General features: G+C 49.7%; 43 protein-coding genes (2 of these 43 cut by a window edge). 26 read left to right on the forward strand and 17 right to left on the reverse strand.

Translation table 11 applies throughout. The annotated features are described in order from the left end of the window. The 3 genes from ACS5NO_RS15110 to ACS5NO_RS15120 form a co-directional block, all read right to left on the reverse strand. Positions 1 to 10 carry the 5' end (the start) of a DUF4440 domain-containing protein gene (locus tag ACS5NO_RS15110; protein ID WP_439415930.1) on the reverse strand. 1,097 nt of this gene lie to the left of the window's left edge, so the window shows 10 of its 1,107 coding nt (coding positions 1–10); it begins with the start codon at positions 8 to 10; its stop codon lies off the left edge, out of view. 50 nt (positions 11 to 60) lie between these two features. Continuing rightward, the gene (locus tag ACS5NO_RS15115; protein ID WP_439415931.1) at positions 61 to 996 is read right to left on the reverse strand and encodes an NAD-dependent epimerase/dehydratase family protein; all 936 of its coding nucleotides are present in this window, start codon (positions 994 to 996) and stop codon (positions 61 to 63) included. A gap of 211 nt (positions 997 to 1,207) precedes the next feature. After that, entirely contained in the window at positions 1,208 to 1,945 is a 738-nt protein-coding gene (locus tag ACS5NO_RS15120; RefSeq protein ID WP_439415932.1) for a LytR/AlgR family response regulator transcription factor, read from the reverse strand. Between the two features lie 578 nt (positions 1,946 to 2,523). Between ACS5NO_RS15120 and ACS5NO_RS15125 the strand changes: the two genes are divergently transcribed. The 15 genes from ACS5NO_RS15125 (at position 2,524) to ACS5NO_RS15195 (ending at position 23,007) form a co-directional block, all read left to right on the forward strand. After that, positions 2,524 to 3,639: a Fic family protein gene (locus ACS5NO_RS15125; protein WP_439415933.1), complete on the forward strand. Its 1,116-nt coding sequence runs from the start codon at positions 2,524 to 2,526 to the stop codon at positions 3,637 to 3,639. Positions 3,640 to 4,145: 506 nt separating this feature from the next. Beyond that, positions 4,146 to 4,724, forward strand: a complete 579-nt coding sequence (locus ACS5NO_RS15130) for an RNA polymerase sigma factor (protein WP_439415934.1) — start codon at positions 4,146 to 4,148, stop codon at positions 4,722 to 4,724. Beyond that, entirely contained in the window at positions 4,682 to 5,935 is a 1,254-nt protein-coding gene (locus ACS5NO_RS15135; RefSeq protein WP_439415935.1) for a FecR domain-containing protein, read from the forward strand. The genes ACS5NO_RS15130 and ACS5NO_RS15135 overlap by 43 nt, the downstream gene beginning before the upstream one ends. A 187-nt stretch (positions 5,936 to 6,122) precedes the next feature. Next, the gene (locus ACS5NO_RS15140; RefSeq protein ID WP_439415936.1) at positions 6,123 to 9,608 is read left to right on the forward strand and encodes a SusC/RagA family TonB-linked outer membrane protein; all 3,486 of its coding nucleotides are present in this window, start codon (positions 6,123 to 6,125) and stop codon (positions 9,606 to 9,608) included. Between the two features lie 81 nt (positions 9,609 to 9,689). Further along, positions 9,690 to 11,093 carry a RagB/SusD family nutrient uptake outer membrane protein gene (locus tag ACS5NO_RS15145; RefSeq protein ID WP_439415937.1) on the forward strand — a complete coding sequence of 468 codons (1,404 nt, stop codon included), beginning with the start codon at positions 9,690 to 9,692 and terminating at the stop codon, positions 11,091 to 11,093. 108 nt (positions 11,094 to 11,201) lie between these two features. After that, a complete protein-coding gene (locus tag ACS5NO_RS15150; protein WP_439415938.1) occupies positions 11,202 to 13,265 on the forward strand; it encodes an alpha-galactosidase in 2,064 nt (687 codons plus the stop codon). 10 nt (positions 13,266 to 13,275) lie between these two features. After that, positions 13,276 to 14,319 carry a zinc-dependent alcohol dehydrogenase gene (locus tag ACS5NO_RS15155; RefSeq protein WP_439415939.1) on the forward strand — a complete coding sequence of 348 codons (1,044 nt, stop codon included), beginning with the start codon at positions 13,276 to 13,278 and terminating at the stop codon, positions 14,317 to 14,319. A 4-nt stretch (positions 14,320 to 14,323) separates the two neighbouring features. Further along, positions 14,324 to 15,253 (forward strand): dihydrodipicolinate synthase family protein, encoded by a 930-nt coding sequence (locus tag ACS5NO_RS15160; RefSeq protein WP_439415940.1) that lies wholly within the window; start codon positions 14,324 to 14,326, stop codon positions 15,251 to 15,253. Beyond that, complete coding sequence (locus ACS5NO_RS15165; protein ID WP_439415941.1) at positions 15,253 to 16,890, forward strand: SLC5 family protein; 1,638 nt, start codon at positions 15,253 to 15,255, stop codon at positions 16,888 to 16,890. Before ACS5NO_RS15160 ends, ACS5NO_RS15165 begins: the two co-directional genes overlap by 1 nt. Positions 16,891 to 16,904: 14 nt before the next feature. Further along, positions 16,905 to 18,071, forward strand: coding sequence for a mandelate racemase/muconate lactonizing enzyme family protein (locus ACS5NO_RS15170; protein WP_439415942.1), 1,167 nt, complete (start codon positions 16,905 to 16,907; stop codon positions 18,069 to 18,071). A 5-nt stretch (positions 18,072 to 18,076) separates the two neighbouring features. Then, complete coding sequence (locus ACS5NO_RS15175; protein WP_439415943.1) at positions 18,077 to 19,048, forward strand: aldose epimerase family protein; 972 nt, start codon at positions 18,077 to 18,079, stop codon at positions 19,046 to 19,048. Then, a complete protein-coding gene (locus ACS5NO_RS15180; RefSeq protein WP_439415944.1) occupies positions 19,041 to 19,289 on the forward strand; it encodes a carbohydrate kinase family protein in 249 nt (82 codons plus the stop codon). The genes ACS5NO_RS15175 and ACS5NO_RS15180 overlap by 8 nt, the downstream gene beginning before the upstream one ends. A 290-nt stretch (positions 19,290 to 19,579) precedes the next feature. Beyond that, complete coding sequence (locus tag ACS5NO_RS15185) at positions 19,580 to 21,631, forward strand: alginate lyase family protein (protein ID WP_439416155.1); 2,052 nt, start codon at positions 19,580 to 19,582, stop codon at positions 21,629 to 21,631. A 153-nt stretch (positions 21,632 to 21,784) separates the two neighbouring features. Further along, positions 21,785 to 22,081 (forward strand): transposase, encoded by a 297-nt coding sequence (locus ACS5NO_RS15190; RefSeq protein ID WP_439415945.1) that lies wholly within the window; start codon positions 21,785 to 21,787, stop codon positions 22,079 to 22,081. Positions 22,082 to 22,101: 20 nt separating this feature from the next. Continuing rightward, positions 22,102 to 23,007 (forward strand): integrase core domain-containing protein, encoded by a 906-nt coding sequence (locus tag ACS5NO_RS15195; protein ID WP_439415946.1) that lies wholly within the window; start codon positions 22,102 to 22,104, stop codon positions 23,005 to 23,007. Between the two features lie 1,004 nt (positions 23,008 to 24,011). Here ACS5NO_RS15195 and ACS5NO_RS15200 read toward each other — a convergent pair. After that, positions 24,012 to 24,350, reverse strand: coding sequence for a winged helix-turn-helix transcriptional regulator (locus ACS5NO_RS15200; RefSeq protein WP_439415947.1), 339 nt, complete (start codon positions 24,348 to 24,350; stop codon positions 24,012 to 24,014). 126 nt (positions 24,351 to 24,476) lie between these two features. Between ACS5NO_RS15200 and ACS5NO_RS15205 the strand changes: the two genes are divergently transcribed. Both ACS5NO_RS15205 and ACS5NO_RS15210 read left to right on the forward strand, forming a co-directional pair. Beyond that, complete coding sequence (locus ACS5NO_RS15205) at positions 24,477 to 24,848, forward strand: DoxX family protein (RefSeq protein WP_439415948.1); 372 nt, start codon at positions 24,477 to 24,479, stop codon at positions 24,846 to 24,848. A gap of 116 nt (positions 24,849 to 24,964) precedes the next feature. Then, positions 24,965 to 25,483, forward strand: a complete 519-nt coding sequence (locus tag ACS5NO_RS15210) for a DinB family protein (RefSeq protein ID WP_439415949.1) — start codon at positions 24,965 to 24,967, stop codon at positions 25,481 to 25,483. A gap of 108 nt (positions 25,484 to 25,591) precedes the next feature. Here ACS5NO_RS15210 and ACS5NO_RS15215 read toward each other — a convergent pair whose 3' ends face one another. The 3 genes from ACS5NO_RS15215 to ACS5NO_RS15225 form a co-directional block, all read right to left on the reverse strand. Next, positions 25,592 to 25,792 (reverse strand): helix-turn-helix domain-containing protein, encoded by a 201-nt coding sequence (locus ACS5NO_RS15215; RefSeq protein WP_439415950.1) that lies wholly within the window; start codon positions 25,790 to 25,792, stop codon positions 25,592 to 25,594. Positions 25,793 to 25,947: 155 nt separating this feature from the next. After that, complete coding sequence (locus ACS5NO_RS15220) at positions 25,948 to 27,567, reverse strand: RagB/SusD family nutrient uptake outer membrane protein (protein WP_439415951.1); 1,620 nt, start codon at positions 27,565 to 27,567, stop codon at positions 25,948 to 25,950. 11 nt (positions 27,568 to 27,578) lie between these two features. Then, on the reverse strand, positions 27,579 to 31,106 hold the full coding sequence (locus ACS5NO_RS15225) for a SusC/RagA family TonB-linked outer membrane protein (protein ID WP_439415952.1): 3,528 nt from the start codon (positions 31,104 to 31,106) through the stop codon (positions 27,579 to 27,581). 406 nt (positions 31,107 to 31,512) lie between these two features. Here ACS5NO_RS15225 and ACS5NO_RS15230 point away from each other — a divergent pair, with 406 nt between their 5' ends. Beyond that, complete coding sequence (locus ACS5NO_RS15230; RefSeq protein ID WP_439415953.1) at positions 31,513 to 32,424, forward strand: AraC family transcriptional regulator; 912 nt, start codon at positions 31,513 to 31,515, stop codon at positions 32,422 to 32,424. 3 nt (positions 32,425 to 32,427) lie between these two features. Here the strand turns inward: ACS5NO_RS15230 and ACS5NO_RS15235 are convergent, their stop codons facing one another. From ACS5NO_RS15235 to ACS5NO_RS15255, 5 genes are read right to left on the reverse strand one after another with little or no spacing between them, the layout of a single operon-like run. Next, on the reverse strand, positions 32,428 to 33,390 hold the full coding sequence (locus ACS5NO_RS15235) for a C-terminal binding protein (protein ID WP_439415954.1): 963 nt from the start codon (positions 33,388 to 33,390) through the stop codon (positions 32,428 to 32,430). A 54-nt stretch (positions 33,391 to 33,444) separates the two neighbouring features. Then, positions 33,445 to 34,461, reverse strand: a complete 1,017-nt coding sequence (locus tag ACS5NO_RS15240) for a zinc-dependent alcohol dehydrogenase (RefSeq protein ID WP_439415955.1) — start codon at positions 34,459 to 34,461, stop codon at positions 33,445 to 33,447. 13 nt (positions 34,462 to 34,474) lie between these two features. Beyond that, positions 34,475 to 35,098, reverse strand: a complete 624-nt coding sequence (locus ACS5NO_RS15245) for a cyclase family protein (protein ID WP_439415956.1) — start codon at positions 35,096 to 35,098, stop codon at positions 34,475 to 34,477. 4 nt (positions 35,099 to 35,102) lie between these two features. Then, a complete protein-coding gene (locus ACS5NO_RS15250; RefSeq protein ID WP_439415957.1) occupies positions 35,103 to 35,849 on the reverse strand; it encodes an SDR family NAD(P)-dependent oxidoreductase in 747 nt (248 codons plus the stop codon). Positions 35,850 to 35,903: 54 nt separating this feature from the next. Further along, on the reverse strand, positions 35,904 to 39,188 hold the full coding sequence (locus tag ACS5NO_RS15255; RefSeq protein ID WP_500684146.1) for a family 78 glycoside hydrolase catalytic domain: 3,285 nt from the start codon (positions 39,186 to 39,188) through the stop codon (positions 35,904 to 35,906). 401 nt (positions 39,189 to 39,589) lie between these two features. Between ACS5NO_RS15255 and ACS5NO_RS15260 the strand changes: the two genes are divergently transcribed. After that, positions 39,590 to 41,056 carry a glycoside hydrolase family 28 protein gene (locus ACS5NO_RS15260; RefSeq protein WP_439415959.1) on the forward strand — a complete coding sequence of 489 codons (1,467 nt, stop codon included), beginning with the start codon at positions 39,590 to 39,592 and terminating at the stop codon, positions 41,054 to 41,056. 114 nt (positions 41,057 to 41,170) lie between these two features. Further along, on the forward strand, positions 41,171 to 43,873 hold the full coding sequence (locus tag ACS5NO_RS15265) for a glucosidase family protein (RefSeq protein ID WP_439415960.1): 2,703 nt from the start codon (positions 41,171 to 41,173) through the stop codon (positions 43,871 to 43,873). Between the two features lie 595 nt (positions 43,874 to 44,468). Here ACS5NO_RS15265 and ACS5NO_RS15270 read toward each other — a convergent pair. The 4 genes from ACS5NO_RS15270 to ACS5NO_RS15285 all read right to left on the reverse strand — a co-directional run bounded on the left by ACS5NO_RS15270 (position 44,469) and on the right by ACS5NO_RS15285 (position 49,947). Next, positions 44,469 to 44,651 carry a hypothetical protein gene (locus tag ACS5NO_RS15270; protein ID WP_439415961.1) on the reverse strand — a complete coding sequence of 61 codons (183 nt, stop codon included), beginning with the start codon at positions 44,649 to 44,651 and terminating at the stop codon, positions 44,469 to 44,471. Between the two features lie 172 nt (positions 44,652 to 44,823). Beyond that, on the reverse strand, positions 44,824 to 47,955 hold the full coding sequence (locus ACS5NO_RS15275) for a ligand-binding sensor domain-containing protein (RefSeq protein WP_439415962.1): 3,132 nt from the start codon (positions 47,953 to 47,955) through the stop codon (positions 44,824 to 44,826). 116 nt (positions 47,956 to 48,071) lie between these two features. After that, entirely contained in the window at positions 48,072 to 49,463 is a 1,392-nt protein-coding gene (locus ACS5NO_RS15280) for an FAD-binding oxidoreductase (RefSeq protein WP_439415963.1), read from the reverse strand. Between the two features lie 19 nt (positions 49,464 to 49,482). After that, positions 49,483 to 49,947, reverse strand: a complete 465-nt coding sequence (locus ACS5NO_RS15285) for a Cif family virulence factor (protein ID WP_439415964.1) — start codon at positions 49,945 to 49,947, stop codon at positions 49,483 to 49,485. Positions 49,948 to 49,961: 14 nt separating this feature from the next. Here ACS5NO_RS15285 and ACS5NO_RS15290 point away from each other — a divergent pair, with 14 nt between their 5' ends. Next, positions 49,962 to 50,099: a hypothetical protein gene (locus ACS5NO_RS15290; RefSeq protein WP_439415965.1), complete on the forward strand. Its 138-nt coding sequence runs from the start codon at positions 49,962 to 49,964 to the stop codon at positions 50,097 to 50,099. Here ACS5NO_RS15290 and ACS5NO_RS15295 read toward each other — a convergent pair. Beyond that, a complete protein-coding gene (locus ACS5NO_RS15295; protein WP_439415966.1) occupies positions 50,096 to 50,731 on the reverse strand; it encodes a response regulator in 636 nt (211 codons plus the stop codon). The two genes, ACS5NO_RS15290 and ACS5NO_RS15295, sit on opposite strands and share 4 nt — an antisense overlap. 1,539 nt (positions 50,732 to 52,270) lie before the next feature. On the opposite strand from ACS5NO_RS15295, the gene ACS5NO_RS15300 reads away from it, so the two are divergent. The 5 genes from ACS5NO_RS15300 to ACS5NO_RS15320 all read left to right on the forward strand — a co-directional run. Then, positions 52,271 to 55,342: a SusC/RagA family TonB-linked outer membrane protein gene (locus ACS5NO_RS15300; RefSeq protein WP_439415967.1), complete on the forward strand. Its 3,072-nt coding sequence runs from the start codon at positions 52,271 to 52,273 to the stop codon at positions 55,340 to 55,342. Between the two features lie 87 nt (positions 55,343 to 55,429). Continuing rightward, the gene (locus ACS5NO_RS15305; protein ID WP_150881638.1) at positions 55,430 to 56,995 is read left to right on the forward strand and encodes a RagB/SusD family nutrient uptake outer membrane protein; all 1,566 of its coding nucleotides are present in this window, start codon (positions 55,430 to 55,432) and stop codon (positions 56,993 to 56,995) included. 23 nt (positions 56,996 to 57,018) lie between these two features. After that, the gene (locus ACS5NO_RS15310; protein WP_191908972.1) at positions 57,019 to 57,180 is read left to right on the forward strand and encodes a hypothetical protein; all 162 of its coding nucleotides are present in this window, start codon (positions 57,019 to 57,021) and stop codon (positions 57,178 to 57,180) included. A 130-nt stretch (positions 57,181 to 57,310) separates the two neighbouring features. Then, entirely contained in the window at positions 57,311 to 57,478 is a 168-nt protein-coding gene (locus ACS5NO_RS15315; RefSeq protein WP_191908971.1) for a hypothetical protein, read from the forward strand. 25 nt (positions 57,479 to 57,503) lie between these two features. Continuing rightward, positions 57,504 to 57,671 carry the 5' end (the start) of a sterol desaturase family protein gene (locus ACS5NO_RS15320; protein ID WP_439415968.1) on the forward strand. 858 nt of this gene lie beyond the right edge of the window, so the window shows 168 of its 1,026 coding nt (coding positions 1–168); its start codon is at positions 57,504 to 57,506; its stop codon lies beyond the right edge, outside the window.

Raw genomic sequence — 57,671 nt, forward strand, 5'->3', positions numbered from 1 at the left:
TAATTTTCATGGGTGTATATGGTTACGTGAGTTGATCGGGTGAATTTCTAAGCCAGCCTTCTACACGGCCTGCCGTAATGTTTCCTGTGCCGACCTGAACGCTACGCCGAGGTCATTAATCGCCAGGGTGTTGGTGTATACACGTGCAGCTTCGCCTGCGGGCGGTTGCTGGTTCAGCATGAGCGACAGATCGGAGATGCGGTAACTTTCGCTCGAAAGAAGGTAGTTTTGGCCGCGCAAGCCCGACCGGGTAGCTGCCTGAAAAACGGCCTCGGCCACATCCCGCACATCCACCACCGAAAAGGCTAAATCGTTGGCAAACAGCATCTCGACGAATGGGTTGGGGGCGATCTTGTTTTTAAACAGGTAGAGCATACCCATCGACGTTGAATCGGCGCGGGGCGACAAGCTGGTGCCAATGACAAAAACGGGCGAAACGGTAGTGATCTCGAAGGGTAAATCCGGGTTTGCCTCGATGAATTTCCGTACGACCTGGTTGGCCAGAAACTTGGCTTGTCCGTAGGGATGGTCTTCCGCACTGAACCAGGGCGTATCAGCTTCGGAAAATACCTGACCGGCGGGGTGGTTAGGGTGAGGCATTGGAAACGAAGTAGTATAGGACGCCACCGAAGCGATGAACACCACACTTTTGAGTCCCTCGGTTCGATTGGCAATGGTCAGAAAATTTTCTGTACCCCGGATGGTGGGGTCTAGCAGGTCGCGCTGTGGGTCTTCTACTGCCAGCTGAAAAGGTGTGCCGCCGTGTACCACAATCGCGCAGCCCTGCATAAAGGACTCAAGTGCAGCTACATCGCGCACATTGCAGGGCACCAGCATCATGTTTTCGGCCCTGTTGAGGGTGCTCAGGTGAGCGTACTTTTCGGCGTTGGCTGGGTCAGAAGCCGATACTTTTACGGCATATCCTTCAGACAGAAATTTTTGGGTGGCGTAGCTGCCAATGAAGCCTGCTCCGCCAAGGATGCCAACTGTTTGCATACGGTTCTGCGATTAAGCCAATCTATAGGCCGGTGGAAATGGACGCGAAGTGGTTAGATTTGGCCGACAACGGATCTAAACTATCGCCAGCGTACTTCCCAGCCAAGTTCGCCTGGACGAATGCATCCTTTTACTGTCCGAAGGAGGGTATTTTCTTACCGGATGTGTGAACGGTCAGATCTCTGACTGACCAAGTGGCTGATATTGAGTCTCAAATGGTTTGAATTCGTTTCAGCAATGTCTCACGCAAGAGGTGGCTGAGCGGAATCGTTTTCCCCTTGATCCCGATATGGTTGTCGCCTACCTCATCGACCTGCGTCAGGTTCACCAGATAAGACCGGTGCACCCGCACAAAAAAGTTGGCCGGGAGTTTGTCTTCCATTACCTTCAGGGTCGTTGTCAGCAGGTGTTCTTTGTCGGCCGTGTAGAGGTGGCAATAGTTGCGGTCGGCTTCCACGTAGAGAATATCGGCGATGAAAATCTTAACGATCTTTTCGCGGTGCCGCACAAAAATCCGGTCACTGAGCACAAAGGGCGCATCGGGGGCAGGGCTGGTAGAGGTGGGAGGCTCGTCGGCCAGGCGGCTGATGGCCAGTTCGATAGCCCGTTGTAGCTCAATGGCCCGAATTGGCTTGGAAATGTAAGCGTAGGGACGGGTTTTTTTGGCGCGGGCAAAGGTGGCTTCGTCGGTATTAGCCGTGACGTAAATAATCGGGATGTTCCATTGCTGGCGGATCGCATGGGCCGTGTCGATACCGTCGAGTGATCCTTTGAGACTGATATCCAGTAGAATCAGGTCAGGTCGGTTCGTTTCGACATTTCGGATAGCTTCTTCGCCACGAGGAATGATCCCGCTCACTTCATAGCCGAGTTTGCCGAGTTGCAGGGCGATATCGGCAGCAATAATCATTTCGTCCTCCACAATGAGCACCTTTACGGCGATGTCCATGTTATTTACTAGTCATTCGGCAAAAAAATAGTATGTGTCTACGGAATGGTGCAGCCGGTTTGATAGAGTTGGGTGCAGCGAATCTTCGGCAACGTGGACTGGACATTATCACAGTTAGACCGGACTGCCGGTGCGGCAAATCCGTTACGAAGATAGGCTCAATTTTTATTATTTGGAAAGACGCTTGGCCTCCTCATGTGACTGTTGTAGTTCTTGTTCTTTCACACCGGGGCCTTGAATGGCTGCAATGGCTGTCCTTCGCATTCAATAACGGATAGCACAAAAAGGGGATCAGAAGTGATTATTGGTACTCGTTTTCTGAACCAATATCCTGACCCAATATGAGCCTCTTATTTTGTTGTGTACTGATAGGGTTGTAAAGCTATGGATTGGTGATTCATCCCATTTTCTTGTCTCGTCCTGAATTCCGTTGACCGTTTTGGTGATTGTTACTGCTTTTAATGACCAATGTAGTATGCTGAAAGATGAAGGACACAAATAACACATGAGTTATAGAAAACGAAGCTATAACTCATTTTTTTTGTAATATTGAGTTATAGAAAATGAAGCTATAACTCATGAAATGGATTTGGCAGCTACCGAACTGGCCACAGTTCACATTTGATACAGCAAGGTTTACCCATTGGGAGCGCGAATTTCATCGAAATGCAGGGGTGATCATTGGTTCGTTGGCAGCCATTTCTGCCGATGAGGTCAATGAATTACGGGTTACTCTACTAAGTAGTGAGGCTGTAGACACCGCAAAAATTGAAGGAGAGATCTTAGACCGTGATTCTGTTCAGTCATCGATCCGTAAACAATTAGGACTACAAAGCGATGGTAGAAGGGCCGGGCCACAAGAAACAGGCGTTGCTCAGATGATGGTAGACTTATTCAGAAGCTATCAGGAGCCATTAGCTGAAGAACGTCTGTTTTCGTGGCATAAAATGATCATGAATGGCCGAATCGATCTAGAAGTGATTGGTGGTTACCGGACTCATGCCGACCCAATGCAAATCGTATCGGGCCGGTTAGATAGGCCCAAAGTATTCTATGAAGCTCCTCCATCCGACCGTGTAGAGGAGGAAATGAAACAATACATTGCCTGGTTCAATCAAGCAGTCGAAGCGCAGATGCCGACGGTTATTCATGCTGGTATAGCCCATTTATACTTCGAATTGATCCATCCCTTTGAAGATGGAAATGGGCGCATCGGGCGTACCATTGCCGAAAAAGCACTGGCCATGGGGGCTAGGCAATCACTAATCACCTCATTGTCAAGTAGAATCGAGCAAGACAAAAAAGCTTACTATCAGGCTTTGGAGCGTACCAATGCCTCTTTGGACATCACGGAATGGCTCATCTATTTTTCTGAAAAGATTCTGGAAGCCCAAGTCTATGTTCAGAAAATGATCGCCTTTATTATCGACAAAGCTCGGTATTTTGAGACGTACCATAGTCAGTTGAATGAACGACAGACCAAAGTAGTGTTACGTTTGTTCCAAGAAGGGCTAACTGGGTTCAAAGGGGGCTTGAGTGCTGAAAACTATATTCGCATTGCAAAAACCTCAAGAGCAACGACAACCCGAGATCTAGCCGAGATGGTTGACCTAGGCGCTCTGAGAAAGGAAGGAAGGCTACGACACACCCGATATTATCTTCCTGCTTGGGGAGTAGCTGAAGACGAAGGGTAGATTGAGCTGGTAAGCAGCACCATTTAGTTTGAGTTTAGCGATGTGAAGAGGCACTTTTTCGGTAACAGCCGTATGCTACGGACTAATTCAATCGGTTCCTACAGCGATTATAAGATGGGATTACTCACAAAAACGCTTCTTTGTGAGACTACGTCTGGTTGATATGACGCTACTGTATTGGGCACCATGAAAACCTACGCGTGGTCGTTTGTGAACGAGCTTATTGACCCATAATATGACCGATGTCTGTCCTAGGAATAAAAAGGTTCAGAAAGCTATCAAATTTTGGTCGGACAAGAATTTTAGAAATGTTCGGTAGTCATGGATTTACCCTAAATGTGTCAGATATCCCTATAATGACGATCCATTTAGTGAAAGAACCCTTATAAGCGGTCTAGTAATTGAGAGTACCTCACGAAAATTATAACTTTTCTTAAAATAGCAGAATAATGGGGCAGTTTTGATAGATTTGGAAGGGGATTTACTTTTTAACATAAAGATAATCCATGATACCATTTCCCGATGAACAGCAATTATGGCATCGTTTCCGGACAGGAGACGAAGAGGCTTTTGCCATGCTATTCAAGCGGTACTATCGGAAATTTGTCCATTATGGGTTAAAGTTTACAGCGAATGAACAACTGGTTGAAGATGCCATACAGGATTTAATTATACACCTATGGCTGCACCGCACCACGCTCAACGATACACCTTCTCCCACCTATTATCTATTCAAAGCGTTTCGTAATCAGTTATTTAAGACCTTAAAGCCCTACAGCGGACAGGAAGAGCTAACGGAATATATGACCGATAGCCTGTTTGACGTTTCGGCGGAAGACAACCTCATTGACGAAGAATTTGCACGGCTGACTCAGACACGTGTCGGTTCGATGCTCGATAAGCTTCCGCCCCGCCAGAAAGAAGTGATTTATCTCCGGTATTTTCAGGGATTACGCCCCGAAGAAATCGCATCACTGCTAAATATCCGGCCCCAATCTGTCAGCAACATTCTGCAGCGAGCCCTCGCCAGCCTTCGTGAGGTATGGCTTCTCTTTCTGTTCCTCAGCTTGTTAGCAGGCATCTGAGTTATTTTCTTGTACTTTTTTTGATTTTTTTTTCATTTAGTGAGTATCCGTCATCCATCAGACAGATATTAGCTATACAGCGTTTAATCTTTTCTATGAATAATCGTACGGACCTACACCAGGAATTGCTGGAAAATTCTGATTTCGTGTCGTGGGCGTCAGGCGAAGCACCTGGGGATGAACCGCTCTGGCTTGCCTGGGCAGGTAGCGACTCAGACCGACATCAGGCTATGGATAAGGCCCGGCAAGTGGTACAATTGCTCGTGGGAAAGCCCGTGGTGCTCACCGACGAACACGTGAACGCGAAAATTTCAGAAGCCATTCGGGTGGCTCGACAACAGGAAATGTTTGAACATGGCACGCGCCGGGTGTGGTGGAGGTCTGCCCACCGATTGGCATCGGTAGCTGCCGTGCTGGCCCTTGTCGCATTCGGTACGTACTGGTGGTATCAGAATCGCACGGTCGGCTTAATCGATCCGGCGGCTACTGTATTGACCCAAAACAGACAACAGAAAAGCGATATGCATCAGGTAGTCAATGAAACGGCCGAATCCCGGTACATTGGCTTGCCTGACGGTAGCTCAGTTGTGCTGAAACGGGGCAGCCGCCTGACCTTTCCCCGACAGTTTGCCGACCATCGGCGCGAGGTTCATCTATCGGGCGAAGCCTTTTTTGAGGTAGCTAAAAATCCAGCGCAACCCTTCCTGGTTTACGCTGGCGACCTGGTGACCAAAGTACTCGGCACCAGCTTTAGTATCAAAGCATTCACCGGACAGCCGAATGTGGAGGTCGTGGTAAAAACCGGTAAAGTGAGTGTTTTCTCCAAAACCGATAAAAACGCCGAAAAACTGACTACGGGTAACCAACTGGCTGGGCTGGTGCTGTTACCCAATCAACGGGTGACATTCGGGCGCGAAGACGTAACGCTTAACCGCTCTGACGTAAAAGCCCCGACGCTGCTGAACATTCCAATAGAAAGCCAGACGTTTGAGTATGAGTCATCGCCAGTGTCGGAAGTGTTCGCCAATCTAGAAAAAGCTTACGGGGTAGATGTCGTCTATAATCAGGCAGTAATGACTAAGTGCAGTATTACTGCCACGCTTGGCGATGAGCCGCTGGCCAACAAACTTAAATGGATTTGCAATATTCTGGAAGCGACCTACGAAGTTAACCAGAACCAAATAATCATTACCGGTAAACCTTGCCAATAACCAAAACTTCCATCCTAAAATTATACCCGCATGATTTAGCCGTATCGACCATAAAAAAAGGTGAATGATGTTCCAGCACCATTCACCTCAAAAAAACTCACCCGACAAGTTGGTCTCAAACAACTGTCCCGAAACGGGACCCGGGTATTCTTTTGCCAATCTGTAAACCAGCAAATCACTCAAAAGTATGCATAAACTTGTATTGTCGCACGACTTGTTGCAAAAAATTATGCGGATAAGCCTGCTCCAACTGGTCTTTTATGGCCTGTTCTTCGGAATAGCGAACGCCCACGACGGACTCGCTCAGGAAATCCTGAACCAGCGTGTAACCATCGACGCTCGTAACCAGCAGATTTCGCTGGTTTTAAACCGCATCAGCCGACAAACCGGGGTGCGGTTCATGTACAGCCCCGAACTTATTCAGGCGGGCCGGAAAGTTTCGCTCAAAGCCGCCGAAGAAAAGCTCAGTACAGTGCTGACCACTTTGCTTAGTCCGCTGAAAATCACCTTTGAACTATCCGGCCAACAGATTTTGCTCCGCCGGGTAGCCGAGACCATTACCCCCACGATGGAAGCGCCAGGTGGCAACGGGCAGGTGCTGTTGAAAGACATAACCGGCACCGTAACCGATGAAGCCGGCCAGGCCTTACCGGGTGTAAGCGTCGTGATCAAAGGCACCCAGCGCGGAACCACAACCGACAGTCAGGGCGCCTTTCGTATTAATGTCCCCGATGCATCTTCTACGTTGATATTCAGCTTTGTTGGGTACGTATCGAAGGAAGTCAACGTGGGCAACCAAACCACGTTTACCATTGCATTATTGGTTGACGACAAAACACTGAACGAAGTTGTCGTGGTGGGGTATGGCGAGCAGGCCAAAAAGGAACTGACTACCTCTATTGCCAAAGTATCGGGGAAAGACATCAACCAACTGCCTGTTTCAACGCCCGGCGATGCGCTGGCGGGTTTGGCACCAGGGGTGCAGGTTCAGTCGGGGCGGGGTGGCTCGCCCGGCGACGCCCCAACGATCCGTATTCGGGGGGCGGGTTCGTTGGGAGCGGGCAATGATCCGCTTTACGTGGTGGATGGCTATCCGCTGCAAAACTCGGCGCAATTCACCCGGCTCAGTCCGACCGATATTGAAAGTATCGAAATCCTGAAAGATGCTGCATCGGCGGCCATCTACGGTTCGCGGGCGGCTAACGGGGTCGTGATTGTGACCACCAAACGCGGAAAAGCGGGTAAAACGCGTTTCGATCTGAATACCTACACAGGCATCCAGGATGTGCCGAAGCGAATAGATGTTATGAACAAAGAGCAGTACCTGACGTATTCGAAAGAAGCAGCTAGAGTACGGAACGAACGATACCCTGACATTTTTGACCGCCCCGACGAACTGGCTGATACTGATTGGCAGGATGTTATTTTTCGAACCGCTCCCATGTCGCAGGTGCAGCTAACGGCATCGGGCGGCTCAGAAAAAACTCGGTTTTCGATCTCAGGCAGTTACCTGACCCAGAAAGGAACGCTGATTGGTACCGATTATAAACTGGCTACGTTCCGGGCTAATTTCGATGCAGATTTAAGTTCCAAACTAAAAGTCGGTGTCAATTTTGCGCCTTCCTATGTCCAGCAAAATGTCCGCCCGGCGGCCGGTACCTACCAGGCAACGGGTGATAATGCAGTCACTGGGGCAGCACTGCCAAGCCCCATTTATTCGGCATTGGTAATGCCTCCTATCATTCCTGCCCGCTTAGCCAACGGCAATTACGGACAGGCGAATGCTGATCCGTCCTATCTACAGTATGGTTATCTGAACGCTATTGCCAACCTGTATAATCCGCTGGCAGTGCTGGAACTGGTAAAAAATCAGGCCAATAGCTACCGACTATTGAGCAACACGTTTCTGGAATGGGAACCCATCCAGGGACTGAAGCTACGTACCCAGGGTGGTATCTCGCTCGAAAGCACAGCCCGGGAAACGTATGTACCGCCCACACTGGCCTATGACGGTGCACCAACCGCCAGTTTATCATCCCCTAACTTTAACGGAATTGCCAGCGAAGCTACCAATAACCGAACCATCGACTACGTCTGGGAGAACACGCTGACCTACACAAAGAGGCTAAATTCCGGGCATAATTTCTCAGGGTTGCTGCTCTATTCCAATCAGAAATTCAGTTCATTCAATACCTCCATCAGCGGCAGGGCTGGAACATACACGACGGATTTGGTTCAGAATCCGACGGCCTCGCCCGACCGAATCGGGAATCTGGGTTACGGCCTTAATGCCTTTATGTCCCTGGCCGTTCGAATCAACTACGACTATAAAAGTAAATACCTGTTTTCGGCCGCAATCCGGCGCGATGGTTCGTCCCGTTTTGGTCCGGATGAACGATTTGGCACATTCCCATCCGTATCAGTCGGGTGGCGTATCGGGGAAGAAGGCTTCATGAAGCAGCAGAATCTGGTGAGCGAGTTGAAGGTACGGGCCAGTTACGGCCAAACTGGCAATGCCAATATTGGTGATTTTAGCTGGCTCAGCGGTATCGGCTCTACCAATTACAGCTTCGGCAACCAGCGCGTTTTTGGCACCCAACAAAGTGGCTACGCCAACTCCGGTCTGACCTGGGAAAAAAATCAGCAGGTTGATCTGGGTCTCGAAGCCGGATTCTGGCAGGACCGGCTGTATCTGACTATCGATGCCTACGACAAGATTACGGAAGGAATGCTGTTCTCGAAAGAACTCCCGGCCGTAGTGGGTTACGCCAATAGTTTTCTGACGAACGTTGGTAAACTCCAGAATCGCGGACTTGAAATATCCCTGTCGACGCGAAATACGGGCCGGGGTAGCGCATTGACCTGGACAACCGATTTTAACATTGCTTTTAACCGAACTAAAGTACTGGATTTAGGGGGACGGCAGTCACTCAATACCAGCGAAGGCGCAGCCGGTTGGCCAAACGGATACCGGATTGAAGTTGGTCAGCCGCTGGGGAACATGTACGGTTTTATCATCGACGGGGTGTTTAAAACTACGGACGAACTGGCGGCCAGCGCCAAATGGGCGGGCGGCTCGCAGGTGGGCGACCTGAAACCCCGCGATGTCAATGCCGATGGCGTTGTGAACGAGTTGGACCGGACCGTGCTGGGAAATGGATTGCCCAAATTTACCTATGGTTTCACCAATCGGCTGAACTACAAAAATATTGATCTGAGCGTTATCATTCAGGGTACGCAGGGTAATAACATCATCAATGGCAATGCCCGGCACAGCGAAGCAGTCAGTGGCAGGTTTAACGCCATAACCGCCGTCTACAACAATTACTTTCTGGCCAGCGATCCAAGCCGTGATGTTAAATATCCACGCAACAACCCCGCCGGTATCACGCTTCAAAATCAGTTAACCTCTTATGTGGTGTATGACGGTTCATTCCTGCGGGTACGGAACGTAACCTTGGGGTATACGCTACCGGGCGAATTGCTCAAACGCGTTGGCCTGCAATCGGCCCGGATTTATGTCAGCGGCCAGAACCTGCTGACTTTCACCAGCTATCCGGGTTTCAACCCCGAACCCAGTCAGTATGGCGATTCGGTGTATCAGCCCGGTTCCGACCAGGGCACCTACCCGGCTAACCGGACCCTGACGGCGGGCCTGAACATTGGTTTTTAAAGAATAAAATCCGCTTTTCACCAGAAAACACAGACCATCATGAACCCTAAATATCTGTTTAAACCCGGCTTAGTGGCGGTTATGCTACTGATTTTCGCCAGTAGCTGTAGCGAAGATTACCTGAACCTCAGTCCGCCGACAACCATACCAGTCGGGCAATACTTCAAAAGTCAGTCCGACATCACAGCCGCCCTCAACGGGGCTTATGGAGGACTTCGTGGCTACTACGGCTCTTTCTTTGCCATGGCCGAAGTGCCAACCGACAACACCGAATCCAATCCACGGGCCGACTCCTTCATTGGTGATTTTGATCGGTACAGCTGGGTTGTAACCAATGGCACCATTACGGGTAGCTGGTCGTCGTCGTACGCAATCATCTCGCGCTGTAATATTCTAATCGAAAAAAGCGAAGCCATACAGATGGACGCAGCCCTGAAAGCCCGCTACCAGGCCGAAGCGAAGTTTTTGCGGGCACTGATGTATTTTAATCTGGTACGTTTTTTTGGAGACGTACCGATTGTTCTGACCGAAATCAATACGGAACCCGAAGCCTACACCTACAATCGCGAACCGGTAACTAAGGTCTACGAGCAAATCGAAAAAGACCTGCTGGAAGCGGCCAATGTGCTACCAGCCAGCTACACGGGTGCTAACATCGGTCGGGCTACCAGCGGTGCCGCCCACGCTCTACTTGGAAAAGCGTATCTGACCAACAAACAGTTTGACAAGGCAGCAGCTACGCTAAACAAAGTCATTACATCCCAAACCTACCGCCTTCTACCAGTGTACGATGATGTGTTTCGAGCTAATAATGGGAATAATGCCGAGATTGTTTTCTCTGTACAGTACACTCGCACGGGTAACAAAGAAGGCAGTAATTTCTCCATCGACTTTGCTCCCACTGGAGCGGGCAGCGACATTGTCACGGGTGGAAACCCCGGTGCTGTCAATCAGGGTACGCTTGATCTATTCAATGCTTTTGAAGCGGGAGATACACGAAAAAACGTATCTATTCAACGCTTCACCGGGGGCGATAACCCGTATTACACCCGCAAATTTCTTGATCAGCCGCCAACCACCAACGAAAGCGACAACGACTGGCCCGTGATCCGGTACGCGGATGTGCTGCTGATGTATGCGGAAGCACTCAACGAGACCGGCAATACAACCGATGCGTTGGTGTCGCTCAACCAGGTGCGAAGCCGGGCGGGATTGGCAGCCAAAGCCGGACTAAGTCAGGAAGCCTTTCGGCTTGCCGTTGAGCAGGAACGCCGGGTTGAACTCAGCTTTGAAGCCCATCGCTGGTTTGACCTTGTCCGCACGGGTCGCTTAGTGCCAGTTATGACGGCATACGTTGCCAAGTACAGAACGGCGGGTGGATATTTAGTGGGTAATTACCAGTTTGCGGCCAACAAAGCGCTGTATCCGATCCCGTTCCGGGAGAGAAGTTTAAATCCCAACCTCACACAAAACCCGGGCTATTGACCAGACACGCCTACTGTAGACTGCGGAAAAGGCTGCGGTAGGCGTGTTAAACATCAATTTTTCATGAAGAGGATTTTTATAGCTTGGCTTCTGACAGCCATTCCTGGAATGCTTTTGGCTCAATCACAGGAAGTTGGAAGGGCGAACACGTTTGTTTTTCAGGATTGTAAGGCCCGCTGGAACCCTCAGCAACTCACCATTGGCAATACGTTCATTCAACGGCAGTGGCGAATTGATAATGGACTGTTGGTTAATGTTTCGCTTAAAAATGTCGTGACGGGCAACGAGCAACTGATGGGGGCCAGTCCACAACCGTCACCCGCGCCCGAATTTGAGGTCCGGGAAACGTGTCGAAAAACAACCATTACCGCCGATACGGGCAAAGCAGTCGTCGTTGAAACGGCGGCTCTTCTGGTAACGATCCGGTCGGAATATGACTCCTACACGCTGACGACTTTTTGTAAAATTTTCCCGCAAACCCCGGCCGTTTCAACCTGGCTTCGGATTGAGCAGAAAACCGCCCAGGAAACAGGCATTGCCAGCACAGACCGGGTAACTGGTATTGAAACCGGCAGGCAATGGCAGTCCATCAAGACCGATCTGACCGATGTGCTGCTACTCAACCATGTGCATCGTCAGCTTCTGGCGGTGACGCTGATGGACCATACCGATGACAAAGATAATTTGGTACAGGTTGATGAGTTTTTGTTGACCAATCCAACGACCAATTGGTGGAGCGGTAATCTGTTTTTTCTGGAAGACCAATTTAGCAAAGGCGGGTTGATTTTCCTGAAAGAAGCCCCGTTGCCCTACGCCCGCCCGGTTAAATCGGTAGCTGATCTGCGCCAGAATGCCACGCAGTTTGCCTTCACCGGGCTGGGTGCCGGGGCCGACTCCGTCCGCGAAAGTTACCCGTTTACGATTCTGCTGTATCAGAACGGAAAAACGGGCCGAACGGCTGTTTTGCAGCAATACCAGCGTCGATTCCGAACGTATAATGCCGACCGTGACGAACTGATCTGGCACTCGATCTGGGGCGACCGCAACCGGGATGGCCGCATGACCGAAGGTTTTCTGTCGAAAGAGATTGAGCTAAATCGACAAATCGGCATTGACCATCTGTATTTCATCGACGGGTGGCAAAAAGGTCCATCGTCCAATTCAGTCAATCGGGAAAAGGGCGGTCTTTGGGATAATCAGTGGTCGGTGGCCGATTATTGGGAACCAAACAAAGAGCGATTTCCGAACGGATTCGATGCCTTAGTGGGTCAGGCGAAGGACAACGGTTTTAAAATCGGGATGTGGTACAACCCGGATAAGACCAACGATTACGCCAACTGGAAGCGCGACACCGATGTCTTGCTCAATTTTCACAAGCGGTTTGGGGCCAATTACTTCAAATACGACGGAGTGGAGTTTTTTACCAAAAAAGGGGAAACAAATCTGCTGCGAGCCATGCACCGGATTGTGCAGGAAACGAACGGACAGGCCGGTATCGAGATTGACATTACGGCCGGTTTACGAACGGGTTATTTTGCGGCAATGCCCTATGGAACGTTGTTTCTGGAAAACCGCTACACCGACTTCCGAAAATATTATCCGCACACGACGCTTCGTAACCTCTGGCAGTTAGCGCAGTTTGTCGATCCGCGCCGGATGCGAATTGAATTTCTCAATCCCAAACGCAACCAGCACCTGTACCCGAACGACCTACTGGCTCCGGCCCGCTACCCCAAAGATTATGGCCTGGCTGTTACGCTGTTTGCCAAACCGATGGCCTGGTTTGAAACATCGGGGCTATCCGATTCGACCCGGCAGGCCTTTACTAAATTACTGGCCGTTTACAAACCGCATCAATCGGCCATTCATCAGGGGACAATTTTCCCCATTGGCGACGAACCAACGGGGTTTTCGTGGACGGGTTTCCAGTCCCAAACCGGCAAGTCAGAAGGGTACGTAGTCGTTTACCGGGAAATGAATCCTCAATCGAGCCGACCGATTTCGTTGTATAACCTGCCCGCCGGAACCTACCGGTTCGAGCACCTCAGTGGGAACGGAAAAAACTTCCAGGCAAGTACGAATGGCAACGGAAGCGTGACGTTTTCGCTACCCGCCACCCTGAACTATGGTTTTTTTCGCTACCAGCTACTGACCAGCAAAACGAAGCCTTAACCCAACCAACATGAAAGCACTGCGCCGAGAATCCCGTAGGGTTGGCGACATCAACTTAGTCGATATTCCAATTCCCGAACCCGTCGGCAACCTGGTACTGGCAAAGGTGGCCTACGCGGGCATCTGTGGCAGTGATCTTGATATTCTCTACAGCCGCAACACCATTTACCAGCCACCCGTGGTGCAGGGACACGAGTTTTCGGCGGTCATTACCGACGTAGGCGGGGCGGTTGCCGACTATAAAACCGGCGATAAAATTGTCTCTGAAACCACCTTTGGTAGTTGCGGCAGATGCCAGATGTGCCGGGACGGTAATTATCACCTGTGTTTGACTAAAGACATCGTTGGCTGGACCGAAAACGGTGGATTCGCCGAGTACGTGTTGCTCAACAGTCAATACCTCCACCGGTTATCGGCCCAAACGAATTTACTGTCGGCTGCGCTGGTGGAGCCAACCGCCATTGCTGCCGAGGGGGTCCACGTAAAGGGAAAACTACAACCCGGCGAAACTGTGGCCGTAATTGGCCCCGGCACCATTGGGATATTGAGTGCGCTGGTGGCATTAGAGTTAGGGGCCAAAACCGTGTATCTCATTGGGTTGAGCGACGCGCGGGATGTGCGCTTCCGAATTGCTACCGAACTGGGCATTACCCATTGCATCGACTCCGGCACGACTGACCCGCTCGCGTACATCCTGGATACGAACGGGGGTGATAAACCTGATTTAGTCCTGGACGCTACCGGCACTATAAACGGCTTTCGGCAGGCCCTGGACCTGGTTAAACGAAATGGCCGGATTATCGAAGCGGGGTCCATCACGACCGAAACGTCTTTTCCCTGGAAGAAAGCGGCATACGCAGCGATTGACCTCCACTTCGTTTTTTCTTCCTCGCACGCAGCCTGGGCCAAAGCCGTCCAGATTTTCAACACGTCCCGGATTGATTACACCAAACTGATCACGGCCATCTGCCCGCTCGACGACTATCAGCGTGCATTTGAGTTGGCGGCTAACCCGTCTCAGAGTTTAAAAGTCTTATTTGATCCCAGTCGATAACCTTATGGAATTACACGGAATTTGCCCGGCCATTGCCACCCCCTTCACCGAAACCGGTGCGGTTGATTTTGACAGCTACCGCAACCTGGCCCGGCATCTGCTTCAGGGTGGCTGTCACGGCATTACCCTCTTTGGCATCGCCGGTGAATACTACAAATTGACCGAGACGGAAGAAAAACAGCTCATCAACATCACCGTGGATGAATGTCGGAAAGCGGGCGCAGCTTCGATTATATCCATCACCCGCCACGCCACCGAAATTGCCGTCGAATGGGCCAAATACGTCGAAAGCGCAGGCGCCGATTGCCTGATGCTGTTACCCCCGTTTTTTTTGAAGCCCTCGGCAGCGAGCATCTTCGACCATATCCGGCAGGTGGGACAGGCGGTCAGCGTACCCATCATGGTGCAATACGCACCCGAACAAACCGGTGTTGTCATCGACCCCGCCATGCTGATTCAGTTAGGCCAGGAGGTAGAAAACATCAGCGTGTTCAAAATCGAGAATAAACCATCAGGCAAATACATCTCCAACCTCCTGAAAGCCTCCGGCAATAAAGCCCGCATCTTTATCGGCAATGCCGGGTTCCAGATGATTGAGGGGCTAGACCGGGGAGCGGTGGGCGTGGTACCGGGCTGTTCGATGTATGATATCTACCTGAGCATCTACAATGAGTACAAGGCGGGCAACCGGGCGAAAGTTTTTGAACTGCACAGTGTACTCAATGCGATGCTGAACCACATCCGTCAGGACGTCGAAATGATTATTGCTTACGAAAAGAAAATCCTCAAACGACGGGGCATCATTGCCAGCCATTACTGCCGCAAACCCACGCACCAGCCCGATGACATCGACCTGAGGTTGTTCGATGAATACTACGAAATGATCCGCCCCTACTTTGCGGAATCCGTCCCTCAACCCACGACCATCAGCTAATGGATTTTTTAACCATCGGTGTCTTTGTCGTCTATTTTGCAAGCATCCTCGCCATTGGTTTGCGGGCGGGACGACGGGAGAAAAAAACGGCGGATGAGTACTTTCTGGCGGGCCGACGGCTGCCCTGGTATGCCGTTGGGTTGTCGATGGCGGGTGCCAATTTTTCAACAGAGCATTTTATTGGCATGGTCGGTACGGCGTATTTCATGGGCGTGGCTCCTGCCAACTGGGAGTTGATTGCCTTTGTGCCGCTCAGTTTGCTGATTTTTATTTTCCTGCCGTATTATTTTCGCAAGAAGATCTACACCGTCCCGCAGTTTCTGGAAAACCGGTTTAACGGCACCACCCGGCTGATCTTTGCCGCCATTATCATTATTCACAGTATCGTGGCGATTCTGGCCGGGGTGCTGTATGGTGGGGGACTGATTTTTCAGGAATTGTTCGCCCATGATGAAGTCCGGCTGACCGAAGCGGGTCAGATTAGTCCGTCGCTGTTGCTGGGCATTAGCGTGCTGGCCGTTACGACGGGTATTTATAGCGTGAAAGGCGGGTTAGCAGCCGTAGTCTGGACCGATGTCGTGCAGGTTATCATTCTCATCATTGGCGGCAGTGTGGTAACTGTTATTGCCATCGACCGGGTGGGCGGCTGGGACGAACTCTGGCGATTAAATCAGCAACTTGCCGACGGACGCATTCACCTGTTTCAACCGGCTACCGATCCTATTGTCCCGTGGACAGGGTTAGTTACGATCTGGCTGACGATCAGCATCTGGTACAACTGCGCCAATCAATTTTACATTCAGCAGTGCTTTGCCGCCCGCAGCGAGTGGGATGCCCGGATGGGTATTGTGCTGGTGGCAACCATCAAACTCCTTAAACCCCTGATTATCGTCGTGCCGGGCATGGCGGCTCTGCTCATTTTTGGGAAGGGTATACCGCAGGATAAAGTGTTCGTAAAAATGGTGCAGGAATTAGTGCCGGAAGGTATCCGGTCTATCGTGCTGACCGGCATGGCGGCTGGCATTATGTCTACCATTTCGAGCGTTCTCAACAGCATTTCCACCATTTTTACGATTGATATTTTCCAACGGTATCTGCGGCCCGAAGCCTCACAGCAGCACTTGGTGCGTGTGGGGCGCTGGGCCGTGGCGGTGGCCCTGCTTATCGCTACGGGTATTGCGCCGTTCATTTTACTGCTGGGCAAAGGGCTGTTTATTTATATTCAGGACCTTGCCTCGTATTTCGCCCCACCGATTTCAGTCATATTTCTGGTGGGCATTCTGTGGCGGAAAGCCTCGGCTCGGGCGGCTAATTCGACCCTCATTGCCGGTATTGTGTTTGGGATATTTCTCAAGATCATTACGCCACAATTACCCACTAACCTGTCGGTTTTGATAACCCCGTTCCTGAATCGGGCGTTTTTCTGCTGGCTGTTTTCGCTCTCCGTAATGGTTTCCATATCGTTACTGGGCGACCGGTTAAACCGGAAGCTTCTTGCCGAGGACATCATCTGGAAACCGTCCTACGTGCGACTATCCGCCGAGGAGAACAGTCGGCACCGGGGTTGGCAGAATTTTATGGTCTGGTGGAGCATTGCCCTCGCCCTGCGAGTCATCGTTTACATCGTTTACGCCTAATTAGTTTTTCAAACATGAATGATAAAATCAAGCAGGTTGAGGTATTCCCCATTTCTATACCCCGCGACGTGCCATACTTGGGGCCACTGGAGAGCGGCAATGTCCAGAACGGAAAGGGGTATTTCATCCGTCCCGGTAACAACAGCGTTTACCACGTTAGTGACCAGAGTGTGCTGGTTAAAATCACGACCGACAGCGGGCAGTATGGATGGGGCGAATGCGTAGGATTCGTGGTGCCGGAGGTGGCCGTGGCCATCATCGGTGAACTCATCGGCCCCTTGCTCATTGGTCAGGATCCCCACGATGGCGTAAAGATCTACGAAGACCTGTACAACGCCATGCGGGTACGGGGTTTCTTTGGCGGCTACTACCACGATTCCCTTGCTGCCATCGACATTGCTCTCTGGGACTTACGTGGCAAATTAGTGGGTCTGCCCATCTGTAAGTTGCTCGGTTCGCAACGTCACGACCGGCTACCGGCCTACGTATCGGGACTGCCCAAACCCACCATTGCCGAACGCGCTCACCTGGCCAAAAGCTGGATGGATAAGGGCTTTGACGCTTTTAAGTTTGCCTCCGCCGTTTCACACGACGGTATCGTAGCCGAGATGGAAGCGTTGCGAAAAGCCGCCGGTGACGAAGCTAACATCCTGATTGATATGCATTGGAAATTCACCGCTGCCGAAGCGATCAAGCTGATAACCCGGCTTGAAGCGTATAACCTCTACGTAGCCGAGGCACCTGTAAAACCCGAAGACATCAATGGGCAAGCCCTGGTGGTTCGGTCGGTGAAAACGCCCGTAGCCATTGGCGAGGAACTACGCACGGTATACGAGTACCGGCCCAGGTTTGAAGAAAGCTGTATGCACGTTATTCAGCCCGAAATGGGTCGCACCGGGATTACTTCATTCTGGAATATCTGTCAGATGGCAGTGGCGTTCAACCAAACGGTGATGCCCCACGCCAGCATCGGGGTGGGTATTTTTCAGGCCGCTAGTCTCCACGTTTCTGCCGCTTTGCCCAACCTGGTTTGCCACGAGTATCAGCATTCGATTTTCGACAAAAATCTCCGGTATCTGCGGGGAAATATGCGCTGCGAGGAAGGCTTTTTTTACCTGCCCGATGGGCCGGGCCTGGGCGTGGAACCGACCGATGAACTGTTCGATTTCCTAAAGAAATAAGAAGCATGAGTCTGTCAACCGTTGATCGGATTCAGGTACAACCCCAAACCGGCGGTGCGTCGATGGTTGTTGCCCCGGCCCGTGGCGGGCGGGTGTGTGCATTGGTGTTGCCATTGAATGGGACCGGCTATTCAATTCTGGACGGTTTCCCGGATGATGAAGCGATTGAAGAGGATCGACGGTACAAAAGTGCTCCGCTTATTCCGTTTCCGAACCGGGTCAATCGCGGTCAATACACGCTCGACAGCACGCATTACCAATTGCCGATTAATGAACCCCGGCAGGGTCATGCGATTCATGGCTTACTCTACAATTGCCCAATGACGGTTGAAGATAAACAGATTACCGGCCAAACAGCTCAAATTCAGTTGAGCTACTCGTATATCGGTCAGATAAACGGGTATCCGTTTCCGTTCGAACTTGCTGTGACGTATAGCATCAGTGAGCCGGACGGTTTTAGCTGCATGACGACAGTGAGCAACACGGGTGCCACGGCCATGCCGCTGGGGGTTGGCTGGCATCCCTACCTGCGATTATCGGGCGGCATGGCCAATTGGACGATGCAACTGCCCGACTGTCAGCTTTATACACTAAATGATGCCTCTATCCCGACCGGTCATAAACAGGAATATAGCACTTACCGCCAACCGGCCCTGCTTGCCGATACGTACCTCAATAACTGCTTTGCGCTCACACAGGAAACACCTCGCTGCGAGATTCTATTCGGCTCTCCGACCCGCGACCGGCAACTCGTCTTTTGGATGGAATCAGGCGTTAATCAGTACCGCTATTTTCAGTTGTTTACCCCACCGGACCGACTGTCCATTGCCGTAGAACCGATGTCGTGTTGCCCTAATGCATTCAATAACCACGATGGGCTGATTCAGCTCGAACCCGGCAATACAGTCAACGCTTCGTATGGACTGCAACTTCGACCCATCCCGCAACGTCCCCAACCTACTGACAATCATGCCTAACTTTATTGTTTGCTTTAGTGAAATCATGCTGCGACTATGTCCGCTAACCCAGTTTGATCGGATAAAAAAGATGCATGTGCTGAAAATGGACTTTGCTGGAGCCGAATCCAACGTAACAGTTTCGCTGGCTAAACTTGGCTACACGGTTCGTTTCGTCACCTGTCTGCCCGGTAATGTAATTGTTAGTGCAGCCATAAACAACTTGCGGCAGTCTGACCGAATGGCCAGTTCAGTTTTGTGAACTGGCCAAACAGACCTGAGTCAATCGGGTAATATTATACCTTGATATACGGTTAAAACCTATTTGCAACCACAGATATGATCTATAAGAACAGATGCCGTCTGGCCAGACTATTTTACCGATTCGCGCTACGAATCGGATTACTGCTTACGATATTCGCAGCGACAGCGACGACCTTGTTTGCCCAGCTAACGGCTCCATTGCAGATTAAAAACCCGCATTCTGTTTCTCTCGAGAACTTTTGTCAACAGAATCCGTTGACTGTGGCTGCGTTTTTTGATTAAATCAATCTGGATTATCCGGGTTTGGGCAACGTGAGGCTGGCGGTCAGCCAAAAAAACTGGGTAAAAGCAGCAATGAATTTGCTGGCTTATTACCAGACCAATGGTTCCAGCGCCCAGCTACGGGTATGTAGCCTGGCAACAAATCCGGCTGCGTTGACCGAAGCCAATGCCAGTCTACAGTCGGTTTTTACTTTTCAGGGCATAACCGACACCTTACCGGTAAACACAGCCAATCGTCTTAACTGGTTTCATAAAGGCCCCAATAATGATATTGAATGGGCGTATTTTCTGAACCGGATGGGTTACGTCGAATCGTTGCAAACCGCCTATTGTCTAACCAGCGATGCCACGTATGCCAGAGCGTTTAATCGACTGATAATTGATTGGGTCGTTAGTAATCCTGCCCCTGATACCAATTGGAACACAGCACCCTGGCGGGTTCTGGAAGTAGGATTGCGCTTGTTTGGCTCCTGGCCAACCGGTTTCTTTGGCTTTCAGCAAGCCACTGAATTTACACCCGTTGCCCGCTTGCTGATGTTAATGTCGTTGCATGAGCATGGGGCCTATGTCAGTAAGTACCACTGGGTTCATCATAATCACGGGGTGATGGAGTTGAACGGACTGACCCGGTTAGCGTTGTGTTTTCCTGAATTCAAACAGGCGGATGAGTGGTATCACCACGCCCTGACGGGCATGGCCGAAGAGTTTAGGTTTCAGAGTTATCCGGACGGAGCGATGAAAGAGCTAACCAATAGTTATCACTGGGTGGTGGTCAGGAATTTCCTGGCTTACCTCGATTTAAATAAAGCATACCACAAATCCATTCCAAAGGAGCTTGAAGAGATTGTGAAGCGAATGTGTGATTACATGGCATACACTGCCCGTCCCGACGGCTACGGGCTGCTTAACAATGATGCCGACTTGCTAAACAATCATGCCTTGCTCAAGCCACTGCTCCAGACATTTCCCCGCCCTGACTGGCAGTATTTGTTATCACATGGTAAGGAAGGGCAGCGGCCCGCGCAAACGTCCATGATGTTTCCCTGGGCGGGTCACTTTATCATGCGCAATGGCTGGGGCGAAGCGGAAGGCAAAGACCATTTTGCATTCTTTGACAATGGCCCGTGGGGAACCTCGCATCAGCACAATGACAAACTACATCTGTCGGTATACGCCAATGGCCGCGAACTACTCTGCGATGCGGGGCGAATGTATTACAAGCCCGACAAATGGCGGCAGTTTGTCAACCTCTCAGCTTCGCACAATGTAATTGCACTGGATGGAAGAGGGCAAAACAACTACGTGCCCGAAGCCTCGAAACCGCTAGCCGATTCGAGCTACAGCATTCAGCCCGAACTGGACTTCAGCATCGGCACGTATGAAGGCGGGTTCGAAGACCTAACGCCCCATGTGCCCCCGATAACCTCTAACGAAACCGCCAAAAAGATAACCGGACGCCATACCCGCGCCGTTATTTACCTGAAGAATCGGTACTGGATCGTCGTGGATCAAGTACAGTCCGACAAACCACGCACCCTGACAGCCTACTGGCATTTCAACCCGGCCTGTTCGGTTATAGCCGAAGGTCAGTCGGTGCTGACCAATGATTCCCAAAAAGGCAATCTGCGCTTTATGCCGGTAATGGCGGAAACCTGGTCTGTTAATTTGGTTAAGGGCCGGGAAAACCCCTCCGTGCAAGGATGGTACAGTGAGCGGTACAATCAGCGGGTAGCGGCCTGTTGCGCGGAATACAGTACTAAAATGGCTGGGACTTCCGCCACCTTTGCCTGGATCTTATACCCTTCGGCTGATGAAAAGCTACCTGAGATCACCGCTCAGCTATTACCTGCCCCCGCTGGAGCGATCCGGCTAAAGGTGCAGATTCCGGGTGAGAAATCAGTAGAACTGGCGTTGAACATGGGAGTTATGCAGGCCGTTTCTTTGTCAAATGGATTTACGCTCAACGGGCGTTGTGCCTTGCTGCGCGACGGGAAATTACCACTGGTTGTTCAGGGTAAACTTTCAGATAAAACTGGAAGAGTAGTAGTCAAAAACTAACGCTGTCAATCGTGGGCTTCTTTTAACAACTGGGACGCCGGACGATCCCGTTAATAAAATACTTCTATTCGAATGAGGCTGGCTAATAATCCTCTCAACCCCCTAATTAACTGGACATAATTTCCGTAGACGAAGTTTTACTTTTACGGGATTATGAACAAGCAAAGACGAGCCTGGAATCTAGCCGAAAAATTCGAAGCACTCCAGCTTTTGAAGAAAGAAGGCATCAGTAAAGCCTGTCGCCAACTCGGCCTCTCAAGCACGACCCTCTACAATTGGCAACGAGCTTTCGAGCAAAATGGGGAACTAGGCCTGAGTTCCAAACAGGATCAGGATAAAAACCCCGAGTTTGAAAGATTAAAGCGGGAGAACCGCGAGCTGAAAATGCTGGTGGCCGAAAAAGAACTGATCATCCGGGTCCAAAATGAACTGCTAAAAAAAAGTCCTTAGCCAAGTCAATCCGGCTTCTGGTGGCGCAGGATTGTATTGATGCCGGTATCGCTAAGAGCTTGGTGCTGAGCCTGTGTCAGATCAGCCGGAGCTTATTCTACTACAAGCCGCAGTGCGGAAATAGGCCAGCGGGCCGAGTTTGTAAGACCATTACCAGCAAAAGAACCGGAGGTTATAAGTTTGATAATCAAGTGGTTGGTGATATTCGAGCCCTGCTGGCCCAGGAATTTGTGGATTACGGCTACTACAAGACCACAATCTATTTGCGTCAAACCTACCTGATTAACCCAAAAAAAGTGTATCGCCTGATGAAAGAGCATGGCCTTTTAAACCTCGGTAACCGGGCTTATAACTCCACTAAACGCCAGTGGGTGAAGGATTTAGTGCCCGATCCTAAAGTTGAATTTACTTATTTTGAGTTCGACATTAAGTACATTTATATTCACGCCCGGCGTAGCCATGCCCAAGTGATAACCGTGCTGGATGTGTTCAGTCGATGGAACATGGGGCACTTGATCAAGTGGAAGATGCGCCAACAGGATGTGGTAACCCTATTTGACACAATCTTTGAAATTTATCTCTTACCAGCCCAGTTCTATGTCCGCAACGACAATGGAAGTCAGTTTGTGGCTGATATGGTGCAAACTTATTTTCGCGACCGAAATATCGTTCAAGAATTCAACAAACCTGCTACGCCCGAGCAAAATGCGCATATTGAGAGCTATCACAGCATTCTGGAAAGAGCCGTTTGTAAGCGATACGAGTTCGAGAGCCTGCCCCAAGCCATTGACATGCTAAATCGTTTCCGGGATCTTTATAACTTGGAGCGGATTCATTCGGGGCTCCACTATCGAAGTCCGTATCAATTCCTGCTGGAAAGAGGAGTTGATATGAAAGACCTGAAAAGCACAAAATGTTCCAACTAACAAACAGGAAATTTTGTCCAAAAATTAGGGGGTCAGTGCATAATCTTAAAGTCGTTATGCTGAAGATATCCGCACTTCACTGCATACATGGGGCTCAAAGGTCTTAGTATAGTCAAACTGAAGTCAAATTAATGGAATGTGTACCCAATGGACATAGTTAACTCTCCGGCTAAACCGGACCAACCCAACGCCCCTTCTACACTAAATGAGCGGAGTACCTTATCTCAGAAAACCCTCGTGGCTGTTGTATATCTTTCTTTTAATAAAATTTGAGCCTCCAGCTGAGAGATAACAATTCCAAAATTCAGCCCGTTACCCGAAAATGGGTCTCGGATTTAATTGGATTCAGCTTGTCAATCGGCTGGTTCGAGTTGTGCAACAGCCACCCTCAATTGTGAGACAACGTAATGTTGAAAAGACCCTACTGTGTTTGGAACCATGATGACCTACGAGCAGTAGTTTGTGAACGAGCTTATTGACGCCAGATGAGCCCCTTATTTATGTTGAGAATGATAGGTTCAAAAAGCTATTCCTTTTAATAAGCTTCGTCTTTTTCCCTTTTCAATAATCACCCTGTACTTTGCCATTACACTAAATAACTCGGAGCGACCGCAAGGGTCATTTGTTAGCTAAAGCCGTGCTTTCCAGCCTTGTATTTAACTTTGAGAAAAAACAATTCCTTTATGTAGACATTAATCGTCGCGAAAGAAAGACAAGGAATCTGACAACTCTACCCTATCGAAAACCAGATGGACCCATTAACTGCCAAAGGCTTTTGGTCAAAAGTAGGTTTGGAGAGCATACCCTGCTCTACCAACTGACTTCACGGGGGTGGCTAAGAATCGCCCGGGGCGTATTTGACAGTTTGCCTCGTCATTCACCCGGAGGAATGATTCCTGAATGAATGCACCCAATGAGTTTAATCTTGAATACGTTCATCAACCGGTGAACCTAACTTTCTATCCAGATATCCTGCCTTCGTTGCTCAGTCGCATCAGGGCAGATCAGGCCGTCAGAGTAACCTCTTTTTCCGGAGTTACAATAATTTTCCGGCGGTGTTTCATGCCCCACTCGCGCAATGACCCCAATACGTCGTCCAGCGTTCGGCCATAAGTTGTAATGGCGTATTCGACGCTCACCGGCTTGGTTGGCAGCACCGTTCGTGTTATTAACTGGTGGCTTTCCAGCTCCTGCAACTCCTTCGATAGCATTCGGGGAGTAATAGCGATCTCCCGTGCCAGTTCCTTGAACCGATGGGGCCGGTTCAGGAGTGTTATCAAGATCAGGAGCTTCCATTTTCCGCTGATGACTTCCAGCGTATCCAGAATCGCTAGGCGGCTCATCCGGCAGGATTCTGTTGTGTGTACTTCCATAGATATACAAAAAGATACTAGTATACTTTATGTAACTGATAACAAAGGTATATCAGATAACCTATACTTTAGATGCGTCATCTAATTAATTTTATTATGAATATCTTATTGTGGGTTTTACAGATTGCGCTGGCCCTGTTTTTCCTGGTACCAGCCACCATGAAAATTAGAACGCCAAAATGCCAACTGATTGAAAAAGGCCAGCTTGCCCCCGGCGATTCAACGGTTCCTGTCCGGACGATCGGCTTGCTCGAATTACTGGGTAGCCTGGGGATTATTCTCCCCATGTGGCTGGGTATACTCCCTATCCTGACCCCATTGGCGGCCACTTGTTTTTGTCTGGTGATGGTGGGTGCTATGGCCCTACACGCAAAAAAAAGCGAATACAAGGTGCTGTCCCTGTTGGTTATGGTCTTTATAGCGGCTGCATTTGTGGCCTGGAATCGCTTCGAACAGTTAGCCTCATAAATAGGGTTGCTGAGGGCTATTATTTATAGTCGACTGGGTTCACTACTGACATACGGCTGTCACTTCTCTGGCTTTTCTTTGTAGTATCAATCAATAATTTCAACCATTAGAAAGCCATGGAAAACACAGCGCAGCTTCGCCAAGCGACGGATTCGATCGTCATCTCACCCGAGCAACTTCTTGCGCATTGGCAGGGACACCGGGGACTCAGCCGCCGATTGATCGAAGTCTATCCCGACGAACACTTCTTTTCGTATACCCTGGGCGGCATGCGACCTTGCTCGGCGCTGATTGATGAAGTCCTGCAAATGGCCGACCAAAGCATGCAGGGCGTTATTTCGGGCGAGTGGCCTTCCTTTGGCGAGCGTGCAGAGGCAACACCCAATGCAACGACGAAGGATCAGGTTCTGGCGCAGTGGGATCGGGTGACCGAGAAGATTAATGCCTGTTGGCCGCAAATTCCACCTGCTCGTTTTCAGGAAGTTGACAAGGCTTTTGGTCTGTATGAAGGACCTATCTACTGGTTTCTTTTCTACCTGATCGATAATGAAATTCATCACCGGGCTCAGGCTTATGTCTATTTACGCACCCTGGGTATAGAACCGCCTGCTTTCTGGGATCGCCCCCAGGTATAGTCCGCCAGTCCGCCACCCAGGAGATATGCCGTTTTACAAAAGCCTTTGCCGATCTATACATCGGCAAAGGCTTTTTCGTAATGTGCTGGCGGCTTCCATTCAGTGTATTCAGGGAAAGATAGCCTCAGGTTGATAAGGTTTTTTGGCCTCCTGCACGACCTTTTCCAACCAGTGTTTAACCGTTTTTCGGCTGACCTCAAACTTAGCAGCCGCTTGTCCGATATTGAGTTTGCCGCGGTGAATCTCATTTACCATCTGGCGCATGAAAAGATCGTGCTGCTGCATGCGGATTTCGATAAGTTGATCCATAAGTTAGGAAGTTTATGGTCAACATTTATCAGGACAAGACAATCGCCAGTGTCCTGTTACAAGTTCACTGCCAATATGGTTCAATATTTTGCAAAGCTCAAAAAAGGAGAGGTGTCCCGTAAGAGCCACCTCTCTTTCATAACTTCAAAAATTGATTAATTCTGAACAGCCAACGGGTTGTACAAAATTTCATCTTCGGGAATCTGAAGGGTCATTTTGGCTACCGGTAAACTGGACTTAGTAACATGGTTAGCAGAGCTGGCTCTGTCGACAGGGATATTCCAGCGCTTGTTGTTGTAGAACTCGCGGCCGCCTTCACCCCATAGTTCAATGCGGGTTTGCAGTTGCACCATTTGTAACGTGGTGAGCCCCTGCATCGCAGGATAAGTAGCCGTAGTGAGCGGTGTCATTCCTGTTGTGGTACGCGCAGCCAACAGCCTATCGAGCGTTGCTTTGGCAGCAGCTTCTGTGGCTGGCGACATCGCTTCCGCTTCCGCTTTCATCAGCAGTACTTCCGCAGAACGCATGTAAAACGCCGTTGAAGCGCCCACATCTATTTTGTTGTTGCTGTTCAATCCGTGGGTAGCTGCAAATTTTAGGTTCGTGTAAGAAGGGATAAAGGCAACTGTATTGTTTGGCGGATAGGTGTAGTTGCCAAGTGGTGCGAGCGAAAAGGCATCTTTACGGAAATCATTGGGTGCTATTTTTTCATACAGTCGGTTATCAATCCGCTTGTAAGCTCTTTCCAGCCCTCCGTTCCCTCTACCGAAGGGATTCATGTAAGCGGTAAAGTACGTGTTAGCAGCACCAAGCGGAAATCCTAAAATGACCTCCGGATTTTGCGCATTATTGAGAAAGCCATTGGTTTCCGGCCTTATTTCGGGAGCTGCTGCGGTGCCGATGTTCTTACCTCCGTACTGTGCCTGGCTTAGAAGCGTTGGATACTTTGCCAGAATCTCATTGCACGCACTGATCGCAGTAGCCCAGTCCCCAGTCCATATCGATACCCGTGCCAGCAGGAAATTGGCCACAGCCAGATCGATATCAGTGATATCAGCCGTATAGCCAATCCCAGCCTCTTTGAACAAGGCAATGGCACGGTTCAGGTCGTTTTTGATAAAAGCATACGTTTCGACAGCAGACGAACGGGGCTTGTTTTCCTGAGTGGGTTGAAACCGGTCATACAACGGAAGGCCAAGTTTGTCCTTTCCGCCCTGCAGGAAGGCGTCCTGATAATTTTCCATTAGATAGTTGTACCCATAGGCTCTGGCAAACAACCCTCTGGCTTTACATTCCTTCAGAAAGTTGTTGCTGGCCACGGTTTCATCCGGAAGATAATTTAGCATCTGGTTAGCAGTCGTAATACAAAACCAGCCGTACCTCCAGTAATTACCATTCTTTGCGTTGGCTGATCCAATGAAGTCACCGAGCTGGTATTCGATTGAACCGGAGAGTACATTCAGCCCTTCCTGATCTCCCAGAATGATATCATTTCCTTCAATAGATCGATTGACATCCAGTCCCTGACTGGAATAATACATGTCCGCAACGCCCGCACCTGTGGCACCTACGTTGTTGAACAGCAGGGGCATGGCGTTGGCCATTCCACCCATGACGATCCGGATCTTGGCCTCGTCACCCGACGCCAGAAGTTCGGCTATTTGCTTATCGGTAATGCTGTGTGGGGGCTCCACTTCCAGCTTATCGGCACATCCAGAAAATAGCAGCATACCCGAAACTGCCAAACCCGTTATATATTTATTGAGAATACGCATCTTTCGACTAATTAAAAGTTAAAATTAATACCCACCGAAAAGGTGCTCATAGGCAAATACACGGCTGCCCCAACTTCCATTCCACCGACCAGCGACATGCGCGGATCAATACCTGAGTGAGCCGTCAACATGGTCAGGTTGTCGCCGGATGCATACACCCGTATACTTTTTGTTTTCAACTTGTCCAGGATAGCGCCACTAAGCGTATAACCCAGGGTGAGGTTTTTGATATTCAGATAAGAAGCGCTGAATAAAGCCTGATCGGTATACTGCCAGGGCCCAAAGGTAGACCCGCCCGTATAGAACGTATCCCCATAAAATGCCATCGGGAATTTGGCGTCTCTGTTCTCAGGTGTCCAGGTATTTCCCAATACTTCTTTCGATAATGCGTTCCCGATGTTCCCAGATCTGTACAGGTGGTTGGCATATTCCACACTCAGGAATTTACCCCCCAGTTGGTAGGCCAGGATAGCGGTGAAGTCGAACCCTTTATATTGAAAGCTTGTAGAAAAGCCACCAATAATTTTGGGAATTGCACTACCCATTTCATACCGGTTGGCCAGCGTGTAGTTAGTGGTGCTAACAATGTCTCCCACGCTGCTATCCGTAAAGCGTCCTGCATCCTGGTCTTGCTGCGTAACGGTGTGATGAAACAAGGGCAAACCTGTGCTCTGATCCACTCCCGCGTACTTGTAGAGATAAAGGTTGTAGTAGTCCTTATTTTCACCACGCAGGTACATGATCTGGCCGGCAGTGTTAGCACCCCCATTGGCAATTCCCCATCCATCGATGAAGCCTGTAAAGTTTCCGCCCAGTGATGGCGAACCTACACTTTTGGGAAATTTAGTCAGAATGGTGCGGTAGTGGGTACCGTTCAATCCGATGCTCCAGTTGATATTTTTGCGTTGGATGAGTTTGATGTCCAGGGCAATTTCCACACCGCGGTTGACAATTTCAGCGTTGTTCAGGGTGAGTGAAGCTTGTCCCATTGAAGCGGCAAGAGGCTGTGCAAACACAGAGTTTACCGTCTTCTTGTTGTAGACATCGATGGTTCCACTCAATCTCCTGTTTAAAAGGGTGAAATCGATACCGGCATCAAAGGTATGCGTGTTTTCCCAGGTTAATTTATCATTTACGGCAGCGCCTTGCTGAAGTGTGTACGTTGCAGGAACACCTGTTCCTGCCGTTGAGTTTGTGTAAACTGCACCGTAGCTCCAGGTCTGATAACCCGAATAGTTACTGATACCGCTCTGGTTACCGATAATTCCATAACTAGCCCGTAGTTTCAATTCGTTGATGACGGTACTGAATCTCTGCATGAATTTTTCCTGAGAAATACGCCATCCACCACCAATAGACCAGAAGGTTCCCCAGCGATTCTCGTTGAATCGGAATTTAGACGAACCGTCTCTGCGCAGCGAGCCTTCCACAAAATACTTGTCGTCATAGTTGTACACCGCCCGGCCAAAATAGCTATCCATGGTCGTTATGTCTCCACCATAACCCGGAACACCGAACGGTGCGCCCGCTGTATTGTACCGGCTGGTAAAGTTACCGGCGCCGGTAAACCCATTGATTAGAGAATACGCGGAGGCAAAGTTCACCAGATCACTTTTAAATTGGTAGAATTCATGGGCAGCCAGTGCCGTAACGGAGTGGCGACCAAATTCTTCACCCCAGTTAAGCAGCTGTTGCGTGTTGAAAACGCCGGTGTTCGTATAATACTTTCCAATCGCACCTATCCCTACTACCGCTCCCGTCTCAGGCGTACCGTAACGCGTCCGTACTTCCGTAAAGCGGTCATAAGAAATGTTGTTTGTAAAGCTGAAATTCTTGAGGAAGTTCACCGTGAAATACCCTTTAAGGTTTAAGTCATGCGATTCCCTACGATCGATGTCTTTATCCAACAGGTCAATCAGGTTGGTTGCATAAAGCGGTTGGCTGGTGGTTCCGTTCGGAAAATTGGGCTGAACGCCAAGGGGCGAGTAGGTATCATTCGCATTATCAGATACCATGTCGGTGCCGTTCGGATTTTTACGGATATTTCCCTGAAGGTCTCTGGCGAACAACGGTACGAGTTGATTCTGCCCATTTACCCACCTGAACGCGTTTTGCTGCACAGTTCCGGGGTTACGTCCGAAACGGGTAGCCGGCGATTGGGTATTCCGCATACTGTAACCCAGATTTGTTCCTACTTTCAGCCAACTGGTGAGTTGGGCATTCACATTTGTACGGGCGTTGTAACGCTTGAATGTCGACCCTCTGATATAAGAAGGATCTTCCAGCATGCCCACAGAAACAAAGTAATCCATTTTATCGGAGCCACCGCTTGCCGATACCGTATGCTCCTGACGGAACATTTTTTCGAAGAAGTAATCCTTGTACGATCCGGCTTCCCAAAGTGGTCTTGCATTCGGATTCAACTTGCCCGTTGTCGGGTCAATCAGGTACGCACCCGACATGGTCGCGCTGGCATTGGCTCCACTACCGGTGGTGGTATACACCGCGCCCGGCACGTCATACGCCATGTAGTTGCCCAACAGGTTCATGGCAAAGTTTGTCTTTGAGCCCGTGTAATCGAATAAATGGGAACTGGCAAACAAACCGGCCGCTTCATGAGACATGTTTGGATTGGCCACATTCGTCGTGAATTTACCGTCTGTAGATGATCCGCCGTTCACCCCGTAGCGTGCGGAGTTGTAGATGGCCAGCCAGGCATGTTCATAAATGTCTTTGGCATTATCAATGAGATCAAACCGCAATCCACCCAGATAATTGAACCCAGCCCGAGTTTGTACCGATATATTCGGCTTCCCTTTTGTTCCTTTTTTAGTCGTCACAAGCACAACCCCATTGGCTCCACGCGAACCATAAACGGCAGTGGAAGCGGCATCTTTCAGCACGCTGATGCTTTCAATGTCCTTCGGATTGATGGAAGACAGGGCATTAGGGTATTCAGTGGGCACCCCATCGATCACGATCAGGGCATTGGAGCTGTTCTGGCTGGTAGAGCCCGCTCCGCGTAACCGAATACCCATGTCCAGACCGGGCTGGCCATCAATGGAAGAGACCTGAATCCCGGGGACTACCCCTTCAAGGGCTCTGGTAACCGTGGAGTTTGCCTGCACAGAAATGACTTTAGAATCAACCTGTGATACCGCACCCGTCAGCGTGCTTTTCTTTGCGGTACCGTACCCGATCACGACTACTTCGCTAAGCTGGTTGTCTGCCGGAGCCAGACTAATTTCAATATTTTTCCGGTTGCCCACAACGGTTTCCTGGGTGGTGTATCCGATAAAGGAGAATACCAGGGTGGAATTTGTAGTAGGAACATTCGGGATGGTAAAAATTCCATCGGAATTGGTGACAGTGCCAATCGTTGTCTCTTTAACGATTACACTCACCCCGGGCAACGTGGCCCCTGAGGCATCGGTAACCTTCCCGGAAACCTGCACCTGTGCATAAAGACCCAGGCTAAAAAGCAGGTTGCACAGAAGAAATAAGGATCCTTTTCTTTTGATCGTAATGATTTTGAGCATGCGTGAACAGGAATAAAGGTGAATAGTCGAACGGAAAATAATGGTTTAAGAAAAATGCAAACAAGAATTCAAAATAAAGAACTTGTGTTAAAAATAATATTATTTCAATATAAATTCATGTTCATCCAAGTAAAATTATTGAAACAAATTCATTTGAAATCGACAACACATCATGAAAAACATTTCCTACTTCCATCCAGGTTTGTTGTTAATAACCAGGAATATTGCTATGGTAACACATTCCAGCGTAAACATTGATGGTACATGGTATACCAATGGGCAAACGGCATATATTGAATGTGGCTAGGAAGGACCTCAACAATATTCCTGTCTTAATCGTTGAACGATCCAGTAATTGGAGCGTGGTTACTTTTCTCAAATTGATTAGCTGTCGAAAATACATTCTATGGATCCTCTTCTTTTGAAGGTTAAAAAAACAGAAACTGATTCTTTCAGTGTCAATTATTTTAAATATAATGGTTCGTTTCCGGGCTTATGGCATTACCATTCTGAATATGAATTGACGCTAATCGTTAAAAGTTCTGGAACCCGATTCGTCGGAGACCATATAGATCGTTATAATGAAAACGATCTGATTTTTATTGGAAAGAATTTAGCGCATACCTGGAAATCCGATAGTTCTAAAGAAAAAAATCAGTCGTCAGAAGCGCTCGTCATCCATTTTAAAAAAGATTTTTTAGGAGAATATTTTTTTAAATTACCAGAATTATATTCGATTGAACAGTTTCTGCAACTATCCCAGCGAGGAATCAAAATAACGGGCAAAACCCAGACCGCAGTTATCGATCAAATGTGTCAGATTCAGACATTAAGCGGTGTGCATAAATTAATCAAATTATTGCAAATTCTTTGCTTGTTAGCTGATTCTAAAGAGTTAACCTTGTTATCCAGCGAGGGATACAACTTAAATATTAATGAAAGGACAAATGATCGACTAAATAAAGTTCATGCTTACATCATGAATAATTTTAAATCATCTATTCGATTAATTGATGCTGCCGATATCGCTAGCATGAGTCCAACGGCTTTCTCAAGGTATTTTAAACAACGAATGCAGAAGCCATTTTCACAATTTATAAATGAGCTAAAAGTTGGCTATGCCTGCAAACTATTAATGTTACATAAATTTAGTATACAGCAGATTTGCTTTGAATGCGGGTTTCAAAATGTATCAAACTTTAACAAACAATTTAAAAGCTTCACCGGACTGTCACCTAAACAATTCCAACTTAAGCATAAATCTATGTACTTTCAGGCATCATTATATCAGCTTCAGGAAAACAATTTGGCTGAATAATTACTAAGCCACCTGGTTCTTTAGCGGTTCTCCATTTATCATTCTCAATACTTCTTCAGCGGCAAATTGCTGAAGAATCGGAATGCTGCGTTGGCTGTACCAGGCCGTATGCGAGGTGAGTAACGTATTAGGTGCCTGAAGGATCGGATGAGTGTCAGGAAGAGGCTCCTGTTCAAAGACATCGATACCGGCGCCACCGATTTCGCTTATAGTTAATGCCTGAGCCAAGTCGATGGTATTAATTAACCCACCCCGGGATGTATTTATTAAAACCGCATTCGACTTCATTTTTACTAACGTTTCCCGGTTCATGAGGTGATGGGTTTTGTCGTTGAGGGGCAAATGCAGGGAGAGAATATCTGAATTTGTCAGAGCTTCCTCAAAGGTTATTTTTTGGACACCCAATGCCTGCATTTCTTTTTCGCTCACAAAGGGATCAAATGCAGCCAGTTTATAATTGAAAGCTGCAGCTTTTTTGAGGACAACCCGCGCAATCCGTCCAAATCCAAGCGTCGTGAATAGGGCATCTTTGCAGGCAGGAACAGTCCCGGGCGGAATTATTTTCCAAACACCCTCCCGAACCCGCAGATCCGTCGCAGGTATTTGCCGGTGGAGCGCCATCGCTAAGGCCAGAGTGTGATCCGACACTTCATCGATGCAATAATCGGGTACGTTACAAACCGGTATTTGCCGTTCCCTTGCTGCCGCCAGATTGAGATTATCAACACCAATACCGTAGCGTACAATGAGCCGACAATGATCCAGGTTTCGGATGATGGTTTCCGTGATGGGTGCCCATTGGACGATCAGGGCAAAAGCATCCCTGGTTGCCGCTAATAAATCGACTTCGCTTTTACATTGGGCGTCGATAAGCTCATATCCCGATTGTTCCAGTACCGCCCTTTCCGGGTTGATATTAGAAAAACCGTGATCTGTAATGACAATTTTCTTCGTGCTGCTATTCATAATGAAGCAAGGTCAAATGATACGCAATAGCAAAAGCCTGGCGAAAAATGAGGTTTAAAATACGATAACCGATTTGACATGAGCTGCCTTCGCCATCATCATGTCAGTAAAGGCCGTCACCCCGTTATCGAGCGAGTAATAATGAACCCACGACGTGACGTCTACTTTTCCGGTAGCGATTAAATTCAACGATTCGTTGATTTCCTGCTGCGTGGCCGCGTAGGTGCCAATGATTTTCTTTTCAGATAAAATAATGTCGTATGAAAAAAAAGATTGATTGTTTTCATACAGACCGATGAGCACTACGGCCCCGCCAGGCTGTACGGCTTTTAAGGCCTGCTGGTTCGTTTGGGAATTCCCTACGGCGTCAACAACCAGGTCAATTCCTTCCTGATCGGTAACTTGGTAAATAGCGGAAACCAGGTCTTCCTCCGAGGAATTGATGGTGGCCGTAGCTCCTAGTTTTCGGGCAATGGCAAGCCTTTCATTCCGCAGATCGGCTACGTACACCGCTACGCAAAGGAGGGATTGAAAGGCCTGCTGCGTAACAAGTCCGATGGGTCCGGCACCGATTACCAAAACTTTTTTAGGGTTTAAGTGCCTGATCAGGTTAACGATATGAATCCCATTGGCCAGTGGTTCAGCCATACAGGCGGCTTGTGGCGTACTATTCTCCGGGATCGGCACCAGGCAATGGGCCGGTACATTCACGTACTCCCCAAAGGCTCCCCCCCGATGCATCCCGAAAATTTGCCGGTTTTTGCATAAGTTCGTTAATCCCCGTTTGCAGGGATCACAGGCTCCGCAGGACACTACGCTATTACTGGCCACCCGATCACCTTTCGTAAAGCCTTTTACATCGGAACCAATATCCTCAACAATTCCACAAAATTCATGGCCCATAATTAAAGGCGGAACACGGCGCGGGCTATGGTTTTTAAAGGTTTCCAGCTCACTCCCGCAGATACCACAAGCTAGTACTTTCAGCAAGACCTCATCCTCTGAAAAAGAAGGTAATGGCCTTTCTGCAATCATGAGTTTGTTAAACTCGGGATAAAAAAGTGCTTTCATAAGTAACTGACTTTCAGAATTGAGCTACCGCTCGTATTGGGGAGCCGTCACGGCCCTTTAAGTTGAGCGGAAATCCCATGAATGTAAACTTGTCAGGAACCTGATCCAGGTTCGTCAGGCTTTCCACAACGACGATCTCTTTTTTCAGCAGGATGTGATGCACTTCATACCAGTCGCGGCTGGGCGTTGGGGTGTCCATGCCCAGCATCCGGATGTTCCGGTCGGCCAGATACGCACTGGCTTCCTGCGTCAGCGAGGGAAAATTTTCAAAGAAATCATCCTTCCCGAAGTTTTTGTACCAACCCGTGTCGTAGATGATTTTTGCCTCGGGAGTCAGCAACTGTTCATAGGGTAAAAAATCTTCAACGGTAATTTCTTCCCGGGACTCTTTGGGTATTCTCAGTACATGCACATTCCCATAAAACCAGTGTAAAGGCATCTGGTCCAGTGTTTTGCCATCATCCAGAAAATGGTACATCGCGTCCAGGTGCGTTCCCTGATGCGACCCCATTACGATTTGCGTAATGTTGTATTTCAATGTACGGGTATTTCCGTGCGGAACGATGCTCAGCTTAGGGTCAGACGGAAACGTTTGCTGTCCGTGGACCAGGGGATGTGAAAGATCGACAAGTTTCATCGTTTTATTTAGCTAAATAGCCGCCGTCAACCAATAAGTCGCTGCCGGTAATGAAGGAAGAATCGTCACTGGCCAGAAAGGCTGCCGCAGCGGCTACTTCTTCGGGACGTCCCTGCCTGTTCAGTAGGTGCATGGCCGATGCCCGACGGTCTTCTTCGTCGATGTTCAGGCCTAATTTTTCGCATGAATTGATGAAGGCGCTGGTGTAAATGTAGCCCGGGCACAGGGTATTCACCCGGATACCAAAAACTGCCAAATCCTGCGCCCAGCATTTGGTGAGTCCCCGAATGGCGAATTTGGTGGCGTTGTACGTAGCAAAGTTGGCTTGTCCGACAAAGCCGCTCACCGATGAAAAATTGATGATACTGCCTCCACCGTTTTTTTTCATTTGCGGAACGATGTATTTGGCCATCAGCGACGTACCGCCAATGTTGACCGAATTGATCTGCTGCCACTCATCGTCGGTAGCTTCAATTCCTTTGAAGATAAACCGGGCTGCGGTATTGATGAGCACATGAGCAGGGCCAACCTCGCTTTCAATGGCCGCGCAGGTTTCCGCCACGGCAGCTTCATCGCTGATATCGAGTTGCCAGAAATGGGCATCCAGATCTGAGGCTTTATGCTTCGTATCGGGCTGAAGATCAACCAGAACAACCACGCACCCCTCTTCGGTCATTCGGGTGGCGGTGGCATAACCCAGGTCTCCAAGGCCACCGGTAATAACTACAGTTTTATTTTTTAGTCCTCTCATTGATCCATCACATTCATTTTACTGCCTTGATCATTCTACGTTGTTTTTCTTACTTCACAAAGCAACGCTGAACGTATAATGACCGGATGGCACGCGTAAAGCCGTACCCACAGCCGTGGTCTCAATAATCCGGATGTCTTTTGATCCGGTAATCTGTTGCCCGTTTTCACTGATGCTTTTTCCGGATGGCAGGAACACGGTAGCCGTGGTATTCGCCGGAATCTGAACCGCTAACTGGAACGTGCCGTTATTGACTTTCCAGTCAACAGCAATTTTTCCGGCAATGGAATGATAAGCCCCCCTGGCTCGGGTCAGGCTGCCTCCCAAACGCGGTTTAATGGTAAAATGCTTGTAACCAGCAGAATCGGCATTGATGCCCAGGATACTTCGGTACATCCATTCGCCCACGGCGCCGATGGCGTAATGATTGAATGAATTCATGCCTACGTTCTGAAAACCGCGTCCCTTTACGTATCCGTCCCAGCGTTCCCAAATGGTGGTTGCTCCCTGATCAATCGAGTAGATCCAGGAAGGAAACCGGCGGCTTTCCAGTAATTTATAAGCCACGTCGGCATACCCGTATTCCGACAACTGATTCATCAACCGGATCGTCGACTGAATACCGGTCGAGATCCGGTAATCATACGCTTTGATGGCCTGGACCATGTGGGCTGCGGCTTGTTTCTTCAGCTTTCCGGGCACTAGGTCAAAATCCAGCGCGAGGGCGTATGCCGCTTGCGTATTACCGGCAATGGTACCGTCATCGGTAACGTATTCTTTGATAAATCGTGACTTTATCGCGTTTGCCAGCGAGTCATAGAACGTGTAGTCTCGCTGATGACCAAGCAGCCTGGCAACCTTTGCGACGGTTCGGGTTGAATGGCCAAAAAAGGCCGTTGAATAGATATCATTATCCACTTTACCCCCCTCTTTCGGATAGTCGTCCGCAATAATGGTGTTTCCGTTCAGCCAATCGCCGTACATGTTCCCCCGCTCATTTTTCCACAACAGATCCGGATTGGTGTCTAGGATGTGCCGGATGTAGGCTTTCATCGACACATACTGGCGGGCTAAGATGGCCGTATCGCCATAGTTCTCATACATTCGCCAGGGGACCAGGACTCCCGCATCACTCCATCCGGGGGCATTGCAATAGCGATTCCACTTATCGACCTGCGGGGTGTAATCCGGATAACGTCCGTCGGCTCGTTGGCAATCGGCAATATCCCTCACCCACTTGGTGAAAAAGGCACTCATGTCCAGATTGAAAATAGATGTCTGGGCAAACACCTGGGCATCCCCCATCCATCCCGCCCGCTCATCCCGTTGGGGGCAGTCGGTCGGCACCGAATGCATGTTCCCCTGCTGAGTCCATAAAATATTGGCCCACAACTTATTAAGATCGGGCGACGAACTTTCAAATGTACCGGCCAACGGCGCAGCCGACGCAACTACTTTCCCCGTTACATTAGTGAGTTTAGGTTCCTGGGTAAGACCGGAAATCTCAACGTATCGGAAGCCATGATACGTAAAGCGAGGCTCATAGTCAATGGACTTTTCCAACCCGGGTGTATATACATCCATCTGTTTAGCGGCTCGCAGGTTGCTAACATAAAGCTGGCCATTTTCGTCCAGCACTTCGCCGTGCCGAAAAGTGATGTTCTGAGCTGGATTGTAAGGAATTTTAAGGTTTACCCACCCCGCTATATTTTGCCCCAGGTCAAAAATGTACGTTCCTTCCTTCACCTTCACCACCTGTATCGGCGTAATTTCCTGGATCACTCTAATCGGCTCGTTGAGCTGGGCGTTGAGTGTTATTGAGACGGTTTTGTCGACGGTAACTGATTTCCACCCAGCGTCATCAAAATCCGGTTCCATCCACATGGCGGGCAACCGTTTTGCATTAAAATTTTCGCCGTCGAAGATGGATGCCATTTGGACGGGGCCGTTTTCCAATACCTTCCAGCTTGCATCGGTTACAATCTGCGTTCGGGTACCGTCGTCGAACAGCAGCTCCAGTTGCCCGATCAACCGTCGGTCGAATCCATACGCCCCCCGGTCAGGATGGGAAAATAGGCCACCGGCATACCAACCATCTGCCAACATGGCCCCCATCACATTAATGCCTTTTTTCAGGGATTTCGTGACATCATAGGTTTGGTATTGAACACGTTCGTGGTAATCGGTCCACTCGGGGGCCAGAACCTGATTTCCGGCTTTTTTGCCGTTCAGGGTCATCTCATACAGGCCCAAAGCGCTCGCGTAGAGGGTGGCCTGTTTCACTTCTTTCGTTACCGTGAATGTCTTCCTTAACAACGGCGATGCGGGTATGGACGATTTGAAGGGCTTGCGATTAGCCGAACTGCCGGTGTAAGCTCCATCCGTCAATTTGGCCGGGCTCCAGTTCTCCGCTGAAAAGGCCGGATAGGTAGCGTACGGAACGGAGGCAGCGACCGGTTTTTTCAGCGCAACATTTTCGGAACGGGCATTGATGGCTTCTAATTCGGCGATGGCGTAGGCGTATTTTCCCTCGTCCGTTTTGCGGAGTTTATGAACGACTACCCGGATGTACCGGCCGGTTGCGGGCGCCATCGGTTTGCTGTACGGTTCCAGCCCACTCTGCTCGTAATCCCGGGTGCTTTCGTCGGCAACGACCGTTTGCTTTTTAAAGTCAGCCGTAGCCGATACCAAAATCTTGAAACGTTTGGGAAATAAGTAGCCGCTGGGCTGAAGTTTATACGCTACGGGATAGAGTTTAATTTGACGAATGTCCTGTTGCGAACCTAAATCAACATCGACCCATTGATTGCCCGCATTCTCCATAGAGCCAGAACCTGATTGAAAGCTAGGCCAGATGTCAAATTTTGCGTCGGCAGGTACATTTTCTTCCGGCCCTCCAATCCAGTGTGCCTTCCAGTCCTCTTTATGGAGCAGCCCCATCGACCAGCTGGCGATGGCACTCCACGAACTAACATTCTTCCCGGCGTCCCAAACGCGGACTTTCCAAAAGTATTTGGTCCTGGTAAGCAGTTTGCTCCCGGTGTACCGCACTTGATTGGCACTAGTGGATTCAACTTTTTTTGAGTCCCATACATTCGCTACACCTTTTACCAGGGATAGGGAATCCGCACTTATCAAGATCTGATAGGCAGACTGATACTGTGCTCGCTTTGTAGAAACCAACTCCCAACTCAGGCGGGGCTGTTTGGCATCAATCCCAATCGGATTTACTAAATACTCGGTCCGCAGATTACTAATTTTCAAATCATTATTTTGGTTGTCACCGTATGCTAAAAAGGTAGACAGCAGCGCCAGAATAGTAAACCATAAAATCTTCATTGGTAAAGCTTGAAAGTAGTGAATAGCCAAACAGTGTTAAAAGTCGAAAATGGATTGCAGCTAATCAGGGTATCTCTCACATTGAATAGGTATTAATTTTTATAAAAAACGTATGGTTTTTGCAACGTAAACTTAGTGCTTTGGAGCACGAAAGAATACCAGTTTATTAGCAGAAAATGATGCTTTTATGCCATTTCTTCAGCCTTTATTACCAATTCTAGCTAACGATAAGTAGTTTTATAGGCGATGCATCTCTCACAGTGGTGATCGTCAGCCCACCTTCTCAAATGGATTTTCGAAGCAAATCTGAACCTGTATTGGCTAATTCTGCGAATCCTGATGGGGCTGTCCGGGTGATTTTGTTGATTGACGTTTGCTACCTAAACCCATCTTCATAATCAATGATCTGTTTAAGAACCGCCCTGCTTCTGCTCTGGGCCAGCCTGAGCCTTCAAGCCAAAGATTATCCAGCGTTGTTTTTCGGCATCTATTCGGATGGCGCTACGCTCAACACGCGTTCCATTCAGTACGCGATCGATTATATTCATTCCAATGGAGGTGGTCGGCTGGTGTTCTACGTCGGACGGTATCTGACGGGGTCGATTCATTTAAAATCGAACGTAACGCTGCACTTGGAAGAAGGAGCCGTGCTCATGGGATCACTCAATCCCTTCGATTACGATCGACACGTCTGGACGGCGCTGGTGTTCGGCGAAAATCAGCAAAATATTGCCATTACCGGCAAGGGGGTCATCGACGGGCAGGGGCGTCAATTAGCCCGGAATGTCGTGAATGTGATTCAGAAAGGTCTCGTCAAAGACTTGTTCCGTTATGATCGTCCCGAGGCCGAAGCGCGCGCCGTGATTATCTACTTCAAGGGATGTCAGCGGGTAAAACTTCAAACCGTAACGTTACGGAATGCCGCAAGTTGGGTGCAAATTTACGATCAGTGCCGCAACGTGCAGTTGGCCGGCATTACGGTCGACAGCAAAGCCTACTGGAACAACGACGGCATCGACATTGTGGATTCGGACAGTGTCAGCGTTACCGACTCCTACATCGATTCAGCCGATGACGGCATTTGTTTGAAATCGCATGATGCCTCGCAGGTGTGTCAGAACATCTACGTGCGCAACTGTACGATCCGGTCGAGTGCCAATGCGATCAAATTTGGTACGGCCAGCTATGGCGGTTTTCGAAACATCAAAATGGTACAGAACAAAGTCTACGATACCTATCGCTCAGCTATTGCCCTGGAAGCGGTGGATGGCGGTTTTGTCGAGAACGTATTGATTGACAGTTTACAGGCTATCAATACCGGAAACGCCATTTTTCTGCGAATCGGCGAGCGGGTGAAGGGAAAAAAAGGCCGTCTTGAAAACGTTCGGCTGACGAACATCCGGGTCGAGGTACCCGCCACGAAACCCGACGCAGGCTATGAATATGAAGGCCCAATCGAAGACATGCCCCGGAATGTATCGCCCTCGTCGATTGTTGGTATGCCCGATGCCATTGTTAACGATGTGACGTTAAAAAATGTGGAGATCATTTACGCCGGCGGGGGGTCTTCGATGGTGGCAAACGTACCGCTCACGGCGCTCGACAAAGTCCCCGAAAAGCCGACGGCTTACCCGGATTTTTCCATGTTTGGCGAACTACCGGCCTGGGGTTTTTACATTCGCCATGCGCAAAATATTCGGTTCGATAACGTAAAACTAACGTGTTTGAAAAAAGACTACCGTCCCGCCGTGGTGCTCGATGACGTGAAGCAGGCTAACCTAACCCCCATGCTTATCACTGACCCCGACCGAAAAAAACCGTCTGTCTATTCCGTCCATTCCACCGGCCTGACTTTGCCGGGACGCTGATCTTTATCCGTTTCCTGGCGAGGCTATCGAAACTTTTGTTCCAATCGTTTTTTGTCGTCCCGACCGGTCCCGTCCCGCGTTGGGATGACAAAAAATACCTAATATGGCTCGAGTATGAATTACAAACGGATTTTCAATGCCTTCATTTTTTTGCTATTGCTTTTGGGCCCAAAGGCTTTTTCCCAGACAGTAGGACAGGTCAGGGTCGAATGGAAAGAAGGTTCGTCGCCATCCGGTACGGTTCAGTTGCAGCACGGTGTGCTGCGTACAATTGAAGGGTTAGCCAGAAAAGGCAAAATGAAAGCCAACGCCTTTCAGGTCGGGTCAGGCAGCCGCCCGGGCATTCTGATAACGATTGATAGTGCCCGGACCGAATACGGGACCGGAGCCACCGTCGTGTCAATCAAAACGGCCAAAAATCCGTTCTCCTTTTTTCTTCGGGACGTTACCTCCACTTCCCCCATTTATCTGCCGGATTATGGCGTCGTCGTATTGAGTGCGACGGATGGACGGTCTTATCGGGAGGTCGAGGCCACCGTACGTTCCCGAAAAACAATGACCAAGCTGCAGCGGATTGAGACCGAGCGGGAGGTTTCCTTTTCCTCGGTCGAGAAGAAGGTTCGGAACATGACTGTACCTACCTGGTTGGGGACTAGCCGGGATTTTAGAATCTTCCAGATTGCCGAAAACCTCACAGACGCATCCCAGGGAGAAGCCAGCATTATTTCCCCCAAACGGTCGTCGACGGCCTTGCGACTGGTCGAGACCAAAAATGAACCGGTCCATTATCTATACACCTATGGCCGGGGCGTTGGCGTAAAGGAGAATGTCTCGCGTCGGTTGGAACAGGGTACATTGCCGATTTTGCACTCCACGTTGACCGACGATGATGTCGTTTATAAGTCTACCACGTTTGTTTCTCTGGAAAAATCACCCCTGTCGGCGTTGCAAGGAACCGATTTTCTAGTGGCCGACAGTTACAGTGGCGGTCACATGTTCACCAACGAGCAGCAGGAACTGGTGAAAACCAAATCGGAGAAAGCCCTGAATCCGGACGAGGAAACCGTTTTGTTTTTCCGGGTTGAAGCCGTGAATAGCGGACCCGTGCCCCGTTATGCCTGGTTCAAAACGCCACGGCCGGGCACTATGTGGTGGCAGAAATTTCCGTATCGTTTCGAAGTAAAAACCGGATTTTCAGCTTATTCGGAAAACCGGGTTTTTTGTATTTCCAAACTGAACGGAAAACCGCTGCCCGGCGAGGAAATTTCTATTTTGCTGCAACCCGGTGAAAAAGCGTTGTTTGATTTTTTTATTCCCCACAGTCCCGTTTCTCAGGAACGGGCTGCGCAACTGGCGATGCTGACCTTTGAGCAGCGTTACGCTGAAAGCCGGGATTTCTGGCTCGCCAAATTAGGGAAAGCTGCGCAAATCCACGTTCCCGAAAAGCGGATTGACGAAATGATCCAGGCCGGATTGCTTCATCTTGACCTGATTACGTACGGCAATGAGCCCAACGCTACGCTTGCTCCGACCATTGGCGTCTATTCACCCATCGGAACGGAAAGTGCGCCAATTATTCAGTTTTATGCCTCGATGGGCTGGACCGATGTTGCCAGGAGGTCGTTGGAGTACTTTCTTGACAAACAGCATGAAGACGGTTTTATCCAGAACTTCAACGGGTATATGGTCGAAACCGGGGCGGCCTTGTGGAGCATGGGCGAATACTTCCGGTATACCAACGACCGGGAATGGGTCGGAACCATCAAAGCAAAAATCCTTAAATCCTGTGATTACCTGATTGCCTGGCGTAACCGGAACAAGAAGGAAGAGCTACGCGGACGGGGGTATGGGATGATCGAAGGAAAAGTAGCGGACCCCGAAGATCATTTTCACCAGTTCATGCTCAATGGCTACGCCTACCTCGGCATGAGCCGCTGTGCCGAAATGCTGGCCGGAATTGACCCTTCCCAATCCGAGCGGCTCCGAAAGGAAGCGGATACCTGGAAAGAAGATATCCGCCAGTCGTTTTTTACTTCGGTGGCTATGTCGCCGGTGGTTCCCCTGGGCGATGGTACCTGGTGTCCCACGGCTCCGCCCTGGACGGAAGGGGCCGGTTTGAGAGGGATGTACCAGAAACGTGAGACGTTCTGGTCGCATGGTACATTTACGGCACCGGATGGGATGCTTGGTCCCATGCATCTGATTTTTTGCGAAGTACTCGATCCTCATGAGCCAGCGGCTAAAGCGCTATTGAACTACCACAGCGAGCTTTTCTACCAGGAAAATTCAGCGTTTAGTCAACCGTATTACAGCCGCCATAACTGGATACAGGCGAAGCTGGGAATGACCAAACCTTTTTTAAGTACCTACTATCATACGTTTGCGGCCCATGCTGACCGGGAAACCTACACCTTCTGGGAACATTTATTTAAGGTCAGTCCGCATAAGACGCACGAAGAAGCGTGGTTCCTGATGGAAACGCGCTGGATGCTCTATCTGGAGGAGGGTTCCAACCTTCGATTGTTCAATACGGTACCGCGCCACTGGCTGGAGCAGGGCAATCAACTAACGCTGAATAATGTCCGGAGCTATTTTGGTCCGATTTCGACCAATGTAACTTCGGAAGTCGAAAAGGGGTACATTACCGCCACCGTGAGCTGCCCGGATCCTCGTAAACCGAAAGAAGTGTTGATCCGGATTCCACATCCCGACGGTAAAAAGCCCGTGAAGGTAACCGGAGGGATCTATAATGAACAAACGGAAACCGTCTCGATAAAAGACTTTTCGGGCCAGGCTGAAATCCGGCTCGACTACTGAGGATCGGGTAACTGCGATAAAAAGGCACGGGCGTTGAACCTATTTAACAAAAAGCCCAGTTGGAATTCCAACTGGGCTTTTTGTTAAATAAACCCTATTTCTATCTTTCTTCAGCATTCGGTGGATGTATTTAAACAGCCACGTTAATTTAAAACTTCTTCGGGGCTATGTTAATACAACTGCTATTTTTTGCCTGCTTTAAATATTCTGCGTATCATAAATGCTTTACTATGAAGGGCTTACTGAGGGATAAGGGAAAGATCTTCACGAAAACGATCGTTTTTTAGGATGAAGACCCAAGCCGTGTTTCTGGAAAGAATACAACTTGTCAGAAACGGATTATGTACCCACGTCCTGACTGGACTTACAACAAAACACTGGACAAAACTTGAAGGATCAGGCCGCTACGAAGCATGTCGTTCTAATGCAATCCTTCACCGACAAACTTTTTTCGACTTTACTAATTGCGGAATTGTGACAGAGGTGAGCGCCTTCAGACTCGGATATGTCAGCCCTTCTGAAAGCAATGGTTAAACAAGCATATCTGTCAATGATAACTAAATTGGATTTATTATCAAAAAGGTAGTGGGCTCACTCACCAAGCTTCACCTATTCCCAACGCCAGTACAAACACCTTTTCTTGCCGCCCCTCAATCTCTCGTTCGATGGCATCCGGCACATTGACCAACAGATCGTAACTCGCTAGCTTTTCAATTTCAAGGCCTTTGAACCGGTAACTACTCCAAAGCTTTTCACCAACGGCGTTCGTGCTGGGCATCGCAACGGCGTCGCAGTAACGCTCCACCCCGTCCAGATGGCAATAACACGTGTCTGAGGTGCTTCGGCGTACCGGTTGATCCGGCTATGGTTAAACCTGATAAGTTAAAACATAAACTCATCAAGATTGATAATATAGCTATTATGCTGGACTAACGGGTTCCAAAACTGAATTACATGTTTTTCTCAATGCTAACAATTGTACCACCAATATTCTGGGAAGTCAATGTAAATCGTGCTCCGATCGCGTCGGCGCGTTTTTTCATGCTATCCAGTCCATTGCCATTGCCCGGGCCAATGAAGCCGCTTCCGTTATCCTGCACCTCCAGATTTACTTTACCACCGGTTTGTCGAATCTGTAATCGTACTTCCGTCGCTTCCGAATGCTTGGCCGCATTATGAAGTGCTTCTTTGCCTATTAGATAGAGGTTTCGCAGGACATCGGGCGATAGCGGAAACCGTTCCAAAACCGGTTCCGCTTCAATGACTAATCTGATGCCACGTTGGGCCAGTAATTCATGACCAAAACTCTCTAAGCGCTCGGCCAAACGCAGGGCATTGTTGGTGTCGGAGCGCATCGACCAGACCACATCACTCATGCGTTCAATGGTGGTTCGGGCATTATCGGCAATTTTTTGGAGCAAATGATACGAATCCTGAAACCGGCCCTCGCGGTGCATGGCGCTGGCGGCTTCGCTATAGAAAGAAATACTGCTTAAAACACCGCCGACATCGTCGTGGAGGTCGCGGGCAATCTGATCGCGCAGGGTTTGGATGTGCCGAAGTTGGGCCAATCGGTAGTGGTAAAAAGCGTATGCCAATCCCACAATGGTTATTAACATCAAGATTTTAAACCAAACGGTTTGCCACCAGGCAGGTTCAATAACGATGGTCAGAAACGTTCCGGCATGGTTCCAAAGACCGTCGTTGTTGGAGCCTTTAACCCGAAACGTATACGTGCCGGGATCGAGGTTGGTGTAGGTTACGGTTCGGCGGGTACCGGCGTAGACCCAGTCATGGTTGAAATTTTTGAGTTGATAAGCGTACTGATTTTTGGCAGCGGACGTGTAGTTCAGGGCGGCAAACTCAAGCGTCAGGCTATTCTGGTCGTGGTCGAGGGTCAGCGTCTGGCGATCAAAAGTGCCCGGTAGCGGTTTATCAAACAGGCGAAGGGCGGTCAAAACAACGGGCGGTTTTGTTGGATTGAAACGAAGGTGGTGAGGATGAAACTGCGTAATGCTGGTTTTTCCCCCGAAATACAGATTGCCGTCGGCGTCTTTTAAAGTCGCTCCAATGTTGATATTGCCCGAAATGAAGTAATTGTTGTCGGCATTGTTGGCATCGAACGCCGTAAAGATGCCGGTTTTAGGTGAAAACCGGCAAATCCCTTTTGCCGTATTCAACCACAGATTTCCGTCATTGTCTTCCACCAGATTGGTAATGCTGTTGTCAATCAATCCGTTTTTTTCAGTGTACAATATAAATTGTTGATGAACAGGATCAAACCGACAAAGTCCGCCATCCGTACCAACCCAGAGTCGACCAATACGGTCAACACACAGGCTAAGAATATAGTTGGAAATCAGACTGTTGGGCTCTTTTGGGTTATTGACAAAGTGCGTAATCTGACCAGTTTCGTAATCTAATCGGTCAAGTCCGGCATCGGTACCGACCCAGACATGACCCCGGCGATCGCTGACGACGGCCCGCGCCCATTTCCCCCGTAGCGTTGCTGGATTGCCCGGATCATGATTATACTGCTTCCAGTGGTTGCGTTTCCGGTCGTACGATATGACGCCCAAATTGCCGGTTCCGAACCACATGAATCCACGTTCATCTTCAAATATATTGAGGATAAAGGCGTAACTGTGAGGCACCTGAAAAGGTAAAAAAATCTTGACCTGACCGGTTTTCGGATCAAGGCGACCAATTTGACCCCGTGTACCGCTGTTCCAGTCGCTGCCCATTCCGACCCAGATGAAACCGTCACGGTCTTTCAGCATGGGGCCGATGAAATTGGTTGGCAGGCCATTTGGTCGACTCGTTTGTCGAAAATTGCGGTATTGCCGGGTTGATGGATCATACCGAAAAATGCCACCGCCTTCGGTTCCAATCCAGAATTTTCCGGTATTATCCTGGCAAATCGACCGGATATTGTAACCGCTCATCGGATTAGATTGGTTAGAATGGTAGCCCGTAAAGACCAGCGTTCGCCGGTTTGGGTCGAATTTGCTGATACCGGCATCGTTGGTGCCTAACCAGACAATTCCGGTGCGATCAATGCAAATGGTACGAATGATGTTGTCGTTCAGGCTATTGAGATTGCCCGGATCATGATAAAAACGGTCGAAATGGGTTCGATCCGGGTTTAAGCGGTTCAAACCGTTATTCGTTCCAATCCATAAATTCCCATGTTGATCTTCAGCGATGGCTCGCTGACTGATCCAACTGCTGCTCAAAGAGGCTGGATTGTCGGCATCATGCAGATATAAAGCTGTCCGACGTCCTGTGTGTTGGTCGAATCGGTTCAGCCCGTTGAGAGTGCCAATCCATAATGTTCCGGTATGATCTTCAAACACATCCATCACCTGATTGCTGGAAATCGACGCCGGATCGGTGGGATTGTGTTCAAACCGGATGAAAGTGATAACCGGCGACTTACCGCCTGACCCTGGCTTATAACTAATTCGATTGACTCCGTGATCAATAGTAGCGACCCAGATCGTTCCATCGTTACTTTCGTGTAAATCCGAAATCATCGTGTTGGTACTTGGGCTGGTTGGATCGGCGGGATCGCACCTATAGCGGGTAAATGTTTCTGTTTTCGGATCAAACCGGCACAACCCTTCGATGGTACCCACCCAAATATTGCCGTAGCGGTCACCCCGAACGGCCGTCACATCATTGGTGTGTAAACTACGGGCCCGGTTTCGATTCGCCATAAACCGCTTAACGCGGTCGGTTTTAGGATCAAGCCGCGCCAGTCCACCGTTCGAAATGGCCGCCCAGATAAACCCGTTCGGGTCTTCCCACAGATCGATGACATGATTACCACCAAGCGTTGTCGTATCCCGGGCATCATATTGATACCCTTTAAACGCATAACCGTCGAAGCGGTTGATACCTCCATAAGTGGCGAACCACAGGAAACCCCGCCGATCCTGAATGATGGAACGCACGTTGTTTCCCAGCAAGCCGTCTTTGGCAGTCAATTGCTCGAACAAAACCGGTGTCTGCTGAGCGAAAGCCAGGTCGGGAAGTGAAAAAAGCAAGGAGATAAGCCAGACAGTAACCGTCTTCTTCATGGGTAGCAATGGAAGAAAAAGAAATCGGAATCAGCGCGATTGGGTTGGTAAGCCGCTGATTCCGATAAAGTTACTTATTTATTTGCAAATCAAAACCTGATTTTCCGGGAAAAGTGCTAACCGTTTGCCGGAACAATGTTGTTGTTGAGTCGAAAGAAATTCTCCGGATCATATTGGTTTTTCAAGCGGGCCAATCGCTCGTAATTTGTGCCGTAGGCGGCTTTTACCCGGCTCAGCCCATCGTCACTATCCAGAAAGTTCGCACCGGTTCCCTGCGTAAACGGCTCAACCTCCTGCCAGAAATTTTGAGTCCATTCCAAGTTTTTTTTGGCTTCATCGGGCGTAACCCACTGGGCGACGACATCAAAATGCCAATGTGGTCGCCTGTGTGGAAAAGCCGTTGCTTCTGGTGCCACCCGATTAACGGCCCCGTGCATGACATTGAACAATATGAACGAATAGGCCGACGGTTTCAAGGCAAAGTTTTGAACGACGCGTTCAATCAGATTGTCGTCAATAGTGGGCAGGTAACCCATTTTGGTATACCGGTGGAGTCCATGCGGAACAGCCGCATCAAATATCTTCTGCAACTGACCATAAGCCATCGGTCCAATCAGATCGGCGAGCGGTGTTCCAAAAGCACGCAACGGAGCCAGGACGGTTTCTCCCTCTTCCAAAGAACCGCACCATCCCGCCACGATGGCGATGGCCGGGGTCCCATCGGGCAGGGACAATAAACCCGCGATCAGACCCAGTTCGTCCGGGGCACTCATTGAGAAGTCCCGATAAAACCGCAGGACCTCGGCGGCCTGAGTAATTGGGTACAGTACCATTCCACCCAGAATGGTCGGCCCAACCGGATGGAGTTGGAATTCAAACGAGGTAACAATTCCAAAATTACCGCCCCCGCCACGGATGGCCCAGAACAGGTCGGGATGCTGATCGTTGCTGACGGTCAGAAACCGCCCGTCGGCCAATATGATGTCGGCGGCTAACAGGTTATCGCAGGTCAGTCCGTACTTGTTCATCAGCCAGCCCTGTCCACCACCCAGAGTCAAGCCAGCAACACCCGTGTGTGAAACCGTGCCACTCGGAACCGCCAGTCCAAACACCTGGGTTTCGTAATCGAGGTCGCTGAGAAGTGCCCCACCTTCGGCACGTACGGTTTTCCGCATCACATCAACGCGAATACTACGCATCAGAGATAGGTCGATGACTAGGCCGTTGTCGCAAACTGCATTTCCGGCAAAACTGTGTCCACCACCACGCACCGCAACGATCAGGTTCTGTTGCCGGGCGAATATAACGGCGCCTATGCAATCTGCCACACCGGCACACTGGGCAATTAGTGCGGGTCGTTTGTCGATCATTCCGTTCCAGACCGAGCGGACGGAGTTGTAGTGAGTATGGTCGGCTAGAACGAGTTGGCCGCGAAAACTGGTTTTCAGATCGACGAGGACTTCTTCGGTTAAAGCGAAATCGGTTTGTATAGTATGATTTGTTGTCATGGGGCAGGAAGAGTTGGAATTATTTTTTGGGCAATGGCAAGGTAATGACCGACACCATTTTCCATTGACCGCCGATTTTCTCTAACAATCGAGCCTCTTTACCAGAATGCACCGTTCCATCTGCAGCAGTCGAGACCTGATCGTAGGTGGCCCAATAGAAGTTCTCGCCTAAAGGCTTGAATTGCCAGTTCGATTGAACAGACGTCACATTCATTGGTTGGGGAGACTTGCTAATAACCTCTTTATAGGTTTTCGCAATCTGGTCGCTTCCATTCACGGCTCCTATCCAGCCACTTTCTGTCGCCCAATATCGGCTGCTGTAAGGAACGGGGGCATTGATCGCCAGCAAAGCCGGAACGTCGCGTTTAGTCCAGGCTTCGTGCTGGGCAATGCAGGCTTTTTTGATGGTCTCTTCGTCCGTTTTTTGGGCAAAGATGCCAAGGCTAATCAGCGTAAATGCGATTGAGAATAGTAGTTTTTTCATGAACGATACCGGTTTTGTGTATCGCAAAGTTGCTCTTCTGCCGGGTTGTTGTCAATCCCCACATTCGGGGAGAACTGGCAGGGGGCATGGGGATTGGGCAAAGAGTTATCGGGAAAGGCTTTCTGCCCAATCTCTCCTACAGTGTAGCCTAAACCAACCCTTCCCGCAGGGCTTTAGCGACGGCTTCGGTCATTGAAACGACGTGGAGTTTTTCGTAGATATGCTTCATGTAGGTGCGAACCGTTTCGTAACTGATGCTCATGCGGTCTGCAATCATTTTGTAACTCAATCCTTGGACTAAATACCGCAGCGTTTCGTGTTCGCGGGGGGTGAGAGAGTGGTCGGTTTCGGCGGTTTTTGGAGATGGTAATTGCTGGAAAAACCGCACCGCTTTGCGGGCAATGTTGGGGGAAAGTGGAGCGCCCCCGGCGTGGGCATCTTGCACAGCTTCGATCAGACGGGTAGGCGTTGAATTTTTCAGGATGTAACCCACTGCCCCAGCGCATAGAGCCCGAAATATTTTGTCTTCCTCCTGGAACACCGTCAGCATGACAATATTAATAAGTGGGTATTTGGCGTGGATAGCCTGGGTCGCCTGAATACCATCAAGGCCGGGCATTTCGATATCCATCATAATGACGTCCGGCTGGGTGTCGCGTAACTGGCTATCCCAACTGACCGGATTGGGGAACGCCCCAATCAATTCGAGACCGGGCATTCCTTCGAGCAGGATGGAAAGGGAATCTCGAATGGCCGTATTGTCTTCATAAAGAATGACGCGCATAATTTGAAAGTAGGCTATGTGCAAAAAACTGCCTCAATTTCAGTTTTTTAAAGGTGTTGAACAATCCCCAAATGTGGGTAGAGCTATATTTCAAATTGCCTGTTATTTCAAAGCCTAAGGAACAAAGGAAAAAGGTTTTTTTGAACTAACATGTTGAACCCAGATGGGACCTTAGTTTATCTTGAGAAAGAGCCAATTCAGGAAGCTATAGGTTTTGATCAGGACAAGACAGAGTGTAAGCTTCATTGTGAGTATTTCGGAGTATACTGACTCACCTAGCACGGAGCATGCCAGCCCAAGCATTTCAGGCCAAACCGACCAACCCCTGTTTTGACTAAAAATCTTGTTACTTCTGTAGTTTTCGGAGGTAATTGTCCCACCTCCAACTATGGCTAATCACCGAGTTCTTATACACTCACTGCGTCAATTACTGCTGCTGAAGCATCAAGCTAAATCCATCCGGGACATTGCCCGATCGCTGGCAATCGCTCGCAACACCATTCGGGGTTATTTGCGCCTTTTGGCCCAGACGGCTCTAACCACTCTATTGGATCAGACTGGATTTGATGGGTTTTCTGGAGAGCTAGAACTCTTCTTTACAAATCACATTTACCGGATTTTCATGAATTTTATATAAACATGCTGGGAATGTGTTGATTTTTGGCAATATTATTGGATGTTAATTCAATTTTAGCAATCAATACCCCAGCTAACTACTTGGATTTCAATTTCGCATTACTTTACTTTGTCTCCTGACTAGGTAGATTATAGTCTGTAGGGCCCGATGCCTTACACCTTGATCACCCGGTTTGGCCTACTAACTTTTCATTCCAAAAATGAAAACCTGGTTTACATTTCTTCGCTTATCAGATCAACCCTTAGATCTGATAATTGGAACCCATTCCAACATCGCGCTGGCTCTCACTTCCGGCTGTTGTTGCTAGTCACGCTTTAGCAACTGACTTTTCAGGATTCTCTTTTCAATTACCTTTTATCTTATCGCAAGAAGTCTCCGCAGTCGTTCAGGATTCATTGGCTCATACTTTCTGCGAACAGTTTCCATGAAACGTACTGTACCAAAAGAAAGTCATTTTACTATACCCATACAATAGAATATGATTTCTATAAAAACTCTACCGATCCCTTTTTTTTCGTTCGGTATTTTTCTAAAAACCCTTCTTCTGGTAGCGGGTTCCGGGAAAGAACCAGGAGCGGGTTCCAAACAGTGGGTGGCACTTTGCAAAGACACTGTCTGCAAGGTTCCTTCCCGCGCAGCCGCGCTACGGTCCCGAACGACAGCGATCGCATCCAAGGCAAAAGCCGCAACCAGTTTCAGGTTACAAAATCCGATCAGTCTTCGCTCATAAAATCTATTTAATTCACTAAAACCCCACAAAGACAACCCAGACAACACAAAAAAGCCAACCCTGCGGCAACAGGGTTGGCTGGTTAAAACAAGGCTCACTTTGGCAAATGATTCAGGCAACCGCGCAAACGGCTGGCTCACTACCTCATTTTTTATTTAACCAGTACAAAACAATGAAAAAAAGTTTATTTTTTCTTCTGTGGCTGACCATCTTATTTCAACCGGCGGCTCTTTTCGCCCAGAATAATGGCCCGGTCATCAATGCAACCCTATCCGGAAGGGTTATCGACGAAAAAACAAGAGAACCGCTGATTGGTGCTTCGGTTCAAATCAAGGGAACGACCAACGGGGCCATTACGAATACAGATGGAAAATTCGACCTAAAAACCGGTCAAACCCTACCGTTCACGCTCGTTGTCAATTACATTGGATATACTTCCCGCGAGGTAGCCGCCGTTTCCAACACCATTGAAATTCTTCTTCGCGAAAACGTCAACCAACTCAGCGAACTGGTAGTCGTCGGGTATGGCACCCAGAAACGGAGCGACATTACCGGCTCCATCGCATCCATTCCGGCGGAAGTTAAGGCCCAGCCCGTTGCATCGGCGGAGCGGTTATTGCAGGGAGCCGTCGCCGGAGCCGTCGTCACGCAGACCTCAGGTCAGCCGGGGGGGGGCGTCAGCGTCCAGATTCGGGGCAATAACTCAATCACGGCGGGGAGCGATCCGCTGTACGTCATCGACGGGTTTCCGATCAACAACGATTACTCGCTGAACGACGCGGGCGTGACGAACGGTTCGAAAATCAACCCGTTATCGACCCTCAATACCGCTGATATTGAGTCGATCGACGTCCTGAAGGACGCGTCGGCGACGGCCATTTACGGGTCGCGGGGTGCCAATGGTGTGGTCATCATTACGACTAAAAACGCGTCGAAAAGCAAATCGTCCATCACTTACGACGGCTATTACGGGGTGCAGGAAGTGATCCGCACCGTCCCGTTGCTTAACGCCGGCCAATGGTGGCAACTGCGCAAGGATGCCGCCCGCAATTCGGGCCGAAGCGTGACGATCCCGTCCACGATTGGGTACTCGCTGGATACCAGCGGAGTCGGCACCGACTGGCAGGCTGCGGCTTTTCGCAAAGCGCCCATCCAGAGCCACAGCCTTTCGATTCTGTCGGGTTCGGACAAAACCAAATTGGCCATTTCCGGCAATTACTTCAATCAGGAAGGAATTCTGCACAACACGGGTTTCAACCGGTTTTCGGCCCGTGTCAATATCATTCACGATTACAGCCAGAAACTTCGGCTCAGTGCCAATATCACGGGCAGCACGAGCAAAGCCGATGTAGCCCCGGCGGCCATCGTTGGTAATCTCTTGTTAACCCCTCCGTCCCTTCCAATTTACCGGCAGGATGGTACGTTTGTGGTCAACAGCCCGTTTGAGTCCAGCCTGCAAAACCCGATCAACTCGCTCTATAACCAGTTGAACGAAACGAGAACAAACCGTTTTCTGGGAAATATTTCGGCCGATTACACGATTATCGACGGCTTAACGGTCAAAGTACTGTTCGGTGCGGATATCGTCGATAACAAGCAAAACCGTTATCTGCCTATTTCAACCGCAGAAGGGCAAAACTTGCAGGGCAATGCCATTGTGGGGTCCGCTTTTACGACCAACTGGCTGAATGAGAATACGCTGAGCTATGTCCGGGAGATTGACGCGAAGAACAAAATCGACGCGGTAATCGGGTTTACGGCTCAACAATCCGACGCCAAAGGGGCCGTTGCCGAAGCGGCCGGGTTTGCTACCGATGCGTTTTCGTACAACAACCTGGGTACCGGCATTACCAACCGGACGCCCAGTTCGTTTGCCACCAAATGGTCACTGGCTTCGTACCTGGGCCGGGTCAATTACGTGTATGACGACCGTTATTTGCTGACACTGACGCTGCGGGCCGACGGTTCCTCGCGGTTCGGAGCCGGTAACAAATGGGGGTATTTCCCGTCGGCGGCTTTCGGCTGGAACGTCAACAATGAATCCTTTTTCAAGGATGTGCAGAAAATAAGCCTGCTCAAGTTCCGGCTTAGCGCGGGGCTGACCGGCAACCAGAGCATTCCCCCCTACCAGTCTTTGTCGCAATTAAGCTACTTCCGGTATAACTTCTCCAATACGACCGTTTCCGGCTTTGCGCCAACCACCGTTCCGAATCCTGATCTGAGCTGGGAAAAAACCTTTCAGGTCGATGCCGGCATTGATGTAGGATTGCTGAACAACCGTATCCAGGTTGTTGCAGACTATTATTATAAAAAAACGACCGACCTGCTGCTGTCGCGTACCGTTCCGGGTACGTCCGGTCTGTCGGACTTCTACAACGGCCAGGGTTCGACCATCTACCAGAATATCGGTGCCGTATCGAACCAGGGCATCGAACTATACGTCAACTCCCGCAACCTGACCGGTAATCTGAAATGGAACACCATCCTGGTTTACTCGCGTAATACCAACAAAATCCTGAGTCTGGGTGATGGTGTCGATCAGTACATTCCCTCCATTTCAGCCCCTTCCATTGCCAAAGTCGGTTACCCGGTCGGTTCCTTTATCGTATACCAGACCGACGGCATCATCCAAAATGGCGATGCTGCGCTGACTCCCCAAGCCAACAAAAGCCCGGGCGGACAGAAGTACAAGGACATCAACGGGGATGGTGTCATTACGCAGGCCGGCGACCGGATCGTTATTGCCAACCAGCCCGGTTTTACGGCGGGCCTGACCAATACGTTCAATTACAAGGGCTTCGACCTGACGATCTTCTTCCAGGGTACCATCGGCGGAAAAATTTACAATACGAACCGCGCCAATCTGGAGCTGGGAACGGGATACACGAATGCGTCACGTGATCTGCTCAACCGCTGGACGCCGACCAACACGAACACGGATGTGAAAGCCGCCTACCAGGACCCGGCCATCACAATCTCCGACCGGTTCATTGAAGACGGTACCTACGTCCGGCTGAAAAACATCTCGCTGGGGTATTCGATTCCGAAAAGCCTGCTCACCAAAGCGCGGATTACCAACTTGCGGATCTACGTGTCGGCCCAGAATGCCGCCACCTGGACCAACTATACCGGGTACGATCCGGAAGTGAGCCTGAACGGCCAGTCGCTAATCAACAGGGGTGTGGATTCGGGGGTGTATCCGAACAATAAATCCTATCAGGCCGGTATTTCCTTGTCATTTTAAAAATACTCCCACCCCAAAAGGAGGCTCTAACGCATCATTGAAAGCGCCCTTCAGGGAATGGGGACAGAAACATAAAGTCGAATCACCATGAAATTTATTCGTTATACCGCCGTAGCACTCCTCGCACTGGCCACCACTTCCTGCTCTGAGTTTCTGCAAGAAAGTCCCGAAGCTTTCCTATCTGAAGAGCAATATTACAAGACGCAATCCGACGCCATCAATGCCGTCAATGCCGTCTATTTCTTTTTGAATTCGGGCGGAGGCTCCGTGCAGACGCCCTACAACACCTTGTTCAATACCGGCATGAATATGGCCGGGGATGACGAAGATCCCGGACCGGGTGCCACCAACCCCGATGTGCGCTCTCTGGCGGTGCTGGCCCACTCGTCTACGAACCTGCGCGTCTACGAAATCTGGCAGCAACACTATGCCGCCATTAAAAAGGCGAATGTTGCGCTCGAAAAAATACCGGCTATTGAATTTGACGCCACGCTGAAAAACCGCTTGCTCGGCGAAACCAAGTTTTTACGGGCACTTTATTACTTCAACCTGGTGCGTTTATACGGTGACGTTCCGCTGATTACCGAATACCAGAAGTTTATCTCAGCTTCGGATTACGCCATCGCCAAGTCGCCCTCGGCCAAGATCTACGAGCAGATCGAAAAGGACCTGACCGAAGCGGCTACCGGCCTGCCCGCTACGTATAGCGCCCCGGATGTAGGCCGGGCCACGCAGGGAGCCGCCAAAGCCCTGCTGGCGAAAGTTTACCTGACGAAAGCGTCGCTGCCGCTCAACATCGCGTCGCATTACCAGGATGCCGTCAAAAAAGCCGAAGAAGTGCTGGCATCGGCCGACGGTGGAACCGGAACGTATGGCTATAACCTGCTTACCAACTACGCCGATGTGTTCCTGCCTGCCACCAAAAACGGCGCCGAGCACATTTTCTCAGCCCAGTTCAAGTCGAACTCGTTAAACCAGGGTAACAACGAAAACCCGCGTTCCATTCTTTCGGCCATTCCCGGTCTGAGCGGCAACTACGCCCACATGGTGCGGTTTTATACGGAAGGAAATGATAAGTTTTTTAGTATCTACAAGCTCTATCAACCCGGCGACAAGCGCAAGCGGGTGACGTTTGTGACCAGTTTTACGAGCCCGACCAACGGACGGAAATACGCACTGCCTTTTGCCAATACGGCGGTTCCGAACGATTCAACGCCGTTCTTCAACAAATGGTGGGACCCCAACTCGACCGCCGTTACCAGCGAATCGGCCGCCAACGTGCCGATTCTGCGGTATGCCGAGTTGCTGCTGATTCACGCCGAAGCCGAAAACGAAGCCAACGGCCCTACGGCCAAGGCCTACAAGTCGCTGAACCGCGTTCGGAACCGGGCCGGTTTACCGGATCTGGCGCCGGGCCTGACCAAAGACCAGTTCCGGGAAGCCGTTTACCTCGACCGGCGGCTGGAACTGGTGTTCGAATACCAGCGTTGGTTCGACCTGATCCGGCAGAAGGACGCCAGCGGCAACAGCATCTTCGTCCGGAACCTGCACAAAGTGGGCAAAACCAACGCCACCGAGAAAAACCGGCTGTATCCCATCCCGCAATCCGAACTCGACAACAACGCGCTGCTGACCCAAAATCCGGGCTGGTAATCATTCCTTTAACGCTTAAACATATGGAATTTCTGAACCGATCCGACTTGATTCTACTGGCAAAAAAGATTGCTGTCGGCATTCTCGTCACCCTGATCCCGTTTCTGATTCTGTTCTGGGGCCTGCGCCTGACGCAGCACCTGCTAAACCGCACTCCCCAGTCCACGCATGCCAGTCACCCATAATCGGTTTACGGTTTTCGGTTTTCGGTGGCTGACGCATCCAGCTAACGCAAGGCACAAACCTGTCAGAAAGCGTGCATCAGCCACCGAAAACCGTAAACTGAAAACTCCAACCCTAAAACACACGAACCGCATGAAAATGGAACCCCGCATTGCGCGACGTATCGTCCGGAACGCCCTATTGAGCGTCTTTCTGTACGCCCTGCCGGTGCTGCTGATGTTTGTCACCTTTTACTTTACCGGGCAACGGCCCTGGGAAAAGAAAGCGCCAAAGAAAACGCCGGTTGTGAACAAGAAATAAGTACTACCCTTAAAAATCGAAAGCTATGATTACGTTTTTTGAAGAAGTATTTCGCAATCTCAGTTCCTGGGGGTTGCCCACCCTGGTCCTGCTGCTCGGCGTTGTCGAATTTTCGCTCGGTCTGTATAAGCACCACTGGAATACAAACGAAAAGCTGCTGGACATTGCCTGCTTCACGCTCCCCAAGCTGGTC

Source organism: Larkinella fluvii, from assembly GCF_051857545.1.
In the GTDB taxonomy this organism is placed as follows: Bacteria; Bacteroidota; Bacteroidia; order Cytophagales; family Spirosomataceae; genus Larkinella.

Bases quoted from the DNA above. Each gene is read 5' to 3' on its own strand.
- ACS5NO_RS15180 (WP_439415944.1), top strand. From the start codon at position 19,041: ATGCCTAACTTTATTGTTTGCTTTAGTGAAATCATGCTGCGACTATGT.
- ACS5NO_RS15205 (WP_439415948.1), top strand. From the start codon at position 24,477: ATGAATATCTTATTGTGGGTTTTACAGATTGCGCTGGCCCTGTTTTTC.
- ACS5NO_RS15200 (WP_439415947.1), bottom strand. From the start codon at position 24,350: ATGAGCCGCCTAGCGATTCTGGATACGCTGGAAGTCATCAGCGGAAAA.
- ACS5NO_RS15170 (WP_439415942.1), top strand. From the start codon at position 16,905: ATGAATGATAAAATCAAGCAGGTTGAGGTATTCCCCATTTCTATACCC.
- ACS5NO_RS15280 (WP_439415963.1), bottom strand. From the start codon at position 49,463: ATGACAACAAATCATACTATACAAACCGATTTCGCTTTAACCGAAGAA.
- ACS5NO_RS15220 (WP_439415951.1), bottom strand. From the start codon at position 27,567: ATGCGTATTCTCAATAAATATATAACGGGTTTGGCAGTTTCGGGTATG.
- ACS5NO_RS15230 (WP_439415953.1), top strand. From the start codon at position 31,513: ATGGATCCTCTTCTTTTGAAGGTTAAAAAAACAGAAACTGATTCTTTC.
- ACS5NO_RS15165 (WP_439415941.1), top strand. From the start codon at position 15,253: ATGGATTTTTTAACCATCGGTGTCTTTGTCGTCTATTTTGCAAGCATC.
- ACS5NO_RS15300 (WP_439415967.1), top strand. From the start codon at position 52,271: ATGAAAAAAAGTTTATTTTTTCTTCTGTGGCTGACCATCTTATTTCAA.
- ACS5NO_RS15175 (WP_439415943.1), top strand. From the start codon at position 18,077: ATGAGTCTGTCAACCGTTGATCGGATTCAGGTACAACCCCAAACCGGC.
- ACS5NO_RS15160 (WP_439415940.1), top strand. From the start codon at position 14,324: ATGGAATTACACGGAATTTGCCCGGCCATTGCCACCCCCTTCACCGAA.
- ACS5NO_RS15155 (WP_439415939.1), top strand. From the start codon at position 13,276: ATGAAAGCACTGCGCCGAGAATCCCGTAGGGTTGGCGACATCAACTTA.
- ACS5NO_RS15145 (WP_439415937.1), top strand. From the start codon at position 9,690: ATGCTACTGATTTTCGCCAGTAGCTGTAGCGAAGATTACCTGAACCTC.
- ACS5NO_RS15315 (WP_191908971.1), top strand. From the start codon at position 57,311: ATGAAAATGGAACCCCGCATTGCGCGACGTATCGTCCGGAACGCCCTA.
- ACS5NO_RS15240 (WP_439415955.1), bottom strand. From the start codon at position 34,461: ATGAAAGCACTTTTTTATCCCGAGTTTAACAAACTCATGATTGCAGAA.
- ACS5NO_RS15225 (WP_439415952.1), bottom strand. From the start codon at position 31,106: ATGCTCAAAATCATTACGATCAAAAGAAAAGGATCCTTATTTCTTCTG.
- ACS5NO_RS15115 (WP_439415931.1), bottom strand. From the start codon at position 996: ATGCAAACAGTTGGCATCCTTGGCGGAGCAGGCTTCATTGGCAGCTAC.
- ACS5NO_RS15260 (WP_439415959.1), top strand. From the start codon at position 39,590: ATGATCTGTTTAAGAACCGCCCTGCTTCTGCTCTGGGCCAGCCTGAGC.
- ACS5NO_RS15215 (WP_439415950.1), bottom strand. From the start codon at position 25,792: ATGGATCAACTTATCGAAATCCGCATGCAGCAGCACGATCTTTTCATG.
- ACS5NO_RS15210 (WP_439415949.1), top strand. From the start codon at position 24,965: ATGGAAAACACAGCGCAGCTTCGCCAAGCGACGGATTCGATCGTCATC.
- ACS5NO_RS15305 (WP_150881638.1), top strand. From the start codon at position 55,430: ATGAAATTTATTCGTTATACCGCCGTAGCACTCCTCGCACTGGCCACC.
- ACS5NO_RS15245 (WP_439415956.1), bottom strand. From the start codon at position 35,098: ATGAAACTTGTCGATCTTTCACATCCCCTGGTCCACGGACAGCAAACG.
- ACS5NO_RS15275 (WP_439415962.1), bottom strand. From the start codon at position 47,955: ATGAAGAAGACGGTTACTGTCTGGCTTATCTCCTTGCTTTTTTCACTT.
- ACS5NO_RS15265 (WP_439415960.1), top strand. From the start codon at position 41,171: ATGAATTACAAACGGATTTTCAATGCCTTCATTTTTTTGCTATTGCTT.
- ACS5NO_RS15270 (WP_439415961.1), bottom strand. From the start codon at position 44,651: ATGCCCAGCACGAACGCCGTTGGTGAAAAGCTTTGGAGTAGTTACCGG.
- ACS5NO_RS15140 (WP_439415936.1), top strand. From the start codon at position 6,123: ATGCATAAACTTGTATTGTCGCACGACTTGTTGCAAAAAATTATGCGG.
- ACS5NO_RS15120 (WP_439415932.1), bottom strand. From the start codon at position 1,945: ATGGACATCGCCGTAAAGGTGCTCATTGTGGAGGACGAAATGATTATT.
- ACS5NO_RS15285 (WP_439415964.1), bottom strand. From the start codon at position 49,947: ATGAAAAAACTACTATTCTCAATCGCATTTACGCTGATTAGCCTTGGC.
- ACS5NO_RS15310 (WP_191908972.1), top strand. From the start codon at position 57,019: ATGGAATTTCTGAACCGATCCGACTTGATTCTACTGGCAAAAAAGATT.
- ACS5NO_RS15130 (WP_439415934.1), top strand. From the start codon at position 4,146: ATGATACCATTTCCCGATGAACAGCAATTATGGCATCGTTTCCGGACA.
- ACS5NO_RS15135 (WP_439415935.1), top strand. From the start codon at position 4,682: ATGGCTTCTCTTTCTGTTCCTCAGCTTGTTAGCAGGCATCTGAGTTAT.
- ACS5NO_RS15295 (WP_439415966.1), bottom strand. From the start codon at position 50,731: ATGCGCGTCATTCTTTATGAAGACAATACGGCCATTCGAGATTCCCTT.
- ACS5NO_RS15150 (WP_439415938.1), top strand. From the start codon at position 11,202: ATGCTTTTGGCTCAATCACAGGAAGTTGGAAGGGCGAACACGTTTGTT.
- ACS5NO_RS15250 (WP_439415957.1), bottom strand. From the start codon at position 35,849: ATGAGAGGACTAAAAAATAAAACTGTAGTTATTACCGGTGGCCTTGGA.
- ACS5NO_RS15190 (WP_439415945.1), top strand. From the start codon at position 21,785: ATGAACAAGCAAAGACGAGCCTGGAATCTAGCCGAAAAATTCGAAGCA.
- ACS5NO_RS15125 (WP_439415933.1), top strand. From the start codon at position 2,524: ATGAAATGGATTTGGCAGCTACCGAACTGGCCACAGTTCACATTTGAT.
- ACS5NO_RS15235 (WP_439415954.1), bottom strand. From the start codon at position 33,390: ATGAATAGCAGCACGAAGAAAATTGTCATTACAGATCACGGTTTTTCT.
- ACS5NO_RS15255 (WP_500684146.1), bottom strand. From the start codon at position 39,188: ATGAAGATTTTATGGTTTACTATTCTGGCGCTGCTGTCTACCTTTTTA.